Source organism: Microbacterium sp. A94 (assembly GCF_051842855.1).
Classification (GTDB): domain Bacteria; phylum Actinomycetota; class Actinomycetes; order Actinomycetales; family Microbacteriaceae; genus Microbacterium.
This window is the reverse complement of the sequence record NZ_JBPXMU010000001.1, coordinates 732728-790398: the sequence shown is the minus strand read 5'-3', so window position 1 is coordinate 790398 and position 57671 is coordinate 732728. Positions and strand designations below refer to the sequence as shown.

The 57671-nt window shown below is 64.6% G+C and carries 54 protein-coding genes (2 of these 54 running past the window's edge); 38 read left to right on the top strand and 16 right to left on the bottom strand.

Annotated elements, in window-relative coordinates; all coding sequences use genetic code 11:
• Positions 1-1107: the 3' end of an FtsK/SpoIIIE domain-containing protein gene (locus ACSU1L_RS04000; RefSeq protein WP_439254790.1), read on the top strand. It extends 1698 nt beyond the left edge of the window; the window shows 1107 of its 2805 coding nt (coding positions 1699-2805); its start codon lies beyond the left edge, outside the window; it ends in the stop codon at positions 1105-1107.
• A 3-nt stretch (positions 1108-1110) separates the two neighbouring features.
• Here ACSU1L_RS04000 and ald read toward each other — a convergent pair whose 3' ends face one another.
• Positions 1111-2223, bottom strand: a complete 1113-nt coding sequence (ald, locus tag ACSU1L_RS03995) for an alanine dehydrogenase (protein ID WP_438253636.1) — start codon at positions 2221-2223, stop codon at positions 1111-1113.
• Between the two features lie 54 nt (positions 2224-2277).
• Positions 2278-3273, bottom strand: a complete 996-nt coding sequence (locus ACSU1L_RS03990; protein WP_439254789.1) for an asparaginase — start codon at positions 3271-3273, stop codon at positions 2278-2280.
• Positions 3274-3334: 61 nt separating this feature from the next.
• On the opposite strand from ACSU1L_RS03990, the gene ACSU1L_RS03985 reads away from it, so the two are divergent.
• Entirely contained in the window at positions 3335-3841 is a 507-nt protein-coding gene (locus tag ACSU1L_RS03985; protein WP_439254788.1) for an OsmC family protein, read from the top strand.
• On the opposite strand, the gene ACSU1L_RS03980 is transcribed toward ACSU1L_RS03985, so the two are convergent.
• A complete protein-coding gene (locus ACSU1L_RS03980; protein ID WP_438253639.1) occupies positions 3810-4601 on the bottom strand; it encodes a lysophospholipid acyltransferase family protein in 792 nt (263 codons plus the stop codon). The genes ACSU1L_RS03985 and ACSU1L_RS03980 overlap by 32 nt on opposite strands.
• A gap of 147 nt (positions 4602-4748) precedes the next feature.
• Between ACSU1L_RS03980 and ACSU1L_RS03975 the strand changes: the two genes are divergently transcribed.
• Complete coding sequence (locus ACSU1L_RS03975) at positions 4749-5702, top strand: FKBP-type peptidyl-prolyl cis-trans isomerase (RefSeq protein ID WP_439254787.1); 954 nt, start codon at positions 4749-4751, stop codon at positions 5700-5702.
• Between the two features lie 48 nt (positions 5703-5750).
• Positions 5751-6833 (top strand): 1-deoxy-D-xylulose-5-phosphate reductoisomerase, encoded by a 1083-nt coding sequence (gene dxr / locus ACSU1L_RS03970; protein WP_438253641.1) that lies wholly within the window; start codon positions 5751-5753, stop codon positions 6831-6833.
• A gap of 2 nt (positions 6834-6835) precedes the next feature.
• Here dxr and ACSU1L_RS03965 read toward each other — a convergent pair whose 3' ends face one another.
• The 3 genes from ACSU1L_RS03965 to ACSU1L_RS03955 form a co-directional block, all read right to left on the bottom strand.
• On the bottom strand, positions 6836-8452 hold the full coding sequence (locus tag ACSU1L_RS03965; RefSeq protein WP_439254786.1) for a Mur ligase family protein: 1617 nt from the start codon (positions 8450-8452) through the stop codon (positions 6836-6838).
• 97 nt (positions 8453-8549) lie between these two features.
• Positions 8550-9191, bottom strand: a complete 642-nt coding sequence (locus ACSU1L_RS03960; RefSeq protein WP_439254785.1) for a YcnI family copper-binding membrane protein — start codon at positions 9189-9191, stop codon at positions 8550-8552.
• 74 nt (positions 9192-9265) lie between these two features.
• Positions 9266-9886 (bottom strand): hypothetical protein, encoded by a 621-nt coding sequence (locus ACSU1L_RS03955; RefSeq protein WP_439254784.1) that lies wholly within the window; start codon positions 9884-9886, stop codon positions 9266-9268.
• A 52-nt stretch (positions 9887-9938) separates the two neighbouring features.
• Between ACSU1L_RS03955 and ACSU1L_RS03950 the strand changes: the two genes are divergently transcribed.
• From ACSU1L_RS03950 to ACSU1L_RS03940, 3 genes are all read left to right on the top strand, one after another.
• Positions 9939-11249, top strand: a complete 1311-nt coding sequence (locus tag ACSU1L_RS03950) for a M50 family metallopeptidase (RefSeq protein WP_439254783.1) — start codon at positions 9939-9941, stop codon at positions 11247-11249.
• A gap of 142 nt (positions 11250-11391) precedes the next feature.
• A complete protein-coding gene (locus tag ACSU1L_RS03945; RefSeq protein WP_439254782.1) occupies positions 11392-12156 on the top strand; it encodes a hypothetical protein in 765 nt (254 codons plus the stop codon).
• Entirely contained in the window at positions 12153-12977 is an 825-nt protein-coding gene (locus ACSU1L_RS03940) for a DUF222 domain-containing protein (protein WP_439254781.1), read from the top strand. The genes ACSU1L_RS03945 and ACSU1L_RS03940 overlap by 4 nt, the downstream gene beginning before the upstream one ends.
• 25 nt (positions 12978-13002) lie before the next feature.
• On the opposite strand, the gene ACSU1L_RS03935 is transcribed toward ACSU1L_RS03940, so the two are convergent.
• Positions 13003-14892, bottom strand: a complete 1890-nt coding sequence (locus ACSU1L_RS03935) for an anthranilate synthase family protein (protein WP_439254780.1) — start codon at positions 14890-14892, stop codon at positions 13003-13005.
• Positions 14893-15106: 214 nt separating this feature from the next.
• Here ACSU1L_RS03935 and ispG point away from each other — a divergent pair, with 214 nt between their 5' ends.
• Together ispG and ACSU1L_RS03925 are read left to right on the top strand one after the other, a co-directional pair.
• On the top strand, positions 15107-16237 hold the full coding sequence (gene ispG, locus ACSU1L_RS03930) for a flavodoxin-dependent (E)-4-hydroxy-3-methylbut-2-enyl-diphosphate synthase (protein WP_438253713.1): 1131 nt from the start codon (positions 15107-15109) through the stop codon (positions 16235-16237).
• 19 nt (positions 16238-16256) lie between these two features.
• Positions 16257-17129, top strand: a complete 873-nt coding sequence (locus tag ACSU1L_RS03925; RefSeq protein ID WP_438253648.1) for a hypothetical protein — start codon at positions 16257-16259, stop codon at positions 17127-17129.
• Positions 17130-17153: 24 nt separating this feature from the next.
• On the opposite strand, the gene ACSU1L_RS03920 is transcribed toward ACSU1L_RS03925, so the two are convergent.
• Complete coding sequence (locus ACSU1L_RS03920; RefSeq protein WP_438253649.1) at positions 17154-17819, bottom strand: helix-turn-helix transcriptional regulator; 666 nt, start codon at positions 17817-17819, stop codon at positions 17154-17156.
• Positions 17820-17970: 151 nt separating this feature from the next.
• On the opposite strand from ACSU1L_RS03920, the gene folE reads away from it, so the two are divergent.
• From folE to ACSU1L_RS03900, 4 genes are read left to right on the top strand one after another with little or no spacing between them, the layout of a single operon-like run.
• A complete protein-coding gene (gene folE, locus ACSU1L_RS03915; RefSeq protein ID WP_438253650.1) occupies positions 17971-18534 on the top strand; it encodes a GTP cyclohydrolase I in 564 nt (187 codons plus the stop codon).
• A gap of 29 nt (positions 18535-18563) precedes the next feature.
• Entirely contained in the window at positions 18564-19793 is a 1230-nt protein-coding gene (locus ACSU1L_RS03910) for an NAD(P)/FAD-dependent oxidoreductase (RefSeq protein WP_439254779.1), read from the top strand.
• Positions 19780-20691: a dihydropteroate synthase gene (gene folP, locus ACSU1L_RS03905; protein WP_438253652.1), complete on the top strand. Its 912-nt coding sequence runs from the start codon at positions 19780-19782 to the stop codon at positions 20689-20691. The genes ACSU1L_RS03910 and folP overlap by 14 nt, the downstream gene beginning before the upstream one ends.
• Positions 20688-21440, top strand: a complete 753-nt coding sequence (locus tag ACSU1L_RS03900) for a dihydrofolate reductase family protein (protein ID WP_439254778.1) — start codon at positions 20688-20690, stop codon at positions 21438-21440. Before folP ends, ACSU1L_RS03900 begins: the two co-directional genes overlap by 4 nt.
• Before the next feature lie 5 nt (positions 21441-21445).
• On the opposite strand, the gene ACSU1L_RS03895 is transcribed toward ACSU1L_RS03900, so the two are convergent.
• The gene (locus ACSU1L_RS03895) at positions 21446-22873 is read right to left on the bottom strand and encodes an RNB domain-containing ribonuclease (RefSeq protein ID WP_439254777.1); all 1428 of its coding nucleotides are present in this window, start codon (positions 22871-22873) and stop codon (positions 21446-21448) included.
• A 74-nt stretch (positions 22874-22947) separates the two neighbouring features.
• Here ACSU1L_RS03895 and ACSU1L_RS03890 point away from each other — a divergent pair, with 74 nt between their 5' ends.
• Positions 22948-23325, top strand: coding sequence for a cupredoxin domain-containing protein (locus ACSU1L_RS03890; protein ID WP_439254776.1), 378 nt, complete (start codon positions 22948-22950; stop codon positions 23323-23325).
• 20 nt (positions 23326-23345) lie between these two features.
• On the opposite strand, the gene ACSU1L_RS03885 is transcribed toward ACSU1L_RS03890, so the two are convergent.
• Positions 23346-23660 (bottom strand): DUF2249 domain-containing protein, encoded by a 315-nt coding sequence (locus ACSU1L_RS03885; protein ID WP_438253656.1) that lies wholly within the window; start codon positions 23658-23660, stop codon positions 23346-23348.
• Between the two features lie 64 nt (positions 23661-23724).
• Here ACSU1L_RS03885 and ACSU1L_RS03880 point away from each other — a divergent pair, with 64 nt between their 5' ends.
• From ACSU1L_RS03880 to ACSU1L_RS03830, 11 genes are all read left to right on the top strand, one after another.
• Positions 23725-24387 (top strand): helix-turn-helix transcriptional regulator, encoded by a 663-nt coding sequence (locus ACSU1L_RS03880; protein ID WP_438253714.1) that lies wholly within the window; start codon positions 23725-23727, stop codon positions 24385-24387.
• Entirely contained in the window at positions 24384-25487 is a 1104-nt protein-coding gene (locus ACSU1L_RS03875; RefSeq protein ID WP_439254775.1) for a hypothetical protein, read from the top strand. Before ACSU1L_RS03880 ends, ACSU1L_RS03875 begins: the two co-directional genes overlap by 4 nt.
• A complete protein-coding gene (locus ACSU1L_RS03870; RefSeq protein ID WP_439254774.1) occupies positions 25484-28147 on the top strand; it encodes a multicopper oxidase domain-containing protein in 2664 nt (887 codons plus the stop codon). Before ACSU1L_RS03875 ends, ACSU1L_RS03870 begins: the two co-directional genes overlap by 4 nt.
• Positions 28148-28189: 42 nt before the next feature.
• Positions 28190-28960 carry an isocitrate lyase/PEP mutase family protein gene (locus tag ACSU1L_RS03865; RefSeq protein ID WP_438253659.1) on the top strand — a complete coding sequence of 257 codons (771 nt, stop codon included), beginning with the start codon at positions 28190-28192 and terminating at the stop codon, positions 28958-28960.
• 28 nt (positions 28961-28988) lie between these two features.
• A complete protein-coding gene (locus ACSU1L_RS03860; protein WP_438253660.1) occupies positions 28989-30743 on the top strand; it encodes a proline--tRNA ligase in 1755 nt (584 codons plus the stop codon).
• A 2-nt stretch (positions 30744-30745) separates the two neighbouring features.
• Positions 30746-31783 (top strand): TIGR00730 family Rossman fold protein, encoded by a 1038-nt coding sequence (locus ACSU1L_RS03855; protein ID WP_439254773.1) that lies wholly within the window; start codon positions 30746-30748, stop codon positions 31781-31783.
• 84 nt (positions 31784-31867) lie between these two features.
• On the top strand, positions 31868-32854 hold the full coding sequence (gene nusA / locus ACSU1L_RS03850) for a transcription termination factor NusA (RefSeq protein WP_439254772.1): 987 nt from the start codon (positions 31868-31870) through the stop codon (positions 32852-32854).
• A 38-nt stretch (positions 32855-32892) separates the two neighbouring features.
• On the top strand, positions 32893-33165 hold the full coding sequence (locus ACSU1L_RS03845) for a YlxR family protein (protein WP_438253663.1): 273 nt from the start codon (positions 32893-32895) through the stop codon (positions 33163-33165).
• A 59-nt stretch (positions 33166-33224) separates the two neighbouring features.
• A complete protein-coding gene (gene infB, locus ACSU1L_RS03840) occupies positions 33225-35978 on the top strand; it encodes a translation initiation factor IF-2 (protein WP_439254771.1) in 2754 nt (917 codons plus the stop codon).
• A 60-nt stretch (positions 35979-36038) separates the two neighbouring features.
• Entirely contained in the window at positions 36039-36467 is a 429-nt protein-coding gene (gene rbfA, locus ACSU1L_RS03835; protein WP_438253665.1) for a 30S ribosome-binding factor RbfA, read from the top strand.
• A gap of 84 nt (positions 36468-36551) precedes the next feature.
• Positions 36552-38762: a response regulator transcription factor gene (locus tag ACSU1L_RS03830; protein ID WP_439254770.1), complete on the top strand. Its 2211-nt coding sequence runs from the start codon at positions 36552-36554 to the stop codon at positions 38760-38762.
• A 7-nt stretch (positions 38763-38769) separates the two neighbouring features.
• Here the strand turns inward: ACSU1L_RS03830 and ACSU1L_RS03825 are convergent, their stop codons facing one another.
• Entirely contained in the window at positions 38770-39669 is a 900-nt protein-coding gene (locus tag ACSU1L_RS03825) for an A/G-specific adenine glycosylase (protein WP_439254769.1), read from the bottom strand.
• A 57-nt stretch (positions 39670-39726) separates the two neighbouring features.
• Positions 39727-39960, bottom strand: coding sequence for a hypothetical protein (locus ACSU1L_RS03820; RefSeq protein WP_439254768.1), 234 nt, complete (start codon positions 39958-39960; stop codon positions 39727-39729).
• Between ACSU1L_RS03820 and ACSU1L_RS03815 the strand changes: the two genes are divergently transcribed.
• The 7 genes from ACSU1L_RS03815 (at position 39941) to ACSU1L_RS03785 (ending at position 46677) form a co-directional block, all read left to right on the top strand.
• Positions 39941-40393: a hypothetical protein gene (locus ACSU1L_RS03815; RefSeq protein WP_439254767.1), complete on the top strand. Its 453-nt coding sequence runs from the start codon at positions 39941-39943 to the stop codon at positions 40391-40393. The genes ACSU1L_RS03820 and ACSU1L_RS03815 overlap by 20 nt on opposite strands.
• 44 nt (positions 40394-40437) lie before the next feature.
• Entirely contained in the window at positions 40438-41331 is an 894-nt protein-coding gene (gene truB / locus ACSU1L_RS03810) for a tRNA pseudouridine(55) synthase TruB (RefSeq protein WP_438253670.1), read from the top strand.
• The gene (locus ACSU1L_RS03805) at positions 41328-41696 is read left to right on the top strand and encodes a hypothetical protein (RefSeq protein ID WP_438253671.1); all 369 of its coding nucleotides are present in this window, start codon (positions 41328-41330) and stop codon (positions 41694-41696) included. The genes truB and ACSU1L_RS03805 overlap by 4 nt, the downstream gene beginning before the upstream one ends.
• Before the next feature lie 73 nt (positions 41697-41769).
• Positions 41770-42162, top strand: a complete 393-nt coding sequence (locus ACSU1L_RS03800) for a hypothetical protein (protein ID WP_438253715.1) — start codon at positions 41770-41772, stop codon at positions 42160-42162.
• Positions 42159-43115: a bifunctional riboflavin kinase/FAD synthetase gene (locus tag ACSU1L_RS03795; protein WP_439254766.1), complete on the top strand. Its 957-nt coding sequence runs from the start codon at positions 42159-42161 to the stop codon at positions 43113-43115. The genes ACSU1L_RS03800 and ACSU1L_RS03795 overlap by 4 nt, the downstream gene beginning before the upstream one ends.
• A 184-nt stretch (positions 43116-43299) precedes the next feature.
• A complete protein-coding gene (locus ACSU1L_RS03790; protein ID WP_438253673.1) occupies positions 43300-45441 on the top strand; it encodes a DEAD/DEAH box helicase in 2142 nt (713 codons plus the stop codon).
• A 207-nt stretch (positions 45442-45648) separates the two neighbouring features.
• Positions 45649-46677: a 6-phosphofructokinase gene (locus ACSU1L_RS03785; protein ID WP_438253674.1), complete on the top strand. Its 1029-nt coding sequence runs from the start codon at positions 45649-45651 to the stop codon at positions 46675-46677.
• 121 nt (positions 46678-46798) lie between these two features.
• Here ACSU1L_RS03785 and ACSU1L_RS03780 read toward each other — a convergent pair whose 3' ends face one another.
• Positions 46799-47767, bottom strand: a complete 969-nt coding sequence (locus ACSU1L_RS03780; protein ID WP_439254765.1) for a hypothetical protein — start codon at positions 47765-47767, stop codon at positions 46799-46801.
• Positions 47768-48009: 242 nt separating this feature from the next.
• A complete protein-coding gene (locus ACSU1L_RS03775) occupies positions 48010-50103 on the bottom strand; it encodes a S9 family peptidase (RefSeq protein WP_439254764.1) in 2094 nt (697 codons plus the stop codon).
• 155 nt (positions 50104-50258) lie between these two features.
• On the opposite strand from ACSU1L_RS03775, the gene ACSU1L_RS03770 reads away from it, so the two are divergent.
• The 3 genes from ACSU1L_RS03770 (at position 50259) to ACSU1L_RS03760 (ending at position 53476) form a co-directional block, all read left to right on the top strand.
• Positions 50259-51602: an inorganic phosphate transporter gene (locus tag ACSU1L_RS03770; protein ID WP_439254763.1), complete on the top strand. Its 1344-nt coding sequence runs from the start codon at positions 50259-50261 to the stop codon at positions 51600-51602.
• Complete coding sequence (locus ACSU1L_RS03765) at positions 51599-51934, top strand: peptidase (RefSeq protein ID WP_439254762.1); 336 nt, start codon at positions 51599-51601, stop codon at positions 51932-51934. The genes ACSU1L_RS03770 and ACSU1L_RS03765 overlap by 4 nt, the downstream gene beginning before the upstream one ends.
• Before the next feature lie 81 nt (positions 51935-52015).
• Positions 52016-53476 (top strand): aspartate ammonia-lyase, encoded by a 1461-nt coding sequence (locus tag ACSU1L_RS03760; RefSeq protein WP_439254761.1) that lies wholly within the window; start codon positions 52016-52018, stop codon positions 53474-53476.
• A 42-nt stretch (positions 53477-53518) separates the two neighbouring features.
• Here the strand turns inward: ACSU1L_RS03760 and ACSU1L_RS03755 are convergent, their stop codons facing one another.
• A complete protein-coding gene (locus ACSU1L_RS03755; protein WP_439254760.1) occupies positions 53519-54388 on the bottom strand; it encodes a fumarylacetoacetate hydrolase family protein in 870 nt (289 codons plus the stop codon).
• A gap of 61 nt (positions 54389-54449) precedes the next feature.
• On the opposite strand from ACSU1L_RS03755, the gene ACSU1L_RS03750 reads away from it, so the two are divergent.
• From ACSU1L_RS03750 to ACSU1L_RS03740, 3 genes are all read left to right on the top strand, one after another.
• On the top strand, positions 54450-55661 hold the full coding sequence (locus ACSU1L_RS03750) for a PrsW family intramembrane metalloprotease (RefSeq protein WP_438253681.1): 1212 nt from the start codon (positions 54450-54452) through the stop codon (positions 55659-55661).
• 230 nt (positions 55662-55891) lie between these two features.
• Positions 55892-56260 carry an FKBP-type peptidyl-prolyl cis-trans isomerase gene (locus tag ACSU1L_RS03745; RefSeq protein WP_438253682.1) on the top strand — a complete coding sequence of 123 codons (369 nt, stop codon included), beginning with the start codon at positions 55892-55894 and terminating at the stop codon, positions 56258-56260.
• A 140-nt stretch (positions 56261-56400) separates the two neighbouring features.
• A complete protein-coding gene (locus ACSU1L_RS03740; protein ID WP_439254759.1) occupies positions 56401-56955 on the top strand; it encodes a YceI family protein in 555 nt (184 codons plus the stop codon).
• A 26-nt stretch (positions 56956-56981) separates the two neighbouring features.
• Here the strand turns inward: ACSU1L_RS03740 and ACSU1L_RS03735 are convergent, their stop codons facing one another.
• Positions 56982-57671 carry the 3' portion of an MFS transporter gene (locus ACSU1L_RS03735; RefSeq protein WP_439255041.1) on the bottom strand. It continues 537 nt past the right edge of the window, so only the last 690 of its 1227 coding nucleotides appear in the window; its start codon lies off the right edge, out of view; it ends in the stop codon at positions 56982-56984.

The following is a 57671-nucleotide window of genomic DNA, read 5'->3' as shown; positions in this document are numbered from 1 at the left end:
GCCTCGCGGTGGGCGGGGGCTGCCGAGCCGGCGAGTCCTTGGCTGCCGCCGCTGCCGAAGATGCTCGCGTTGGATGAGCTGACTCCTCCCCACGATGCACCGGACGCGCTGCTGGTGGGGCTCATCGACGAACCAGAACGGCAACGGCAGTCGCCGATGCTGCTGCGGCCCGGAACCGATCGAGGGCTCGCCGTTATCGGAGGAAGCGGCTCCGGCCGGTCGAGCATCCTCCGGCTTCTGTCAGCCCAGAGCCCACACGCCATGCTGATCCCCGCAGACTCCGAACGGGCGTGGGATGCCCTGACGATGCTAAGCGAGGGGGATGCTGCGCCTCCGGGACTCGTCCTGTGCGATGACCTGGACCAGTTGACCGCATCATTTCCGGTTGAGTATGCGCAGGTGTTCATCGAACGCTTCGAGAAGCTGGTGCGCTCATCTGCCGCGCGCGGTTGCACCGTTGTGATCGCGACGGGGCGCGGATCCGGTCAGATCTCTCGCGTCGTCGATGCGCTGCCGCAGCGCCTGCTGCTGCGGATGAGTACCAAGATGGAGCACCTCGCAGCCGGCGGCGACAACGACGGCTACCACCGTGACCGTCCGGCCGGGCGCGGCCGCATCGAAGAACGGGAGGTGCAGATCGCTTGGGTGCAGCCGGAGCCCGCTCACGGTCACGCACCAGCCCGCGAGGCGAGCACTGATTCGCTGTGGTCGCCGGCGGCAGGAATCGTCGGGGTCGTCGCGCCCGCGGTGCGCCGTGTGACCGAGGCACTGCGCAGCGCCTTTCCGGACTGCGATGTGCGTCCGGTCGTTGACCGTCTCGCGGAGCAGGCAACGGATCACTCATCCACACTAATGATGTCGTCTCCGTCAACCCCGACGGTGCTGGTTGGAGACGCGGAAAGCTGGCAGCGTCAGTTCGCCCAGTGGCAGCGTGTCCGCAGCGAGGGGGAGATGCTGATCCTCGCCGAGTGCGCGAGTGAATTACGCTCTCTCGCCGGATGCCGTGAGCTGCCGCCGTACGCCGAAACCCATATGGCTCGTGCCTGGGCGCTGCACGACGGCTCCTCACCACGTCGGGTGGTCGTTCCCGGGCTCAGCGCCGTCTGAGCGTCACAGCGCCGACGCGAGCGGCTGGGAGTCCCAGCCGTGCGAAACAGCGACGCTCTCGTTGACCACAGCCCCGCCGGTGGTGTTGAGCCCGGCAGCCAGCGCGGCATCCGATCGAAGGGCCTCTCGCCAGCCCCGGCTCGCGATCTGGCGAATATAGGGGAGAGTCGCATTGGTAAGCGCTGAGGTCGACGTATTGGGAACGGCGCCGGGCATGTTGGCTACGCAATAAAAGACGGTGTCGTGCACGGCGAAGGTCGGATCGTCGTGCGTGGTGGGACGGGTGTCCTCGAAGCAACCACCCTGATCGACAGCGATGTCCACCAGGACGCTGCCGGGGCGCATCTGCGACACCATCTCATTCGTGACGAGCTTGGGTGCGCGGGCGCCGGGAATCAGCACCGAGCCGATCACCAGGTCGGAGGCGAGTACGGCACTGCGCAGATCCAGCGGGTTGGAGGCGGCCGTTTTCACACGTCCGGCGAAGTGGTCATCCAGCATCCGCAGTCGCGCGATGTTGGTGTCGAAGATCGTGACGTCGGCGCCCATCCCGCTGGCGATCACAGCGGCGTTCGCACCGGCGACACCGCCGCCGATGATGGTCACGGTCGCTGGGCGCGTTCCGGGAACTCCGGACATCAGCAACCCGAGGCCGCCGTTCGAGCGCATCAGTGTGTTGGCACCGACCAGCGGGGCCAGCCGCCCGGCAACCTCGCTCATCGGAGCGAGAAGCGGCAATCCGCCGCCGGGCAGCTGCACCGTCTCGTACGCGATGGCGGTGACCCGTTCGGCCACGAGACGCTGTGTCAGAGCACGATCGGCGGCAAGATGCAGGTACGCGAAAAGCGTCAGGTCTTCGCGAAGATGAACGTACTCGGATTCGATGGGCTCTTTGACCTTCAGGACGAGCTCGGCGTTCGCCCAGACGTCGGATGCGTCGCCCAGGAGTGTCGCGCCCGCCTCGGCGTACTCGGCATCGGGCATGGAAGATCCGACACCGGCGCCGACCTGTACGAAGACCTCGTGGCCCGAGCGCACCAGATCATGCACACCGGCAGGGGTCAGCGCGACACGGTACTCGTTGTTCTTGACCTCGGTGGGGACGCCGATTCTCATCATTGCTCCTGTTCGCCCTCGAGGGTGAGGGATTCAGAGCCCCGGGTCGGGGCCTCAGATATCGGCGCCAGGACGGATCGTCCCGACGTCGCTGCCCCCGCCGTGCACAGCGAGGGGGAGCGCAGCGGTCAACGTGGCGATATCGGCATCGCTGAGTGCGCCTGCCCGAGCCAGCAACGTTGCCGCGACGATCGTCGATGCGCGAGAAGAGCCGTCGAGCATTTTCAGAGCGACAGTCGCACCATTGGGGGCGACCATCACCATGATCCCCTCGGCGCCGCCCTTAGTGAAGACGCCGAGCGTCTCAATCGCGATGGTGTCTGCCGTCCCTGGGCCCTGGATCGTCCAGGGGTTCTCCTTGACGGCGCGAACCAGGGTGCCGGCGACGCGGTGCAGCGCAAAGGGCGAACGCTCGGACGCGGTGCCGATACGGTGGATGCCGCGAGCCAGACCCGCAAGAGTGATTGCGTGTACGGGGGCCCCGCATCCGTCGACCGACGTGTGGGCGATCTTCTCACCGGTGAGGCGCTCGACGACCTCACGGATATGCAGCTGCAGCGGGTGCGCGGCATCCAGATAACCCGCAGTCGGCCAGCCAGTGGCGACACACGCACGCAGCATGGCAGCGTGCTTTCCCGAGCAGTTCATGCGGATGCGGGCGGGCTGCCCGTGCTCGCGAACAAGCTCATCGCGGCTGCGCGTGTCGCCCGGCCAAGCCGGCGGGCACGCGAGGTCATCCTCTGTGAGGCCGCCGGCGGTGAGAATTTCCCGCACGACGTCGGCGTGACGGTCCGTACCGGTGTGACTGGCCGTCGACATGGCCAGTTCGACACCGGTGAGATCTGCACCCGCGGTGACGCAGGCAACTGCCTGGAGCGGCTTCAAACTCGAGCGGGGGAGGATCAGCGCGTCCGGATTGCCGAGCGTTCGCACCACATCGCCGTCAGGCGAGAGCACGATTGCCGCTCCCGCATGGCGTGATTCGACGAATCCGCTTCTTTCGACAACGGCAAGTTCAACAGCATCCGCCACAGTAAGAGTCTCCAGCACCCCACAAGCCTAGTGCGTCCGGTTTTCCCATCCCTGTGGCGCACCGTGTCAGACTGGCGCGATGAAGATCGGGGAACACCACTACTCCCTCACCACCACGTGGGATGGAAATCTCGGCACCGGCACGAGTGGCTATCGGGACTACTCGCGTGATGTCAGCATTCGTGTCGATGGGAAGCCTCTGCTGCTGGCCTCCGCCGACAAACCTTTTCGTGGCGACGCCGAGCGGTGGAATCCGGAGGACCTGCTGCTTGCGGCGCTGTCGGAATGCCATCTGCTGTCGTATCTGCACGCCTGCGTGTCAGCCGGCGTCGTGGTGGTTTCGTACCGCGACAGCGCTACGGGGGTGATGACCGAGGATGGCAGGAGCGGGGGCGCGTTCACCGAGGTGCTTTTGCGTCCGCAGGTCATCGTGGCCGATGCCTCGATGATCGGCGCCGCCGAGCGCGCGCACGCGGACGCTCATCGGATGTGCTTCATCGCGAACTCGGTGAATTTCCCGGTTCGCCATGAAGCGACAGTTACGGCTGGTTCGGCTAGCGCCGTTCGTGCGGGAGAGCCTGCTTGATCTTTTCGATCGTGCTCTGGGCCGGCGGTTCGTTGTAGACACCGGCGAGTTCCTGACCGCTGAGGGCGTGAATCGCGGACATGATCTGATCCGTGGCCAGTCGCCGGGCCCTGCCGCTGGAGGCTGGGCCATGCACCGAGACATCGATCGGATCGCCGAAGCGAACGGTGACGCGCTTTTTCAGCGAGGGCATCTTCGCGTCCTGCGGCATGACGGTGTCGGTGTCGACGAGCCCGACGGGGACAACCGGCGCGCCAGTCTGCAGTGCGAGAAACGCCACGCCGGTGCGGCCCTTGTACAGGCGCCCGTCCCGGGAGCGGGTCCCCTCCGGATACAGCGCGACGGCGAGACCCTCGTCAAGCAGCTGCCGCTGCTGGTCCAGGGCGTTCAATGCGGCTTGACCGGCGCCGCGACGGACCGGGATCGCGCCGATCGACTGGAAGAAACGGCGCATCATCGTCCCCTTCACGCCGGTCCCTTCGAAATACGTGGACTTGGCCAGGAAATGCACGGGACGAGGCGCTGCCACGGGGATCGCGATCGAGTCGATGAACGAGAGGTGGTTACTGGCGAAGATCACGGGGCCGGTGGCCGGAACCTTCTCGCGTCCGAAGACGTGCGGGCGGTAGATGATTCGCGCGAGCGCACGGCCGAAAGCATAGATTCCGCCTGCGTGGCGTGGCGTCTCCGACTCCTCTGCGGCTCGCGTCCCGGTCGGTTCGACGGCCGACTCGGGGGAGGGCGACTGCTCAGAGGTCATCAGATCAGGCTACTCCCGGGCGCATGCCACCGCGGGAATGCAGCCGTCCGCGCGTGTCAGAGGAGATCGACGGAGCAGCTTCTCAGCGAGGGCAAAGGCGAATACGACAGTATGAGATGTCCCTCCAGAAGATTTTGAGGTCTTACTGTGCGCAACCGCTCACTCATCGCCGTGTCCACCACCATTGCAGCCACCCTGCTTCTCGCCGGTTGTGCGGGTACCGAGGGTGCCACCGGACAGGACAAGGACTCCGAGACGACGGCGACCGACCTGTGCTCGGCCACGGTCGAGTCCGGCGCCGCATCGGATGATGTCACCGTTGAGGGTGACTTCGGCACGGCCTCGGAAGCGAAGTTCGAGCTCGGCCAGAAGGTTGAAGAAGCACAGCGCACTGTGCTTTCGGACGGCGATGGCGCAAAGATTTCCGAGGGTGACTACGTCAGCTACGCGCTCAGCGCCTTCGACGGTGACAGCGGTGATCGTATCGGCGATGCCGGCTACACCGACGGTGAACTGCTTCCCGCGGCATTGACAGCGGATGCGCCGCTCGGCCAGCTCATCGGCTGCGCGAGTGCGGGATCGCGCCTGTCGATCGTCTTCCCGACGACCGAAGAAGCCGCTGCCCAGTACTACATTCTCGATGTGCTCGACGTGGTGCCCACGGCGGCCTGGGGTGAGGAGCAGGAGCCTACCGAAGGCCTGCCCGCCGTCACGCTCGATGAGGACGGTGTCCCCTCCGTCGAGATCCCTGAGGGCGAGGCACCCACCGAGCTGCAGATCGCGGTGCTCAAGGAGGGCGACGGTGCTGCGGTTACGGCCGGGGACACATCGCTCCTGCAGTACCACGGCGTGAGCTGGAACACCGCAGAGACGTTCGATTCGTCGTGGGAGAACGGCGCACCGATCCAGATTCCGGGAAACACCTACGTCGAGGGCTTCGTCGAGGCACTCGAGGGTCAGAAGGTCGGCTCCCAGGTGCTCGTCGTCATTCCTCCGGCGCTGGCGTACGGCGAGGAAGGCGAGAGCGAGCACGAGCTCGCCGGACAGAGCCTCGTCTTCGTGATCGATATCCTCGCCACGATGCACCCGGCGGCCGCATAACGTACCCGTGAGTGCTCCGGATTCGACGCCGGGGCATAGGCTGACGATATGCGTCGCATCATCGTTCTGGGCTCTACTGGTTCCATCGGCACACAGGCCCTTGACGTCATCCGGGCCAATCCGCGGCGGTTCGAGCTGGTGGGACTTGCTGCCGGCAGCAACGCCGAGCTTCTCGCTCAGCAGGCCGAGCAGTTCCACGTCGATGACACCGCGCTCGGTGCGGAGCAGGCCGAACAGCTCGTCCGCGATGTCGACGCAGATGTGGTGCTGAACGCGATCACCGGATCGATCGGGCTCGGCTCGACGCTGGCGGCGCTCCAGGCTGGCCGCACGCTCGCGCTCGCGAACAAGGAGTCGCTGATCGTCGGCGGCGAGCTGGTCACCGCGGCGGCCAAAGAGGGGCAGATCGTTCCGGTCGATTCCGAACACTCGGCCCTCGCTCAGGCGCTGCGCTCCGGCACGCACGCCGAGATCCGCAGGCTCGTGGTCACAGCATCCGGGGGGCCATTCCGCGGACGCACCCGCCGGCAGATGAACGATGTCACTCCGGCGGAAGCACTCGCGCACCCCACCTGGAATATGGGCCGCGTCGTGACAACGAACTCGGCGACACTGGTCAATAAGGGCCTCGAGGTGATCGAGGCGCGCCTGCTCTTCGACGTCGACTACGACGACATTCAGGTTGTCGTGCACCCGCAGTCGATCGTGCACTCGATGGTCGAGTTCATCGACGGGTCAACAATCGCCCAGGCATCGCCGCCCGACATGCGTCTGCCGATCTCGCTCGCGCTGGACTGGCCACATCGAATCGGTGGGGTGGGGCGTCCACTGGATTGGACGCAGGCGAGCAGCTGGGACTTCGAGCCGCTCGATGATGAGGCGTTCCCCGCTGTTGCACTCGCGAAACAGGTCGGCCGTGCGGGTCGGACCTTCCCCGCGGTCTTTAATGCTGCCAACGAGCAGGCCGTGGACGCCTTCCACGAAGGACGGCTGTCGTTCCTCGGCATCGTCGACACGATCACCCGCGTCGTGGATGCGCACGATTCACCTGATCAGTTGACCGTGGAGTCTCTTGCTGAGGCGGAAGCGTGGGCTCGCGCAACGGCAGATCAGTTCATCGGCACGCGCTGAGGTCAGTCCGCGTACGGCACCGGCCAGTGCGGCTCCGGCACGGACCAGCCGGCATCACGCAGCGCGCGGCGGGCGAGTTCGCGTGCCGAATACGGCGTGCGCACACCGCGGACGTCACGGTAATCCTGATGCCCAGGCCCTGCCCACAGGATCGCGTCACCGTCACCGACCAGGGCGACCGCGGCAACGATCGCCGTTTCTGGCGGGGAATACTCGTGGATCTCGGCATCCGGCTGCGCGTTACGTGCGCCCTCGATGAGCGTCGCACGAATCGACTGCGGATCTTCGAACCGCGGATGGTGGTCGGTGATGACGAGGATGTCGCTGCCCTCGACAGCTGTTCGTCCCATATCGAGCCGTTTCGTCGCGTCGCGGTCGCCGTCTGCGCCGAAGAGCATCAGGGTACGACCGGGCGTGACGCGGCGAACGGCGGCGAGGGTCTTCACAAAGGCGTCAGGGGTGTGTCCGAAATCGACGAATACCGCGGGGCCGCTGTCGCCGGAGACCAGCTCGGTGCGGCCGGGAAGATAGGCGTTGATCTGGCCGTCGCGCTCAAGCGCCGACTTGATGCGTTCCCAGGCGTACCCGCCTTCCAGCAGCATCACGATCGCGAGGGCCGCGTTGGAGGCCATGTGCGGGCCGATGACGGGAACAACCGTGGTGAGGGATCGACCCTGGGGACCCGTCATCGTGAAACGGGTGCCGCGCTGGCGTTCCTCGTCGATCGTGACAACCCAGTCGGCGGCCGCCGCGGCCTCGGCATCGGCCGCGATTGCGGGGGTGCCGACAGTGACGACGGATATCTCTGAGGCCGCGACGACATCGGCGCCGGACGGCGAATCCAGGCAGATCACGGCACGCCGGGCGCGATCGGGGCGGAACAGGGCGAGCTTCGCCGCGAAATACTCCTGCATGTCGGCATAATCGTCGAGGTGATCATGGCTGAGGTTTGTGAAGCCGGCGACATCGAAAACGATGCCGTCGACGCGGTGACGTGACAGCGCCTGGGCGCTGACTTCTACCGCGACGGCCTCGACGTCGCGCTCACGCATCAGCGCGAGCAGAGCGTGCATCTCGGATGCCTCGGGCGTCGTGAGTCTGGAGACGATGACGTCGCCGGCGATGTGGCGCTCTGCGGTGGAGGAGAGCCCGGTGACAACCTCGATCTGGCGGAGAATGCCCTCCAGCAGATGGGAGACGCTGGTCTTGCCGTTGGTTCCGGTGGCGGCGAACAGCAGCGGAAGCGTGTCATCGGCGCCGGTGCCGTACACCCAGGCGCTGAGGGCGCCCAGGACGCCGCGCGGGTCATCGACGATGATGATGGGGAGCCCGGAAGCGGCCGCGATCTCAGCACCGGCCGCGTCAGTGATGACCGCGACGGCGCCCTTCTGGGCTGCTGCTACGGCGAACTCCGCACCGTGCTTGTTGACGCCACGGATCGCGACGAAAGCCTCGCCGGCGCGGAGATCGGCGGTTGCGAGGGTGATTCCGGAAAGGGTGACACCGGCAAGTTCACCGCGGGTGGCGGTGGCAAAGCGGGCGGCGAGATCCGTCAGCGCCCGCTTTGGCGGAGCGGCTGGTCGGAGCACGGGCGGAAGACTGGGCTGAGTGGTCGACATAGCCCTTCTATGATCTCACGCGCAACTGTCAGGGACGTGCCGACGCACAAGCGTCGGCACGTCCCTTCGGGGCGTTGTCAGACGCGCAGAAGAGGCGTCAGGATGAACGCCGGTACGCGAGCACAGCGACCGTCAGTGCTGCGAGAGCAGCCACCAGGCCCCCGACACCGAACGCGATAGGCAGCGGTGACTCGGCCGGTGACTCGGCCGGTGCTTCTGCCGCTGCTTCGCCGGATACGACAGCGACCACGGGGGCTGGCGAATCGAGGTCGTGCGGGTCGATGCCCGCGTCCGCGATCTCAACCCATTCGTTGACTCCGCTCTCACACTGCTGTTCTACGGGAAACGCGAGCGACTCCGGCGCTTCCTGCATCAGCTGCACAGCCATGCTGGCTGCTCCCCGCATCTCGCCGGGAATCGGCGAGAGCGCCGTGTATGTGACGGCAGAGACCAGGCCGTCGTCGGCGCGCTCCACGGAGATGTCCCAGCTCGGGTCGACTGTGGGAGCAACGGATGCGAGTCCCTCCGGCATCGTGATCCGCAGGGCGGTCGTAGGCGAATTCTCACAGCCGTGCGTGAAAGAGAACGTCAGTACCGCTGAGCCACCCTCGTCGATTGCATCGGGCATTACTCCGACGTGTGCGTGGGCTGCGGTGGGGGCGAGCAGAACGATCCCGGCGGCGAGGGCCGTCACGATGGCGGCGCGGCGGGTGGTGCGGGGTCGAGTGGTTTCAAGCATGGTTTCTCCAATGGATCTGCAGAGTCGTCTCTGCATGCGGGCGCGCCGATGAGCGCGACGCCGCGAGGGTGCCGTCAGACGGCGATGATCACATCTGCGGGCGAAGGGCCGCGGAGACAGACAGGTGGTCCTCGCAACGAGAGGTCGCTGGCCCAGAGTTGGTGGTTGGGACGCAGCGCCGCGGCAGCGTGCGCGCACGGGGCTGACCACTCGCCGTGCAGCCGAGGTAACCGCCGGACAAGCGCGGCGCGCACCCAGCGTGCGATGAAGCTGAGGATTCGCTCGCCCCGCCACAGCAGGACGACGGTAAGGGCGGCCGCGAGGACGTGAGCGCCGAGCATCGAATCATCGGGGGCGATGGATGAAGTGATCGATCCCAGCACCAGGTGATGGCCATGGTGAGCGTGCTGGCTGTTCTGGCCTGTGTTCGTTCCCGGTCGAAGCGCCGCGCCGAGTGCGACGAACAGCGCGTGGAATGCCGCCTGCGCGAGTGCCACTGTCGCGCTCAGCTTCGTCACGCTGAGGGTGCGCCCTACGAGGAACGCCGCGAGAGGTGTCAGCAGGATGCTGAGGCCGAGGACGAGCAACGGCTGAGGGGGTGATCCTCCGCCGATCGTGTGCGAGACCGCGGCGATGATGGTCGACATCGACGATGCGGCAGCTCCGCGGAGGAGACGCAGCTGCCGAGGGGTCACATCTCTTAGCCTATGCGGCGGATTCCTAGTTCGCGCACAGTACCGTTGGCATGTGGAAATCCTGCTCTATGTCGCCGGCATTCTATTCATGCTGGTCGGACTCGGCCTATCGATCGGGCTGCACGAGGTCGGTCACCTCGTCCCCGCGAAGCTGTTCGGCGTGCGCGTGGGACAGTACATGATCGGCTTCGGTCCCAGGCTCTGGTCGAAGCGGATCGGCGAGACCGAGTACGGGTTCAAAGCTCTGCCGGTGGGCGGATTCATCTCGATGTCGGGCATGTATCCGGCATCCGAGGGAAAGCCGGCGCGCGGCCTCTTCCGTGCACTCGTGCAGGACGCGCGCGCAGCGAACGACGAGACGATCGCCGAAGGCGCGGAGGAGCGCGTCTTCTACCGGCTGCCGATGTACAAGCGAATCATCATCATGCTCGGCGGACCGCTGATGAACCTGATCCTCGCCGTTGTGATCTTCACCGTGCTGGCATCCGGAATTGGCCTGCAACAGGGCACCACGACCATTGCCTCGGTTACGGAATGCGTGCTTCCGGCGGGGACATCTCAGACGGAATGCCAGCCCGGAGACCCGGCATCGCCGGCAGCGGATGCTGGCATCCTGCCCGGAGACGTACTGGTCTCGTTGGACGGAACCCCCGTCTCCACGTTCGACGAGGCGACCCAGATCGTGCAGGCGGCTCCGGGTGAGACGCTGGATCTCGTCGTCTCGCGGGATGGGGCGGATGTGTCCTTGGCGCTGACTCCGATCGCCGCTGAGCGCACGCTGACGAACGCTTCGGGTCAGCCGCGACTCGACGCAGACGGGCAGCCGATTGTGGCGCGGGTCGGTTACGTCGGCATGGGGGCCCAGATGGGGTTGGTGCCGCAGCCGATCGGCGCGGGCGCGGTAATGGCTGGCGAGAATGTGGCGCGCGTGGCGAACCTGGTGGTCGCACTGCCGGTGAAGCTGTGGGATGTCGGTGTGTCGCTGGTCACGGGCACCGAGCGTGATCCCAACGGACCACTCAGCGTGGTTGGCGTTGGTCGTCTTGCCGGTGAGGTCGCGGCGACAGATGCACCGGTGCTGGACCGCTTCGTGGTTCTGCTGAGTCTGCTCGGCTCATTGAACATCGCCCTGTTTGTCTTCAACCTCATCCCGCTGCTGCCGCTGGATGGCGGACATATCGCGGTCGCTCTGTGGGATGGCATCCGTCGTGCGTGGGCGAAGCTGTGGCGTCGTCCACCACCGGCGCCGGTCGATGCGACACAGCTCGTGCCGCTGACTGTGGTCGTCGCGGTGGTGCTGATCGGCATGGGGGCGCTGCTGATGATCGCCGACGTCGTGAATCCGATCAACCTGTTCCAATAATTCCCGTGGTTCGATGCAACCGCCGGCGCACTCTTTCTCCACAGGTTCCTGATTTGGGGGAGTTATCCACAGTTCGTGAATAGCTCCTGATCAGGTGGTTTTATGTCGCATCAATGTCGGTGGCCCCCTGTTGAATGGGGGTATGACATTCCTTGCAGAACAGCTCCAGCAGATCGATCGGCACCTTGCCGATTCTCTCGCTGCGGGCGAGGATGTGCGGCTGGTCACTGATGGCGAGCTGGTGACGGCGCTGCAGACGCTGGGGCGGATTCAACGCCGGATCGACGGTGCGATCGTCTCTGCCACCGATCGGGTGGTGCAGCGGGATCAGGGCGAGCGCGTGACGAGGCTGTCGACGCGAGCCGGATGCCGAGACGCGGTCGAGCTGCTGCGGAGGGCATTGCGCGTAGACGGATATGCCGCGCGCCGCTATGTGACGGCGGCAACCGCGATGCACCGGGATCTGAGCATCACTTCGGGGGAGTTGCTGCCTGGTGCGTTCCCCGAGCTATCGGCAGCACTCGCCGACGGTGAGCTGTCACTGATCGGGTACCTGGCATGTGTGGTTCCGCTGCAGAATGCAGCGCGGATCGAGACCGCAGACCGGCTGGCCGCAGACGCCTTGCTCGCACGATTCGCACGCGGAATCGACGTGGAAGCCGCAGGCGATGCGGCGGATGCTGCGGGGGAGCGTGCTCCGGCGCCAACGACGGAGGAGCTCGCCGGACTGACCGCGCACATCATTGCCCGTCTCAATCTAGATGGGCCTGAGCCAGACGACGATCGGGCGGGTAAGCGACGCCGGCACTTCACGATCGGCAAGCTGCGCGGTGGATCTGTCCCGGTGCGGGGGAGCTGCTGCCAGAGGTCGCCGCGCAGTTGCAGAAGCTTCTCGATGCCCAGATGAACCCCAAGATCGACGGCGAACCAAACGCCGGGGGTCGTGTGCACTTCCGCCCCTCGGATGATGGGCCGGATGCCGGCGCGGACACTGCGCCGGCCGCTAACGATGGTGCCGACGCTAACGATGGTGCCGATATGCGGGCTGACGGGCTACCTGCGCATCGGGCGACGTGTCCACCGGTGGAATCCGCCGATCTTCGTACCCATGCACAGCGACGCCATGACGCATTCGCGACGATCCTGATGGTCACTGCGGCCTCAGGTGGCATGCCGGCTTCCGGTGGCGCGGCGCCGACGCTGGTTGTGTCCGTCCGAGCGGAAGACTTCGTGAACCGCACCGGGCGCGCCACGATCGAAGGCGCCGGCTATACCGTTCCCCTCGGCGCCGCTGACCATGCCGCCTGCGCGGGCGGGGTGCAGCGGGTGCTGTTCGATGAGAACGGGGCAATCGTCGGGATTGGCACGTCCGCTCGGATCTTCAACGTTCGGCAGAGGCGCGCGATCGTGCTCCGCGACCGCAAATGTTTGATCCCAGGGTGCGCGATCCGCGCGGAATGGTGTGAAATTCATCATGTGATCGACCATGCCCAAGGCGGGCCGACGCACACCGACAACGGGGTACCCCTGTGTTGGCATCACCATCGCACCCTCGATGAGAACATCTGGGAGGTTCGCATGCGCGCCGGTCGTCCCGAGATTCGCGGACCGCACTGGTGGGATCCGTTCGGCAAATGGCGATCTCCACACCTGAACTACGAAGCCGTCGACGAAACTCTTGACAACGAACGCGAACGACAACGCGATGTCGCGTGGAGTAGCTGGTGACCGTCCTTGCCGTGCCGCGGAGAATTCAGGCGAATGCCGCGGTGATGAGTCGCTCCAGCGTGCGGATGCCGTCACGCGAGAGGATCGACTCCAGGTGTCCCTGCACGCTGGCGAAGCCTTCGCCCCGCAGCGCGTAGACGTCGCCGCTACTCGGATCCGCCGACACCTCGGCCGAACCTGCCGTGGTCGTACCGGGGGATACCCGAGCAGTGAAGGTGTTGTAAAACCCGATCGACGCATCTTCGCCGAACACCGGTACGACCTTCTGCAGGCCCTGGTGCGGTGCGTCCAGCGCGGTCAGGTCGATGCCGAGGCTGTCGGCGAGGATCTGATGGCTCAGGCAAACGGCAAGCAGCGGCTTGCGGTGCTCGAGCCGCTGTGCCACGGCCTCGCGCATGCGGGCGATCCGCGGCGTTGACGCGTCTCGTGGGTCACCGGGGCCGGGGCCTGCGACGAGGAGATCGGCACCATCGATGTCGGCATCAGTGACCTGGTCCCACGCGACGATCCTCGCATCCAGCCCGAGGTGGTGCAGCTGGTGGGCAAGCATCGTCGTGAAGCGGTCTTCCGCATCGACGACGAGGGCGCTGCGGCCGGCGAACGGCCCTGTTGATCCGTCTTCCTGCGGGTTCAGCCAGAACTCCGCAAGGCGTGAATTACGGGAAGCGAGCAGCTCGGCGACCTCAGGGTCGTCGGCGAGAGAAGCTTCGGGCGACGGCTCGTCCGGATCAGCCTTCGCTGCCGCGACCGTGTCACGGGGTATCGCTCCGATCGCCCCGAGCACGCCTGCCGCCTTGCCGTGGGTCTCGCTGACCTCGCCATAGGGATCAGAGTGGCGCACGAGCGTTGCACCGACCGGCACGCGCAGCTGCCCATTCTCCAGGTATACGGTGCGGATGAGGATCGGCGCGTCGACGTCATGGCCGCCGTCTTCGTTGGGAGTGAAGAGGGCAGCGACGCCGGAGTAGTAGCCGCGCGGTTTCGTCTCATGTCGGCGGATCACAGCGCACGCGTTCTGCATGGGGGAGCCGGTAACGGTCGGAGCAAACATCGTCTCGCGGAGGATGTCGCGCGGGTCGAGGCGGCTGCGCCCCCGCAGCATGTATTCGGTGTGCGTCAGACGCGACATCTGCTTGAGGTGCGGCCCCGTGATCCGCCCGCCGTCCGAGCAGACCGCGCTCATCATCTTCAACTCTTCATCGACCACCATGAACAGCTCCTCGGTCTCCTTCGTGGAGGAGAGGAAGTCAATGAGCGTCTCTTTCGTAGCACCGCCAGCGGGGTGACGGAACGTGCCGGAGATCGGATTCATCGTGACGATGCCGTCGCGCGCGACGACGTGAGCTTCTGGGCTCGCTCCGACCGCGATGTGGCCGGGAGTGATGACGGCGAATGTCCAGTAGGCGCCGCGCTCATGCTCGAGCAGAGCGCGGAACCACGTGAGGGCGGCGATGCGCTCATCGGCGTCGACCGTTGCGGTGTAGTCGCGGCGGATGACGAAGTTTGCGCCTTCTCCGCGTCCGATCTCATCGGCGATGACGCGCTCGACGACCTCGGCGTAGTCTTCGTCGGCGATGTCGAACCCGGAGTTGCGCAGGGGGACCGGTGCGTCGGGAAGTGCGGAGAGCACATCGCCGAGCGGAAGGTGCCGGTGCTCATCGACGAGCAGGCAGCGCAGTGGTGTGCCGTCATCCTCTGCTTCGAATCCGCGTTCACGCACTTGGCGGTAGGGGACCATCGCGAACACTTCACGCGGTGTGCCGTCGATGAGAAGGGGAATGTCGGCGAGGAGGTCGACATCGTCGATCTCGCCGGTGAGCAGTTCGACGCTCTGTACTCCGTCGCGGGCGATGAGCACGAAGGATGCCTCGGCGTCTCGCGCCAGGGCAGAGAGCAGGGCTGCGGGGTCAGTCATCGAGGTCTCCTGTGCAGGGCTCCGGCTCGGGCCACTAAAAAGACCGCCCCGGAGGCGGTCTGGATTCGAGGGAACGCGAACACACCGCCTAGAAGGCGGGCCACCAGGTGGTTGTACGCATGGGCTGAAACTACCACAGCGCAGCGCGCGTCGCTTCCAGCCAGTGTTGATCAGGTGCGCGTAATCTGGAGGTGTGCCTGCCGTGAATCTTGGGATGCCGCGTCTCCCCGAACTGTTGAGCCCTCGTCGTAAGACCCGTCAGATTCGGGTCGGCAAGGTTCTGGTCGGCGGTGATGCGCCGATCAGCGTCCAGTCGATGACGACGACGAAGACGACTGACATCAACGGAACCCTTCAGCAGATCGCGGAGCTGACCGCCTCTGGCTGCGAGATCGTACGCGTGGCTGTGCCGCACCAGGATGACGCGGACGCACTGAAGATCATCGCGATGAAGAGTCAGATTCCGGTGATTGCCGATATTCACTTCCAGCCGCGCTACATCTACTCGGCGATCGATGCCGGCTGCGGTGCGGTGCGAGTGAACCCCGGCAATATTCGGGAGTTCGACGGCAACGTCGGTCAGATCGCGGCTGCCGCCAAGGCCGCTGGTGTGTCTCTTCGCATCGGTGTGAATGCTGGCTCGCTTGACAAGCGGATTCTGCAGAAGCACGGACGCGCGACGGCTGAAGCGCTCGTGGAGAGCGCGGTTTGGGAAGCCTCGCTTTTCGAAGAGCATGACTTCCATGACTTCAAGATCTCGGTGAAGCACAACGATCCCATCGTGATGGTGAAGGCCTACCGCCAGCTCTCCGAGCAAGGCGACTGGCCGCTCCACCTGGGGGTGACCGAGGCCGGACCTGCTTTCCAAGGCACGATCAAGTCGGCGACGGCGTTTGGAATTCTGCTGTCAGAGGGTATCGGCGACACGATCCGTGTCTCGCTGTCTGCGCCGCCAGCGGAAGAAGTGAAGGTCGGACACCAGATTCTGCAGTCGCTCAATTTGCGTGAGCGCAAACTGGAGATCGTCTCCTGCCCGTCGTGCGGACGGGCGCAGGTCGATGTTTACACTCTCGCTGACAGCGTGACCGAGGGGCTCAAAGACATGACCGTGCCGCTGCGCGTCGCGGTGATGGGCTGTGTTGTGAACGGGCCGGGTGAAGCGCGTGACGCAGACCTGGGCGTGGCTTCGGGCAACGGCAAGGGCCAGATCTTCGTCAAGGGTGAGGTCATCAAGACCGTCCCGGAGGCGGACATCGTCAAGACGCTGATCGAAGAGGCCAAGCGCATCGCCGATGAAATGGGACCGGACGCCAAGCCCGGTACCGCTCAGGTGATCACCGCGTAGTCAACGATCGGCCACATTCATGTCTTCCACGATCGTCACCTTTCCGATAGGCGCCACCAGTGGGGTCGGAACGGTGGTGCGAATCGCGCCTTCGCCGCACGGAGCGGTGATTGTCGTGGACGAGACGCCCTTTCATCCCGTCGATCACACCTGGCCCGATCAGCCGGGCGATATCGGAGTGATTCGAGTCGGTGAGGAGTCGGTGCCCGTCATCGGATCGATGATGGCGGCTGCGAGCGACGACGGGACTCTTGCCGTCGGCGAGGATATTCCCGTCAAGCGCGGTGCCGAGGGTTGGACGTGGCTGGTCGGACATCGCATCGAATTACCGGATGCCCCGGCCTGGTTGTCGCCGGGAGCGGGAGTGGTGCTGGAGGTGGATCGTGCCCGCCGCGCTGCTCTGAGTCGCGGGCACACAGCATGCCACTTGGCCTCGATGGCGCTGGACCTCGCCGTTGCTGATCTGTGGCGCAAGGATCCGGGTTCTGATGCTCTGGGAAATCCGGATTTCGAGGGTCGCGCGAATCAATCGAGCCGCATTCATGAAGACGGCAGCATCGATGAATACCGGCTCGGTAAGAGTCTGCGCAAAGCAGGCTTCGACTCCGAGACCTTCTCGGCGACGCTGACGTCGCGCGAGGGGCACATCAACGCGCAACTGGCGGCATGGGTGGACTCTGGAGCGATGAGTGAGATCCAATCGGACGGCGCGGCGATCATCGATCGGCGTCGCTGGCGATGCGCTCTTCCCGAGGGAGATGCCGTGATCCTCTGCGGCGGTACGCACGTGCGATCACTGCAGGAGTGCTCCGCCATTGTTGTCACGCTGGATCTTGCTGATCCTCAGCTGCTCATCATGACGACCACGGTCGTGCCTGCGGTCGGCGGTTGACGGAGGGCATCCAGGACAGCGCGCTCACACCGGCGCATCCGCGTGGATGACGACGCAGCAACGGCCGCAGCCGGGGGAGAGTTCGGCGCGGTCAGGATCAGCGAGAACGCCCTCGAGAGCGCCTCGGATGAACGCGTGGTTGAGGTTGCAGGCAAGATCGCTGTGTTCCTGCGCCACGCTGTGGAAGGGGCAGTTGCGCAGGATGAGATCCTGATTTTCCGTGAGGATCGGCTCGAACCCAGCGGTGGTGAGGGCGGTCGAGATGTCTCCGGTCTGCGCGCCCAGCGCGGCGCCCTCCTGGGCGGAAGCTGAAGAAAGAGCCGCGCGGAACTCGCCCGAGGGCGCAGCATCGGCGGCCGTGGCCAAGAGCTTTGCCAGCAGGCTGTAGTTGCGAGGAGGAACGTTGATCGTGAGCTCCAGCTGGCTGCGCGAATAGCGTTTGGCGGGACGACCGGAGCCCGGGCCGGTTTTGCCGTTCGAGCGCGCGAAGGTGACTTCCAACAGGCCGGCATGGGCAAGCCGGTCGAGGTGGTAAGCGGCCAGACTGCGGCTGATACCGATGGCGGTCGCGACCTCTTCGCGTGTGACGCTGTCACCGCGTGCAGCGATGAACTCGTACAGCCGTCGTCGGATCTCGTCCGCGAGCAGGGCGAGTTCGTCCAGATTGCCCTGGTGATCGGTCGGGTTCATCGTAGAGATCCTTTCTAAAACCAGGCTACCTTGACGAAACCCGATCAGAGTGCCACTCTAAAACTAATTCAAATTATTTGTAGATCGGTGGGCAAAGATGTCCGAATCAGTTCTCAGCCGTCAAATCACGCCTCTGCATGTCAGTGGCGCGATGGATAAGCCAGATCTTGCCCGTGCGGAACTAGCCGCTGGTGACTTTTTGCGCGCACTGGGTGTGTCATTGGACTCGCCGCACCTCGCAGCGACACCACAGCGGATGGCGCGAGCGTGGGCCGAGATGCTCGCACCACGGGAGTTCGATCTGACGACCTTTCCGAATGATGAGGGCTACGACGAGATGGTGATCGTGCGTGACATCCCGCTGCGCTCGATCTGCGAGCACCACATGCTGCCGTTCATCGGACGCGCGAGCGTCGGCTACCTCCCCGGCGAGCGCATCGTCGGTCTGTCGAAGCTGGCACGCGTCGTGGAGCACTTTGCCTGCCGTCCGCAGACCCAGGAACGCCTGACCACACAGGTCGCACAGTGGCTGCAAGATCACCTGGCCCCGCAGGGCGTCGGCGTCATCATCGAGGCCGAGCATTCGTGCATGACGCTTCGCGGGGCGCATGCGACCGGGTCCAGCACTCTCACATCGACGATGCTCGGGCAGTTGCGAGAGAACCCGGTCTCGAGGCAGGAGTTCCTGTCACTCGCCGACCGCAGCCGCGCATAGCGCAGTGGGTATTTGCGAAGGGAGATCTGATGAACACCATTCACCGCGTCATCGTCATCGGGGGTGGCCTCGCCGCAGGCAAGACGGCCCAAGCGTTGCGTGATGACGGATACCAGGGGGCAATAACTCTGATCGCCGCAGAGCGACACCTGCCGTACGAGCGTCCTTCGTTGTCGAAGGACTATCTGGCAGGCAAGTCCTCGTTCGACGACGCCCTTGTGCACTCTGCTGACTGGTACCGCGACAATGACGTGGTTGTGCGGGAAGGGACCACAGCCACCTCGATCGATACCGTTGGACATGTCGTCAGGCTCGATGATGACTCCTCGCTCCCGTACGACAAGCTCGTCCTTGCAACCGGATCCACCGCGCGGCATCTCTCCATAGAAGGGGCGGATGCTGACGGCATCCACTATCTGCGAACGCTCGAGGAATCTGACGCGATTCGAAAGACATTCGGTGCCGGTAAGAAACTCGTCATCATCGGTGGCGGGTGGATCGGCCTCGAGGTCGCAGCAGCTGCACGTGCGGCTTCGACGACGGTGACGATCCTCGAAGGCGGGAAACTTCCTCTCCTCAAGGTTCTCGGTGCGCAGGTCGCACAGGTGTTCACTGATCTGCACACCGCTCACCAGGTAGATGTGCGCGTCGACGTCAAAGTCGAAGCGATCACGACAGCGGACGGACGTGCCACCGGGGTGCGCCTGGCAGGAGGCGAGATCGTGTCTGCAGATGCGATCGTGGTCGGTATCGGTGTTGTGCCCGAAGTTGGTCTCGCCCTCGCCGCTGGGTTAGATGTCGATAACGGCGTGCTGGTGGACGCCTCACTTCGAAGCAATGATCCGGATGTCTTCGCCGTCGGCGACATCGCGAATCAGCAGCATCCGATTCTCAGTCATCGAGTGCGGGTCGAGCATTGGGCCAGCGCCTTGAACCAGCCCGCGGCTGCCGTCTCAGCTCTTCTCGGCAACGACGCCACTTACTCGGAGCTGCCCTATTTCTACAGTGATCAGTATGACCTCGGTTGTGAATACATCGGCTTCGTCGCACCCGGGGCCGACCATCACGTGGTGGTTCGAGGGAGCGTCGCCGATCGTGAGTTCGTCGCCTTCTGGTTGGACAGTGACTGCTGCATCCTCGCGGCGATGGCCGTGAACGTCTGGGATGTGCTCGAAGAGATCAAACCGCTCATCGTCTCGCATTCTCCGGTCGACCCGGAAAGACTGATCGATCCGGAGATCCCCTATGCTCGGCTCTGAGTTTCGCGAAGAGACGACCGCAGCAGAGCGGATAATCGGTCGGCGGCGCTTCGATTTCAATCGTCAGATCGCAGTGATGGCGGTTGTCAACCGCACGCCCGATTCGTTCTACGACCACGGAGCCACATTCGCGCTCGACCGCGCCGTAGATGCGGCATTGACCGCAGCCCGCCTGGGAGCGGACTGGGTCGATATCGGAGGTGTGCCGTTCGGGCGAGGTGCGCCGGTGTCGATTTCCGAGGAGATCGACCGCATCGTTCCGGTGGTCGAGGCGATCACTCGGGTGAGCGATGTGGTCGTCTCGGTCGACACCAACCGTGCCGTCGTCGCGCGCGCCGCAATCACAGCGGGAGCCGCCGTCATCAATGACACCAGCGGACTCGGGGACCCCGAGATGGCTGAGGTGATCTCCTCCACTGATGCACAGATCGTCATCACCCACAGCGTCGGCCCGCCGCGAGTCGAGAAGCCTGCCGCACAGTTCGATGACGTCGTGGGCGCGGTGCGGGCTTTCCTCCAGCAGCGTGTCGCCCGCGCAGAAGCCGCCGGGGTACCGCGCAGCCGGATCATCATCGATCCGGGCCATGACCTCGATAAGAACACACTGCACTCCCTCGAGCTGACTCGGCGCTTCGATGAGCTCACCGCCCTGAACCTGCCCGTGCTCGCGGCGGTGTCGAACAAGGATTTCATCGGCGAATCGATCGACCGCGAACAGGGCCATCGCCTCGCCGGATCCCTTGCAGCCATGGTGGCGTGCATTGAGAGAGGCGCACGAATTGTCAGGATGCATGACGTCGAAGCCACGGTTGACGCAGTGCGTATGGTGGAGAGCATCCTCGGGATGCGGCAACCCGCGCGTCTCGCACACAACATGCACCCGACGGGAAACGTATGAACGCTGACATCACTCGTCTCTGGCCAGAACCCCTGGCACAGATCGATGACGACAGCCTTCTGGCGACGTACGAGTTCCCGGAAGGCCCCTGGTTGCGGATGAACTTCGTCTCGAGCATCGATGGGGCGGCCACACGCGACGGTCGATCGGGCGGTCTCGGTGGAGACGGTGATGGGCGGCTGTTCGAACTGCTGCGCAGACAGGCGGACGTCATTCTCGTCGGCGCCGGTACTGTGCGTACGGAGGGCTACGGCGCGATGCGGCTCGCCAACGACGCGGTCGCCTGGCGTCGTGATCACGGCATGGAAGAGCAACCTGTCTTCGCACTGGTCTCCGGCAGCCTCGATCTGGACCCGAAGTCCGACGTCTTCACCGAGGCACCGGTGCGTCCGATCATCTATACCGTGAGCACGGCGCCCGCCGAACGCCGCGAGGCGCTCAGCGCGGTGGCCGACATCGTGCCCGCTGGCACAGAACACCTCGACCCGTGGCTGGTCCGCGAAGATCTCGCAGCGCGAGGCCTGGTTCACATCCATTCCGAGGGAGGGCCGAGCTTGTTTGGGTCGTTCATCGTCGCCGGTGCCGTGGATGAGATCTGCCTGACTGTCGCCGCCACCCTGGAAGCCGGCGACGCGCGCAGGATCGCGAACTCTGCGCAGGCACTACCAACCGGGATGCGCATCGCTGCTGTCCTCAAATGCGAGGATGAGCTGTTCCTGCGGTGCATGCACACCGCCACAGACATCTGAGACCGTCACGCTTTCAGCGCGAACTCCATCTCGCCCGTAGAGATGTCGGTGCGCACGAGCGTCACCGAGATGACCTCTCCGGGTTTCGTGCCGGCGGGTACCGGTGCGGTTGCGGTCACTGCGGGCGCGGCGATCTGGATCGCGGCGCGCTCGCCGCCGTTGCGCAGTTCAATCACAGTCGCCTCGATCGTGGAGCCGACCAGGGGAGTCAGCAGAGCCGCCTCCACCCGATTGATGGTCTCGGCGTTCAGCCGCGATGCTCGCTGCGATGAGGTCTGCATGAGCTCGGGCAACTCGTGCAACGACTCACGCGCCCAGGCTGGGGGTTCTTCCCCCTGTGCGATGGCGAGGCAGATCGCGAGCGACCAGCGGTCGACGAGGCGGCGCAGGGGAGCTGTGGCGTGCGCGTACGGCGCAGCGATGGCTGCCTGCTCGATGTCGTCCGGAACAGATCCGTCGAAGCTCACGTAACCAGCACCGCGGAACAGCGAGGCCGCGGCCTCGAGAACCGGAAGCGTCAGCGGATCCTCCCGGTCGAGGCTTCGCAGATACTCGCCGTACTCACCCGTTGTCCACGGACGCCCAAGCGCCTCCGTCTGGTGGCGGAACGCGTCGAACGACTTCTCGTCCGGCGCGGGCATCGTTCGCAGCACTCCCACCTGGGCTGTGACCATCAGCTCGGCGGCCGCCATGCCGGTCATCAGCGAGAGCTGCGCATTCCACTCTTCGATCGGAAGCGCGTGCGCACGCTCGATCGAGTAGGTTCCATCGTCGTTCTGGATGACCTCTTCATCGGGCATGTTCAGGCTCGCACCGCCGCGCGCCTGCTCGATCGCGATGCGAAGCTCACCGATCTCCTGCAGCAGAGACGCCGGGGAGTCGTCGCCGCGATCGAGCGCCTGCTGGGTCGTGACGTAGTCGAGCTTTGCCCGTGAACGAATCAGCGCGCGCTCCAGGCGGAACGTCGAGACTGCTCCGTCGGATGCGAGGTCGAATGTCCACACCAGCGCCGGGCGGTCGACATCGGGCAGCAGCGACGCATGATCCTCGCTGAGCACCGCCGGATGCAACGGAATGCGCCCGTCTGCCGCGTAGAGTGTCTGTCCGCGTTCGCGCGCTGCGGCGTCAACCGCTCCGCCGGGCTTCACAAAAGCCGGCACATCTGCGATCGCGTACCGAACCACGAATCCGGAACCCGCGCGAGCCAGATGGAACGCTTGGTCGAGATCCATCGACCCGGCGGGGTCGAGCGTGGCGAACTCAACGTCTCGCAGGTCGAGACCCGGCTCCGCAGGCGCCGCTAGGGATGCCTCGGTCAGCGCTTCGGGTGAGAATTCGGTGGGCGCATCCAGCTCTTCCCTCAGAGCAGCAAGCGCGGCGGCGAGCTCACTCTGGACGGCGGAAGGGGCTATGTGCGATCGGCGCTGAGGCATGACTTCAGCTTATGCGCGTCAATCGCGGATACTGGAGAGTGCATCAAACTAGGTCAGAGGAAAGCAGGACGTTGATGAGGATCGTTGTTGTTGCCCTGCTCGCGATCATGCTGACCCTTACGGGTTGTGCGGGCGCGGGGTCAGCTGCTGACGCGGATACGCCGGTTCAGGTCGTCGAGATCGACGCAGCCAACATGCGCTTCACCTCGGATGTCATCGAGGTGCCGGTGGGTACTCGGCTGGTGATCGAGCTGACGAACACCGACGAACTGCAGATGCACGACCTCGTCCTCGCCAATGGCGTCGCCGGAACTCACCTCGCTCCCGGCGAATCTGAGACGATCGACGTCGGCGTCATCACAGAAGACATCGATGGATGGTGCTCGATATCCAACCACCGAGCCATGGGCATGACGCTCACAGTGATCGCTGTGGATCCGGCATCCGACTGATCGGCTATTGAAGCGGGGCCTCAGCCGGCGTTACGGATCAGAATGCGCCAGCGCTTCGGCCCGCGATCCAGGTATCGCGTGTTGTAGGCATCGCCGTGGCGAGCGGTCAGCTGGTCGAGCAGCGGCACGGGGTCATGCGTGGCGGACACGATCATGCCCGCACCGGGCCGTAGCGATTCGATGGCCCCGAAGATCGCCGCGTGGCGGACAGCATGCGGAATCGTCTGCACATCCAGTTCGGGGAGTTCTTCATCGACCTCGCCGCAGGTGCATCCCGCGGTCGGATTCTGATCGACGGCTTCTGCGCGCGAACGCTGAATCTCGATGTGTCCCATGATCTCTCCCCTTGGTATGCCGTGCGGATGCCCGTATTTAACTATACTTAATCCCGTGGAAAACATGGCCGCTGAAGATCGTCGGCGCACGGCAGCCGGTCGACGGCACTCGCCGACGCGCGAGCGACTCCTGCGAGCGATCGAGCGTCTGCCTGATGCGCTGACCGCAGAGCTCGTGGAAGCGACCGGCCTCCATGAGAACACCGTGCGCGGTCACCTCGAGCGGCTGCGGGCCGATGGATACATCCGGCGCGAACAGGACAGGGCCGCGGGGCGTGGGCGTCCGGCCTGGCGTTGGCGAGCGGTCGAACCCACCGGTCTGAGTGCTTATGCGGGGCTCGCCGCAACACTGGCCGGTGCGCTCGGGCAGGCCTCGTCGACGCCCTCCGCAGCTGCGAGGAAGGCCGGCATCACCTGGGGGTCACAGCTCGTCGCAGATCGCTCGACGTCCGCTGCGGGCCGCGACTCGCATGATGCCGCAGCCCGCGCACTCGTCGTCGATGTCATGCGCGAACAGGGCTTCGGGCCGGAAGATGACGGTGCAATCGTGCGTCTGCACACCTGTCCGCTGCTTGCAGCAGCTGCAGGCAACACCGCGGTCGTCTGCGCGGTGCATGAGGGAATGGTCGAAGGCATCGCTCGGGCGAACGGCGCTGACCTGGAAAGCAGTCTGACCCCGTTCGCGGACGACGGAGCCTGCGTTCTGCGACTGCGTGCTCGGGCATGAGTGCCGGCATCCGTCGCCGTGCACCATCGTGGCGCCTGATCTGGATGCTGCCCGCCGGTGTCGCGCTGCTTGCGGGCCTGAATGCCGGGCTGCAGCTGATCGGCCTGCCTGCGCCGATCAGCGGATCGCGACTGCCTCAGGTGCACGGGATGCTGCTGACGATCGGATTCGTCGGAACGCTGATCGCGCTGGAGCGTGCCACTGCCCTCCGCCGATGGTACGGGTTCATCGCCCCGGCGCTGCTCGGGCTCGGGGGTATTGCACTTCTCATGCCGATCGTGCCCCTGATGGCAGCCAAGGCAGTGCTTGTCGCGGGAGCCGCGGCATTCGTCCTGCTCTACATCCCGCTGTGGCGCCGCCAATATGATGCCGCGCTGCTGACGCAACTGCTGGGCGCAGCTCTCGCGCTGGTGGGAACGCTGCTGTGGCTCGTCCAGGAAGACATGTCACGTGTGCTGGTCTGGATGATCGGGTTCATCGTGCTCACCATTGCCGCGGAGCGCGTCGAGCTCGCGCGCATCACGATGGGGCCGCATGCCGGAGTGCGCCTGCTCGTGCACGGTTGGGTGGTCACGGCCGCGCTGACGGTGAGTGTGGTGCTGCCGGATGCCGGAGCGATTCTGCTCGGCCTTGCCCTGCTGTCGTTGACCGGATGGCTGGTGATTCATGATGTCGCGAGGCGAACGATCCGCTCGACCGGGGTGACACGGTACATGGCCGCCTGCATCCTGGGCGGGTACCTGTGGCTGGCACTCGCCGGCGCTGTGCTGCTGCTCGGACAGCCCGATTCTCAGCCGCGATACGACGCCGTCATACACGCGGTGTTCCTCGGCTATACCTTCTCGATGATCATGGCGCACGCCACGACGATCCTTCCCGCTGTCCTCGGAATCTCACTGCCGTATCGGTCGGCGTTCTGGGTGCCAGCGGTGCTGCTTCATGCCGCGCTGGTCGTGCGGATCTGGATCGGAGACGGACTGGGCATTCCGCTCGGCTGGCAGCTGTGCGGCGCGTTGGGCGTGCTCGCACTCGTGCTGTTCGTGCTCACCGCGTTGGTGAGCGCGATCATGGGAACCGCTCGGAAAGCAGAAGTCCGATGAAGATCGCGACGGCGTCGTCGGATGACATGGCAAAGGCCCCGGCCCGCGGCTTCTGGGCGGCCCGCGATCTGCCGACGGTGATCTGGCTGCTGCTCACGGTGGCAGCAGTGCTCATGCACCGTTCGCTTCCCATCCCGAACTGGCTCATGATTCACCTGCTGCTGTTGGGCGCCGTCACGCACGCGATCCTGGTGTGGAGCCAGTACTTCTCCTTTGCGCTGCTTCGCAGTGCCGCGACGATCGCCGAGCGCCGCACACAGACCGTGCGGTTGGCGCTTTCAAATGCCGGTGCGGCGCTGATCCTCCTCGGCGTTCCGCTGGGAGTGTGGCCGCTTTCGTTGCTCGGTGCGGCCCTGCTGATCACTGCAGTCTCCTGGCATGGCGTGAGTCTGTACCGTCGAGCCAAGCGGAGCATGCCGGGACGCTTCGGGCGCACCATCCGGTTCTACATCGTGGCTGCGGCCCTGCTCGTGGCCGGGGCAGCACTGGGCGGATGGCTCGCTCGGGGAGGGGCCACACCGAACCTCGTCCTGGCCCATGCACTGCTGAACGTGCTCGGCTGGATCGGGCTCGTCGTCGCAGGCACCGTTGTCACACTGTGGCCGACGATTCTTCGCACCCGCGCTGATGAACACGCCGCGATCGGCGCGGCCCGTGCGCTCCCGCTGCTTGCGCTGGGGGTGCTTGTCGCCGCGGCTGGAGCGGCGCTCGCCTGGTTGCCGATGCTCGCACTCGGACTGCTGGCATACTTCGCCGGTCTCGTCGTCATCGGGGTGTCGCTCTGGCGCGCAGCACGGCAGGCGCCGCCGCGAACCTTCGCCGCACTGTCGGTGGGAATGGCCCTGCTCTGGTGGGCAGGATGTATTGCGGTCCTCATCATCGGCACGGCTGCGGTCAGCAGCAGCGGCAGTGGCATCGCTGGACTGTCACCGATCGTTTCCCAGACCGTGCCCTTCCTCGTTGCCGGGTTTGCGGCACAGGTGCTCCCGGGCGCCCTCAGCTATCTGATCCCCGTGGTCCTCGGGGGCGGCCCGACCCCGGTGCGGGTGGGGACAGCGGCGTTCGACCGGTTCGGAGCGCTGCGGGTGGCGACGGCGAATGCTGCGCTGGTGGTGTGCGCGCTGCCGGTATCTTCTCTGATGCGGGTGGCAGCATCCATCCTGTACCTCGTGGCGATGGCATCGTTCCTCGTGATCATGCTGATCGCGATGCGTGCTCAGCGGCGCGCCAAAGCCGCGCATCAGCGATTGGGCAAGGCCCGCCGGGGTCCGATCGTTCCGGAAGGTGCCCAGCAGCCAGGACACCGGGCTGGGCAGGCCATCGCCGGGCTGATCGCTGTCGTGCTCACCGTCGCGGTGTGTGCGGTGATCGATCCGTTGGCGATCGGCTGGGGCGCTCAGGCTTCCGGTGATGCGGATGCGCCGGTTCAGGTGGTGCAGGTGGAGGCCGCGGATATGCGCTTCACGCCGGATGTCATCGAGGTGCCGGTGGGTACGCGACTGGTGATCGAGATGACCAACACCGATGAGGCGCAGGTGCATGATCTTCTCCTCGAGAACGGTACCGGCGGCACGCGTCTCGCACCCGGTGAATCGGAGCAGATCGATGTCGGTGTGATCACCGAGGACATCGATGGGTGGTGCTCGATCATCGGGCACCGGCAGATGGGCATGACGCTCTTGATCATCGCTGTCGGTGCGGGCGAATCGGACTCCGCAGGCGAATCGGACCCCGCAGGCGACAACGCGCATGATCACGCGGCGATGGATGACGCCGGCCGTATGGGCATGGATGCCACACCGGCAGAAGGCTTCCGGCCGTATGACGCGCTCCTGCCGGCATTACCCGCAGCCGACAGCCCGACCACGCACCAGGTCACGCTGACGGTGCAAGACGCCGTCACGGAAGTCGCGCCAGGAATCACGCAGACGCTGTGGACGTACAACGGCACCGCACCTGGCCCCACGCTGCACGGCAGAGTGGGCGACACGTTCGAGGTGACTCTCGTGAACGATGGGTCGATGGGGCATTCGATCGATTTCCATGCCGGCGCGCTCGCTCCCGATGAACCGATGCGCACGATCGCGCCAGGGGAGAGGCTCACCTACACCTTCACCGCGACCCGCTCAGGGATCTGGATGTATCACTGCTCCACAAAGCCGATGACGGCGCACATCGCCAACGGAATGTTCGGCGCCGTCGTGATCGAGCCCGCAGATCTGGCATCTGTCGGTCGCAGCTACGTGCTGATCCAGAACGAGTTCTACCTCGGCGACCACGCTGGCGGAGAGGTCGACGTCGAGGCTCTGGCGGAGGAGAAGCCCGATCTGGTCGTCTTCAATGGTTATGCGAACCAGTACGATCACGCGCCGCTGCCGGCGAAGGTCGGCGAGCGTGTGCGGATATGGGTTCTGGATGCCGGGCCCAACCGTGCGTCGAGCTTCCACGTCGTCGGCGGTCAGTTCGATACCGTCTGGTTAGAGGGGCGCTATCTCATCGATCATGCGGTTGACACCGGATCCCAGGCGCTGTCGCTGCTGCCCGCTCAGGGCGGATTCGTTGAGCTCGCCTTTCCCGAGGCCGGGCACTACCCCTTCGTCTCGCACATCATGATCGATGCCGAGCGTGGCGCTCATGGCGTCTTCGAAGTCACACGGTGAAAGATCGGCCCACCCGGAGCGCGGGGACGCTAGCGTGGAGATATGACCGCCGCAGCCAAAGCCCAGACCCTCCTCGCTCTGTATGACGCACCGGAGATCCTCCGTGTGGTGAATGTGTGGGATGTGATCTCTGCCAAAGCCATCACGGCTCTGCCCGAGACGACAGCGCTCGCCACCGCCGGTCACTCGATCGCCGCAACCTTCGGCTACCCGGATGGGCAGATTCCCCGCGAGCTGATGATCGACATGGTCGGGCGGATCGCAGCATCCACCGAGCTTCCGGTCAGCGCAGATCTCGACGACGGCTACGACGATGCGGGGGAGACCACCAGGTTGGCGATCGCCGCCGGAATCGTCGGCGCGAACGTCGAAGATCGCCTCAAGCCGCTGGCAGAATCCGTCGCGGTTGTCGAGGCGATCGTCAAGGCTGGTGAAGCCGAGGGAGTGCCGTTCGTTCTCAACGCACGTACCGATGCGTTCGTCCGCGCGGGTGGCCGTCCGGTCGAGGAGAGCATCGCTGACGCGATCGAACGCGGACGCGCGTTCCTGGATGCAGGAGCTGCAAGCGTCTTCGTCCCCGGCATTCTCAATGCCGATGTCACCCGCCAGCTCGTGGAGGGAATCGGCCAGCGAAAAGTCAGCGTCATCGGCCTGCCTGGCGCCCTCACTGCCGCAGAGTACGAGGCGCTCGGCGTCGCACGGATCTCCTACGGTCCGACGACTCAGCGCGTCGCGCTCACCGCACTTCAGGACGTGGCATCCAGCCTGTATCTCGACGGCGTGATCCCGGAGAACACGCGCGCACTCAACTGACACCGCCCCGGGTCACTAGACTTGACGCGTGGTCACTCGTCTCTCGAAATTCTTCCTCCGTACGCTCCGTGAAGACCCCGCCGAAGCGGAGGTCACCAGTCACAGGCTGCTGCTCCGTGCCGGCTACATCCGGCGGCAGGCTGCCGGTATCTTCGCCTGGCTTCCGCTCGGCCTTCGGGTAAAGGCGAAGATCGAGACGGTCGTCCGCGAGGAGATGGCGAACGCGGGCGCCCAGGAAGTCCACTTCCCGGCGCTGATGCCGCGTGAAGCATATGAGGCGACCGGTCGCTGGGATGAGTACGGTGATCTCCTGTTCCGTCTTCAGGACCGCAAGGGTGGCGACTACCTGCTCGCACCGACGCATGAAGAGGCTTTCACTCTCCTCGTCAAGGATCTGTACTCCTCGTACAAGGATCTGCCGCTGACACTCTTCCAGATTCAGGACAAGTACCGCGATGAGGCACGGCCGCGCGCCGGGCTGCTGCGCGGACGCGAGTTCACGATGAAGGACGCCTACTCCTTCGATGCTTCCGATGAGGGCCTGGAAGTTTCCTATATGGCGCAGCGCGACGCTTATGAGCGCATTTTTCAGCGTCTCGGCCTGGAGTACGTGATCGTGCAGGCGGATGCCGGCGCGATGGGTGGGTCTCGCAGCGAGGAGTTCCTGCACCCCACACCTGTCGGTGAAGACACCTTCGTCCGCAGCGCGGGCGGGTATGCAGCGAACGTTGAAGCGTTCACAACCGCGGTGCCGGATGCTGTGCCGTTCGACGACGCCGAAGCCGCTACGATCTTCGACTCGCCGAATACCCCGACGATCGAGACGTTGGTCGAGCACTCCAACGCCGTCCTTGATGGCGAGTACACCGCAGCAGACACACTCAAGAACGTCGTACTCGCTTTGACGCACCTCGACGGCACGCGTGAGCTCGTCATCGTCGGCATTCCCGGTGACCGCGAGGTCGACCAGAAGCGTGCCGAGGTAGCCTTCGCGCCAGCTGAGGTGTCGACAGCAACAGATGAAGACTTCGAGAACAACCCGCTGCTGGTCAAGGGGTACATCGGGCCCTGGTCGCCCACAGGAGCGGTGCTCGGCGAAGAGTCGGCCACCGGGATTCGCTACCTCGTCGACCCTCGGGTCTCTGAAGGAACCCGCTGGATCACCGGGGCGAACATCGATCAGAAGCATGCCTACTCGGTCATCGCCGGTCGTGACTTCGAAGCCGACGGCATCGTTGAGATCGCGAACGTCCGCGATGGCGACCCGGCACCCGACGGCTCAGGACCCGTTTCGCTCGCGCGCGGAATGGAAATCGGCCATGTCTTCCAGCTCGGCCGCAAGTACGCCGAAGCTCTCGGGCTCAAGGTGCTCAACGAAAACGGCAAGCTCGTCACCGTCACCATGGGCTCTTACGGCATCGGGGTGACCCGCATCCTCGCGATCATCGCTGAGCTGAACAACGACGATAAGGGCCTGATCTGGCCGACATCTGTTTCGCCCTTCGACGTGCACCTCGTCGCCGCCGGTCGCGACCAGATCGCCTACGACGTCGCCGAAGACATCGCCAAGCAGCTGGAACAGGCGCGTCTGGACGTGCTCTACGATGACCGACCCAAGGTCTCACCGGGTGTGAAGTTCGGCGACGCGGAACTGGTGGGAATTCCCCGCGTCCTCGTCGTGGGACGCGGCGCCGCAGAGGGTCAGGTCGAGCTGTGGAACCGCAGCACGGGGGAGCGCGAGGCGCTCTCGGTCGACGAGGCGATCGCGAAGCTGAAGGGCTGATCATGACCCCTGAGCAGTCCGACCTCACCGTGGCGGTCGATGCGCTCCTGACCGAATCCGGCATCACGCGCAACCGTGCGTTGATCCGCCGGATCGTCACGACCGGCATCCGGCTCGGGCAAGAAGGCACCGATCGTCTCGATCTGAAGATCGCCTCCGCGGCGATCGTCGAGATGCACGATGCGTTCCGCCTGTTCCAGCCCTACGCGGACGTGCCGAAGGTGACTGTGTTCGGTTCGGCGCGCACGCAGCAGGACGACCCGCTCTACAAACAGGCTCGTGACGTCACCGCCGTGCTCGCCGAACGAGGCTGGATGGTCGTCACCGGGGCAGGGCCTGGCATCATGCAGGCTGCCGCAGAGGGCGCCGGCGAGAAGATGGCGCTCGGAGTGTCTATCCAGCTGCCGTTCGAAGAGAAGCCGAACGCGGTTGTCGCCAAAGACACGCATTCGGTAGAGATGAAGTATTTCTTCACACGCAAGCTCATGCTCGTCAAGGAATCCACCGGCTTCATCTGTCTTCCTGGCGGTTTCGGCACGATGGACGAGATGTTCGAGTTGCTCACGCTGCAGCAGACCGGCAAAGCAGAGCCAATGCCGATCGTTCTTCTGGATCAGGCTGGCGGTTCCTTCTGGAAGGGACTCGAGCGATTCGTGAACGAGTCGCTCATCCCTGCTGGTGTCATCTCAGCAGACGACTTCGACCGCGTGCTCGTCACAGATTCTGCTGAAGCTGCTGTCGCTGAAATCACGGAGTTCTGGCGCAACTATGACTCGCTGCGCTGGGTCGATGACGTGCTGCTGCTGCGGTTGAAGAACACGCCGACCGATGCCGAAGTCGAAGCGCTCAACGCCGAGTTCGGGCATCTCATCGTCGATGGCGGCATCACCGTGACCGCCGCAGTACCGGCAGAAGTCGAAGACAACGATCGCATCGACCTGCCGCGATTGGCGCTGCGTCTGCGCCAGCGCGAGGTCGGCGGGCTCTACCGGCTCATCGCCGCGATCAACGCACTCGGCACCGCGCACACCGACGGCTGACTGACACCTCGCGCCAGAGCGGGTATCGTAGTACGGTGCCGCGCGTGCAGGATGCTGCGGCGAGAGCTGAATAGGGAGGCCGTTATGGAGATCGAACTGGGGCTGCTGCGCGGAATCGAGAAGGAGAAGGCTATCCCCTTCGAAGAACTCGTCGCGATCATCGAGCAGGCCGTCCTGACGGCATACGGAAAGCATGTCTCTGAAGACGGCGCCGTTCCCGCAGGCGTTCGCGTCGAACTCGACCGCAAGACCGGCCACGTCGCCGTGCTTCAGCCGGTCACCGACGAAGAAGGCGCCATCATCGGCGAGGAGGATGCGACTCCGAGCGACTTCGGGCGCATCGGAGCATTCGCCGCGAAGCAGGTCATCAGCCAGCGGCTGCGCGACATCGCCGACGACGTCGTGCTCGGCGATTTCAAGGACAAGGAAGGCGACATCGTCGCTGGTGTCGTCCAGCAGGGGCCCAACCCGCGCATGATCCACGTCGATCTGGGTTCGGTCGAGGCGATTCTTCCGCCCGAGGAGCAGGTGCCGGGCGAGGAGTACACGCATGGGTCTCGCCTGCGCGTCTACGTCACCGCTGTCGCTAAGGGGCTCAAGGGCCCGCAGATCACAGTGTCCCGCACTCACCCGGGCCTGGTGCGCAAGCTGTTCGCGCTGGAGGTTCCGGAGATCGCTGCCGGTCTCGTCGAGATCGTGTCGCTCGCACGTGAAGCAGGGCACCGCACCAAGATCGCGGTGAAGGCGAATGACCCGGCGATCAACGCCAAGGGCGCCTGCATCGGAGAGATGGGACGCCGTGTGCGTGCCGTCACCGAAGAACTCGCGGGGGAGAAGATCGACATCGTTGATCACGACGTCGACCTTGCCACGTTCGTCGCCCATGCGCTTTCGCCGGCCAAGGTGACAAGCTCCTTCGTGTTGGATGCCAACACGAAGGCCGTTCGCGCACTGGTTCCCGACTACCAGCTGTCGTTGGCGATCGGCAAGGAAGGTCAAAACGCTCGTCTGGCCGCCAAGCTCACCGGCGCGAAGATCGACATCCAACCTGACAGCATCCTCGACGAGTAGCGGGCGAGTCGAAATCGCTCGCCGCCCAGAGGTGTAAGATGGAACCCGTACGAACATGCGTTGGCTGTCGCGTGCGTGCTTCCCGAGCCGCTCTGTTGAGAGTGGTGGTTCACAACGAAATCCTCATTATTGATGACGACGCTGTGATGCCCGGGAGAGGCGCGTGGCTGCATCCGACGCAAGATTGTGCAGAAGCCGCATTGCGGCGTCGCGCATTTGCGCGAGCACTCCGTGTGTCCAGTTCTTTGGATACGCAGACCATCGAGAAACGGCTAAATGGCTATGGAAAAAAAGTGAACGGCTCAAAATGAGACCCGTCCGCAACTAGTGGTCTGCCCTGCCTGGGTAGACCAACCCAGACAGGAGAATTGTGGCTGCCAAACCACGCGTACACGAGATTGCCGCTGAACTCGGCGTCGACAGTAAGTTCGCACTCGCGAAATTGAAGGAAATCGGCGAATTCGTCAAGAGTCCTTCTTCCACCATCGAGCCGCCCGTGGCTCGTAAGCTCCGTGCTGCCATTGAGGCAGACGCGGCAGCGAAGCCCAAGGCTGAAGAAAAGCCCGCTGCGGCAAAGGCGACTGACGCCAAGTCCGGTGCGGCCAAGCCCGGCCCGAAGGCTCCGACCCCTGGGCCCAAGCCCGGCCCGAAGCCGAAGCCCGCACCTGAGCCTGCTCCTGCGGAGCCCGCACCCGCGGCACCCGCACCCGCGGCACCGGAAGCAGAAAAGCCTGCCGCGGCTCCCGCGCCTGCAGCAGATAACCCTGCTGACGGCGATGCAGCACCCAAGCCCGGCGCACCGCGACCGGGCAACAACCCGTTCTCCTCGTCGCAGGGTATGGGACAGCGTCCGGCCGGCCCACGCCCCGGAAACAACCCCTTCGCCTCAGCGCAGGGCATGGGACAGCGCCCGACTCCGGGCAACATTCCTCGCCCGCAGGCTCCGCGTCCTGGCGCTCCGCGCCCGGGAGCACCTCGTCCCGGCTCTCCCCGTCCCGGCGCCCCTCGTGGCGGTCAGGGCGGTCGTCCCGGTGGTGCACCGTTCCAGCAGCGTCCTGGCGGTCCCGGTCGTCCCGGTGGTGCAGGTCCCGCAGCTGGGCCCGGCGCACGTCCAGGCGGCGGCTTCGCAGGTCGCCCCGGTGGCGGCGGTGGCCGTGGCCGTGGACCTGGCGGCGGAACCGCAGGTGCCTTCGGTAAGGGTGGCGGCAAGTCCAAGCAGCGCAAGTCGCGTAGGGCGAAGCGGCAAGAGTTTGAAATGCGGTCTGCACCGATCGTCGGTGGCGTCAACGTCACCCGCGGCAACGGTGAGATCATCCGCATGCGCCGCGGCGCTTCGATCGCAGACTTCGCTGACAAGATCGAGACGCTGACCGGCTACACGGTTCAGCCAGGAACCCTGGTGACGATCCTCTTCAACCTCGGCGAGATGGCTACGGCCACCGAGTCGCTGGATGAGGCGACGTTCGAGGTTCTCGGTGTCGAGCTGGGCTACAAGATCCAGATGGTCTCGCCCGAGGACGAAGACAAGGAGCTCCTGGAGGGCTTCGGTCTCGACCTGGACAAGGAGCTGGAGGAGGAGAGCGAGGACGACCTCGAGATCCGCCCGCCAGTGGTCACGGTCATGGGTCACGTCGACCACGGTAAGACCCGCCTTCTTGACGCGATTCGCAAGACGAACGTCATCGAGGGTGAGGCCGGTGGCATCACCCAGCACATCGGTGCGTACCAGGTCTGGACCGAGCACGAGAACATCGAGCGCGCGATCACCTTCATTGACACCCCGGGTCACGAGGCGTTCACCGCCATGCGTGCTCGTGGTGCGCAGGTCACCGACCTCGCAATCCTGGTGGTTGCAGCAGACGACGGCATCATGCCGCAGACGGTTGAGGCGTTGAACCACGCCCAGGCCGCCGGCGTCCCGATCGTTGTCGCGGTGAACAAGGTTGACAAGCCGGCAGCGAACCCTGCCAAGGTGCGTCAGCAGCTCACCGAGTACGGTCTGGTCGCAGAGGAGTTCGGTGGAGACGTCATGTTCGTCGACGTCTCGGCACGCCAGGGCACCGGTATCCAGGAGCTCCTGGACGCTGTGCTGCTCGTCGCTGACGCAGGTCTTGACCTGACGGCGAACCCGAACAAGTCTGCTCGTGGTGTCGCCATTGAGGCGAAGCTCGACAAGGGCCGTGGATCGATCGCAACAGTGCTCATCCAGTCGGGAACCCTGCGCATCGGTGACTCGATCGTGGCGGGAACCGCTTATGGCCGCGTCCGCGCCATGCTCGACGAGAACGGCGATGCAGTCGAAGAGGCTGCACCGTCGCGCCCGGTGCAGGTGCAGGGTCTGAACTCCGTGCCTCGTGCCGGCGACGTCTTCATCGTCACTGAGGAAGACCGCATGGCACGTCAGATCGCTGAGAAGCGTGAAGCCGTTGAGCGCAACGCTCTGCTGGCGAAGGCGCGCAAGCGCATCTCGCTTGAGGACTTCACCCGTGCACTCGAAGAGGGCAAGGTCGAAACGCTCAACCTCATCATCAAGGGTGACGTTTCTGGTGCTGTTGAAGCGCTGGAGGAGTCGCTGCTCAAGATCGAGGTCGACGACACGGTCCAGCTGCGCATCATCCACCGTGGTGTTGGTGCAGTGACCGAGTCCGACGTGAACCTGGCGACGATCGATAACGCGATCATCGTTGGATTCAACGTTCGCCCTGACCCCAAGGCTCGTGAAGCTGCGGCGCGTGAAGGTGTGGATGTCCGGTTCTACTCGGTCATCTACTCCGCGATTGACGAGATCGAGAGCTCCCTCAAGGGCATGCTCAAGCCGGAGTTCGAAGAGGTCAAGTCGGGTGTCGCCGAGATCCGCGAGGTGTTCCGCTCCTCGAAGGTCGGCAACATCGCCGGTGTCATCGTCCGCTCCGGTACGATCACGCGTAACGCCAAGGCTCGTGTCATCCGTGACGGTGTCGTACTCGCCGATGGCTTGGCCATCGAGTCGCTGCGCCGCTTCAAGGACGACGTCACCGAGGTTCGTACCGACTACGAAGCCGGTATCGGTCTGGGTAAGTTCAACGACATCCAGATCGGCGACGAGATCGAGACCACAGAACTGGTCGAGAAGCCTCGCGGCTGATCTGATCGATTGATGAGGGGCGCCTGCGGGCGCCCCTCATTGCTCACCAAGGAGAAGGAAATGGCTGGAGAACGACAGGCGCGTCTCGCGGACCGCATCCGCGTCATCCTCGCGGAACGCCTTGACAAGGGGCTGCGTGATCCGCGGTTGGGTTTCGTCACGATCACGGATGTTCGCGTCTCGGGTGACCTGCAACACGCATCGGTCTTCTACACGGTGCTCGGAACAGAGGAAGAGCGCGTTTCCAGTGGTGCAGCCTTGGCTTCTGCCACAGGCATGCTGCGCAGCGAAGTTGGCAAGCATCTCAACACTCGTCTGGTGCCGACGCTGGAGTTCATCGCGGATGCTCTGCCGGAGAACGCCGACAACATCTCCGCTCTGCTGCGCGAGGCGCGGGAACGCGATGCCGAGGTGGCCAAGCTCGCCGCCGGCGCAAAGCACGCCGGTGAAGCTGACCCGTATATGAACGACGAAGACGACAACAGGTAGTCATTTTCGGCTCTCTGCTACCCTGATCCCGGTTACTGGCGCTCCAGCGTCAAACAGAAGATCGGTGTTCAGTGGGGAGAGCCGATGCCCGAACTCGCGGTGGTGGCGATCAGCGCGCCCGCGGCGAGCAACGACCTCCGTGCGCTGGTCAATGGCGTTTCTGCACAGTTGCTCTCGCATGGACTCGCGGTAGCACCGCACGTCACAGCGCACCTGCTCAACCAGCTGAACGGCGATCCGGCTACCGTGATCGCGGTCGCGCAGCAGCTGACGCCGGAACAGCGCACCGGTCAACGGATGCTTCCGCAGCCGCTCCCGCTCGTGCCCCTCGTGGAGGAGCTGTTCGCTTCGCTGGATCTGGCTGCCACGAACTTCCGTTCGCTGCTGCTCGCGGCACTGTGCACCGATGATCGACTCGACCTCGTACTCGCTGCTGATGACAGCAATGCCGACGAGGTGCTCACCGGTGTGCTGGCGCAGCATCTGACCATAACCTCCGGTCGATTCGCATTCGCCGACGATCGCTTTGCGCTCTGGATAGAGGCCACCGCCTCTCAAGCGGATCGTGCTCACGCGCACGAACTGCTCGGCCGGGTTCATCAACAGCTCGGCGAGGAGCTGCAGGCCAATTGGCACATCGCACGTGGTGCGATCGAGCGCACACCTGCCGTCGTCGAGATCCTGCTGAGTGCTGCCCGACGGGAAACCGATTCCGGGCAGGTCGAGCGTGGGTTTCGGCTGGCGGCGGAAGCTGCGGATCATGCCGTGGGAGCACAGGCTGACGCCGCACGGCTGGTCGCGGGAAGCGCGGCTTTGGGCGCCGGATGCATGCACGAGGCGGCTGATTGGCTCGGAAGCGTTTTCCCCACAGGAGCTGCTGACTACCCAACCGGAGCGCTGGCGCCACTGCTGATCGCTGAGTTGGGCGCCCACGGTGTGATGCCCGTGCTCGACCCGGCCGAGTACCGGCCGCGCACCGATGATGCGCAGCAGTGGCAGCAATGGGCGCGTGCGGCGGGAGTGGCAGCCATTTTCTGCGCGGAACGCCGTGAGATCTCAGCGATGCGCGGATGGCTCGCAGAGCTACGAGACGCCGATGCCCGAGCCGACGCGGGCGGGGAGATTCGTGACTGCGCTGTTTCGCTGTGCTGGATGCTCAGCGGCGAGGCTGAATCCAAGCATTCAGCTCCGGCGGGCGCATTCTCCCGTTGCATGGTCGAAGCGCTGCGTGCGGCATTGGACGGCGACATCGATCGCGGATTGCAGTTCATCGCGAGAGCGAGAACGCGTCTTGATGATGAGGTGGATCCGCTGCTGGCTGGGCTCGAGCACAGTCCGGTCGTGGATGCCTACCTGGCCGTCACAGAAGTGCTGCTGCTCTTCTGGCGCGGCGACATCACCACCGCGCTGGAGCGGTTCGCCGCGGCAGCGGTGCAGGCACCGGTGGGAATCGCCTTCGCCGGGCTCGGCCCCGCATTGGCGCAGCGGCTCGATATCGCGGTGCTCGGAACCCCGGAACCGCTGACGCTGTCGCTCGTGCACACCCTTCCGGTCGGAAATCGCATCGACGGGCTGATCAGTGCCGGTCTGGAGGCGTATCTGGCTGGCGAAACTGCCGTCGCAGCGATGCAGGCCACCCTCTGGCACGATCGTGGCGCGCCGGAGCATCCATTGGCACTTCCTGGTCTTGATGAGGTCGGCCCCGTGACGGAGCGATCGCATGTAGAGCCCCCAGACTTGGCCGCCGCTCGTGGGCTGCGCCGACGCATCCGCTTGCTGCCGGAATCGGGATGGCGACGTGAATGCGCAGAGATTGCCGCAGCGGCGCGGGAGCTGCAGTCGCCGTTCGCGCGTGCGCGCGTCGAAGCGATGCTGGGTTCGGTAAACATCACGCGCGGCGATACGCGCGCGGGCACTCGGTTTCTCCGCACAGCCTGTCAGCTGTTCGATGATGCCGGCGCCGATGCCTGGCTTGCGGCTACCCGGGAGCGGCTGCGCCGCGCGCATACCTCCGGTGAGGTCGCAGGGCACATCGAGACAGCGCCACTGGCGATCATCGACCACATCGATCCGTTCGATGCGAGCCGGACGGCATGGGAGCCGCTGCTGACAGAACGAGAGCTCGAGGTGGCGATGCGTGTGGTTCAGGGAGCGACCAACAGAGAGATCGCCGATGAACTCGACGTTTCGGTGCGTACGGTCGAGGTGCACGCCGGACGCGTATTCAGCAAGCTCGGCGTGCGCAAGCGCGTCGAGCTGACCCTGCTCGCGCACCGGACGGCGCGGCACTTCTGATCGGGGTTCAGCGCGGGAGCCGCAGCATCCCGTCCACGGCCTCGACCAGGCCGTCCGCGATCAGGGAGTCGATCGCCCGGTCGCGCTGTGCGGGCTCACCCCAGTCGTGGATCACCGAATCCAGGAGCAGGGTATTGTCGTGTGCTGCTCGCAGCGACTTGAGCACAGCGCCGCGGGCCTGACGGTCCGAGCCCTCGTATCGGGCCTGGCGCGGCCGATCGTCACCGGTGTCGGGATACCCGGACGCCGCCCAAGCGCACTGGGCCAAAATCGGGCACTGTGCGCATTTCGGTGTCCGAGAAGTGCACACGGTGGCGCCGAGTTCCATCATTGCGGCGTTGAAGATCGCCGAATGTTCTCGATCTGTCGGCAACAACTCTGACATCGCGGTGAGGTCGCGGCGCGCGGCAGCGCCGGGCTGCGACTTGCCCTCGAGCGCGCGCGCCATGACGCGCCGGGTATTCGTGTCGACAACCGGATGATGATCGCCATAGGCGAAGACCGCGACTGCGCGAGCGGTGTAGTCGCCGATTCCGGACAGAGCGAGAAGAGCATCCACATCGCGCGGAACCACACCGTCATGGCGTTCGGTGATCTCGATCGCCGCACGGTACAGCCAAAGCGCGCGTCGAGGATAACCGAGATTCGACCACTGCTGGACGACCTCTGCCGGTGTGGCCTGGGCCATCCGAGCAGGCGTCGGCCAGCGTTCCAACCACGCCTCGAGGTGGGGAATCACCCGAGAAACCGGTGTCTGCTGCAGCATGAACTCGCTGACCAGCGTGCCCCAGGCACCGAACTGCTCATGAAAATGAGGGCGGCGCCAGGGCAGATCTCGAGCATTGTCGCGGTACCAGTGTGCAAGTACCGGCGCCACGGTCAAGGGGGGTGTCGAGATTGCAGCCACCTCGTTAGCCTAGGCGGAGCGTTCCGACGCGGACGCAACCGTCAGCTTCCGGGAGGTTCACATGCCGCGCAGATCGACTGCACTGATGGCGATCGGCATGCTATCGGCGCTCATTCTCAGCGGATGCGCCTCGGCGCCTCCGGAAGCACCAGCCCCGTCGTCTCCGCCGCCGTTACCTCCGCCCTCGTCAGCACCTCCGACCTCGTCCTCACCCAATCCTTCGCCGGCGCCGGAGACACCGGCGATCGATCCAGAGGACCCGTCCACCTGGTTGATCAGCGAGCTGGGCATCGGCCCCATCGACACCGGCGCGGACTTCGCCGCCACACTGAGCGAGCTGCCGGCGACCTGGACCAATGATGACCACTGCTCCTGGGCTGCGTGGTGGAACGCCTCCGACAGCTCGTACAGCGTGGACTTCGTTCGGGGGACAGAGTCGGAGCAGGAACCCATCGTGCTCGTGTCGACATCCGCGGCCGACCCGATCACCCCGGGTGTGGGGCCGCGCACCGGAGAGGGGCTGGGGATCGGCTCGAGCAAGGATGAGGTGCTGTCCCAGCATCCGGATGCCGTCGCCGGGCAAGCGCAGATCGGTGAAGGGACCTGGCTGGGCGTGCCGACCGCAGGTGCGATGATCTTCTTCGAGTACTACACCGCGACCGACCAGGCGAATGCGGTTACGGTGACCACGCTGGAAACACCGCCGTACGAGGTGTGCGGCTGAGGGAGCGTCCGCGCGCGTGCACCAACCATCGATAGGCTTGAGGGATGGTCTCGTCGGGCATTCTTCTCGTTGATAAGCCCGGTGGGCTCACCAGTCATGACGTCGTCGCTCGCACGCGTCGTGCTTTCGGAACCCGCAAGGTCGGGCACGCCGGAACCCTGGACCCGATGGCCACGGGGTTGCTCGTGATCGGTATCGAGGGCGCAACCCGTCTGCTCACCTACATCGTGGGGGCGGACAAGACCTATTTCGCGACGATCCGGCTCGGGCAGAGCACGACAACCGATGATGCAGAGGGCGAGGTCACCGCCACTGCTGATCCGGCGTCCGTTGCTGCCATCACCGAGGTGCAGCTCACCGCCGGCATCGCAGCGCTCTCCGGCGATATCTCGCAGGTACCCAGCACCGTCTCGGCCATCAAAGTCGATGGCCGACGCGCCTACGACCGAGTTCGGGCCGGTGAAGACGTCCAGCTCAAAGCGCGGGCGGTGACCGTATCGCGCTTCGAGATCCTCGCGCAGCGTGCCGGCGACGGTGTCATCGACCTCGATGTGGTGGTGGACTGCACATCGGGCACCTACATTCGCGCGCTCGCGCGGGATCTGGGGGAGACGCTCGGAGTGGGCGGACACCTCACCGCACTGCGCCGCACCCGAATCGGACCGTTCGACGTGACGGATGCTGCGCTGCTGGATGACCTTGCAGATGCTGAGCCGCTGACGCCGGCGGCTGCGGCCGCACAGATTCTGCAGCCGCTGGATGTCTCGGCTGAGCAGGCGCGAGATCTCAAGCACGGCAAGCGTCTGGCGGATGAGGCATCCCGACTGGCGGGAACCTTTGCTGCGGCGATCGATCCTGACGGTCACCTGGTCGGCATCGTCGAAAAGCGGGGGAAAGACCTGAAAAGCGCAATGAACATGCCGGAGGAGATCCGATGATCCTGTGGTTCACGATCGTTCAGATCATCGTCGCCGTCGCCGCCGGACTGTTCTGTGTCGTGGCGGGGATGGCAGGGCGCCGACCGAGCGATTACACGGTCGGGGCGCTCGCTCTGATCGAGGTGCTGCTGATCGCCCAGATTGTGGTCGGGATAGTCGCGCCGTTGGCAGGCAACCCGCCCACCGGCGATCTGCTCGAGTTCTGGGTGTATCTCGTGTCCGCGGCACTGGTGCCGATCGGGGGAGTGCTGTGGGCGCTGCTGGACCGGAGTCGGTGGAGCACGGTCATCCTGGGGGTCGCAGCATTCGCTGTTGCCATCATGCTCTGGCGGATGGAAGTGATCTGGACGATTCAGATCGGGTAGGCGGCGGCGCTGGGCACGGATTCGCGCGGATAAGATGGACGATGCTATGAGCATCACCGAAACTCGCACACAGATGACCGGCATCGGTCGAGTCCTCGTCATCGTCTACGCCGTGATGGCGCTTGCCGCCACCGGTCGCAGTTTTGTCCAGATCGTGCGCAGCTTCGCAGAGGCACCGTTGGCGTACTCGCTCTCGGCGCTTGCGGCTGTCGTGTACATCCTGGCGACACTTGCGCTCATTCTTGCGGGCCGGCGCGGATGGTATGCAGTCGCGTGGATTGCTATCGTCTTCGAGCTCGTCGGCGTCCTCGTCGTGGGCAGCCTCAGCATCGCACTGCCCGAGCTGTTCCAGCACGATTCGGTGTGGTCGGTGTTCGGGCGCGGATACCTGTTCATCCCGCTTGTTCTTCCGCTCTTCGGCATCTGGTGGCTGCGCACCCACAAGCCGGCGACGGTGTCCGCATGATCATCTTCCGCGACCCGCATGAGGTTCCCAGCGATTTCGGACGTTCAGCCGTAGCTATCGGCAAATTCGACGGGGTCCACGCCGGTCACCGTGCGGTCATTGAGCGGCTCAAGGCGGATGCAGCGGAATCGGATGCCCGTTCGGTCGCTGTTACCTTCGACCGCAACCCGCTCGAGCTGCTGCGCCCCGAACTGTGCCCCGAGAACGTCGTCACAACGGAACGCAAGCTCGAGCTGCTGGGCGAACTCGGTCTGGATGCCACACTCATGCTGACCTTCGATCAGGCGCTCGCCTCGCGTTCGGCCGAAGACTTCGTCGAGGAGATCCTGGTCGGCGCTCTGCGCGTGTCCACCGTGCTGGTGGGCAGCGACTTCCGCTTCGGACACCGCGGCGCCGGCACGCCAGACCTGCTGCGCGAGCTCGGGCCGAAGTTCGACTTCACCGTCGATGTCGTCGAAGACGTCTTCCTCGACGAATCCGAGCGTCGAGTGTCCTCCAGCTGGATCAGAGAGCTGCTCGTTCACGGAGAGGTCAGAGCCGCATCCGATGTGCTCGAGCGTCCGGTCGATGTTCGCGGCGTCGTGGTGCACGGGCTCAAGCGCGGACGAGAGCTCGGTTTTCCGACCGCGAACCTCTCTGAGATCGTGGGAGCCCTCGTCCCTGCGGACGGCATCTACGCTGGCTGGCTCGTCGATCACGACACCGGACTTCGCCACCCCGCGGCGGTGTCGGTCGGTACGAACCCCACATTCGACGATGTGCTGGTCCGCCAGGTCGAGGCGCACGTGCTCGACGAGGACTCGCTCGATCTGTACGGCCACGATGTGACAGTCGAGTTCATCGAGCGTCTGCGGGGGATGGTCGCATTCGACGGTGTTGAGGCACTTATGGGGCAGATGGCTGCCGACGTTGTCGCTGCGCGCGCGCTGCTGACGGGGGAAGTACGCGCCTGAGGATGCGCGGCTCTGCGCTTTTTTGCAGTTATGGCGTAAACTAAAGCCAGGTCCTCTTCGGTCGAGCGCTCACAGCGCCCCGATACGGACCAGACAGCATCCGCACGGTCCTGGCTCACGCCACACGCGGACTAGGCACGGATCGTCTCGAACGATGATTCGGTTTTTCACGCTCAGGAGGAGCATGCCGACTACGGCAACCGCCGCAACACGGCGCAAGAAGACGTCTCGCAAACTCGACGAGGCTCCGCTGATCCCGATTCTCGCGCGCAAGGTGCGCGAGATCGAAGCCAAGGCTCAGCGAGGCAAGCTCGGACCCACCAATCGGGTGAAGTTCCAGGTCATCGCATTCCTGGTGCGCGAGGAACGTGCGCGCGTGAAGACCGATGCCGCATTCAGCGACTCGGCACGTGCAGAGCTGCTCAAGCGACTTGATGGCGTGGCGACGATTCTGGCGAAGACCGCCGCTCGGGACACCTCGTTGATCCAACTGCTGGAAGCAGACCAGGCCACCAGCCCCGTCGCCAAGCGGATGCGCCGTGACTGGTTGCTGGAATCCGGTGCCGAACTTGCTCCGGAAGAGTTGATCATCACCGATGCCGCCCCCGTGCAGGCTCCGGTTGTTCCGGCAGCTCTGGCCGAGCGGCAGGTGATCCCGGAGGCTGTCGAGTCCCGGCAACTCGCCAACCCGTTCCTCGCGCCGGATCTGACCCCCCGCAGCACCACGACCGTCCGCCGCCGGCTGGATGGATGGGAGCTCATGGGGCCGCTCTACAAGGCATTCGAAACGGGTGCCGGTGGATCGGCAGCGACGATGGAGCTCCCGCCGGTACCGGAGTATGACCACATCTCGCCCAAGGGGCTCGAGGTGATGGTGCACCAGTCGCGATTCCTGGAATCCGTCCGCGCCGGCCACCGCAGCTTCCTGCTCGCCGATGAGCCGGGGCTTGGAAAGACCGCGCAGTCTGTGCTCGCGGCATCCATCGCAAACGCCTACCCGCTGCTGGTGGTCGTCCCGAACGTTGTGAAGATGAACTGGGCGCGCGAGGTGGAGCGGTGGACACCGCAACGCCGGGCGACAGTGATCCAGGGCGACGGCACTGACATCGATGCCTTCGCCGATGTGTTCATCGTGAACTACGAGATCCTCGATCGACATTTGGCGTGGCTGGGCTCGATCGGGCTTCAGGGCATGGTTGTCGATGAGGCGCACTTCATCAAGAACCTCTCGTCGCAGCGTTCTCAAAACGTATTGTCGCTGGCGACGCGTGTGCGCGAGCGCACGCGCGACCCGCTGATGATGGCACTCACGGGTACGCCGCTGATCAACGATGTCGAAGACTTCGACGCTATCTGGCGCTTCCTCGGTTGGACCACGGGAGACAAGCCCGGACCCGAGCTGATGAGCAAGCTGGATGACACGGGGCACACCCCGGCGGACAAAGCGTTCTATCCGGAAGCCCGGGATGCCGTCATTTCGATGGGCATCGTGCGGCGGAAGAAGAAGGATGTCGCAGCCGACCTGCCGGACAAGCTCATCGCCGATCTGCCTGTGCAGCTCGACGACGAGTTCGGTCGCAGCATTCGCCAGGCCGAGCGTGAGCTGGGGGAGCGACTGGCTGCCAAGTACCGGCGCATCATCGAGGCGCGTGGAGATCGTTCCCAGAGCCTGTCGCCGGGAGAGATCGACGAGGACATCGTCCGTCTGGTCGCACAGGGCGAGCTCGAGGATTCCCAGGCTGCCGGTACCGGTGGAGACAACGTCTTCACGATGGTTCGCAAGATCGGCCAGGCCAAGGCGATGCTCGCTGCCGACTACGCTGCGCAGCTGCAGCGTTCGGTGGGCAAAGTCGTGTTCTTCGCCAAGCACATCGATGTTATGGACCGGGCTGAGGCGCACTTTGCCGCATCCGGCATCCGCTATGTCTCGATCCGTGGAGATCAGACGACGTCGACGCGTCAGCAGGCGATCGACGACTTCAACGGCGATGAGAGCGTTGGCATTGCGGTGTGTTCGCTCACCGCGGCTGGCGTCGGGCTGAATCTGCAGGCCGCATCGAACGTGGTGCTCGCGGAGCTGAGTTGGACCTCGGCCGAGCAGACACAGGCAATCGACCGGGTGCACCGCATCGGCCAGGACGAGCCGGTCACCGCATGGCGCATCATCGCCGCGCACACGATCGACACGAAGATCGCCGAGCTGATCGATCAGAAGCAGGGGCTCGCAGCACGAGCGCTGGACGGCGAAGCAATCGATGTGGCGGCAAGCGAGCCGGTACAGCTGGCAGCGCTCATGCACCTGCTCAGGGAGGCCCTCGCGGCATAGCCTCGACGGTGCGCAAGAATCATGTTTCTTGCAACGGTTTCTGCGATTTTTCTGCGCATGTGTGGAAGAACTGAAAATCAGCGGATATCGTCGCTCAAGATCTGCGATTCTCATCACGCTCGGAATGGTGCCGGACCGTGATGCCCACTAGGGTCGAGAGTAGGCAATGGTGCCCGTCCCACTCCCGAAACCTCTGAAGGCATCAGCATGAAGATCGGTATTCTCACCAGCGGCGGCGACTGCCCCGGACTCAACGCGGTCATCCGCGGCGTCGTGCTGAAGGGCACCACCAGTTACGACCTCGAGTTCGTCGGTATCCGGGATGGATGGCGCGGCGTCGTCGAAGGCGATTTCATGCCGCTCACCCGGCATGAGGTAAAAGGCTTGTCCAAAGTTGGTGGGACGATTCTGGGCACCAGCCGCACCAACCCTTACGAGGGTGACCGCGGCGGGGCAGAGAACATCGCCAAGACGCTGTACGGCCACAAGATCGACGGCATCATCGCGATCGGCGGCGAGGGAACCCTGGCCGCAGCCGATCGCCTGTCGAAGGACGGTATCAACGTCCTGGGCGTTCCCAAGACCATCGACAACGACCTGCGCGCCACGGACTACTCGTTCGGCTTCGACACCGCGGTGAACATCGCCACCGATGCGATGGATCGCCTGCGCACGACCGGGGATTCGCACCAGCGCTGTATGGTCGCAGAGGTCATGGGTCGCCACGTCGGTTGGATCGCGCTGCACGCCGGAATGGCGGCCGGTGCGCACGTCATCTGCATTCCTGAGGTGCCGATGTCGATCGACGAGATCGCGGCACTCGTCAGCAGCGCTCATGATCGTGGACGGGCTCCGCTCGTTGTCGTTTCGGAGGGCTTCACGCTCAAAGGAATGGACGAGGCTTTCAGCGACAAGGGAATGGACGCCTTCAACCGTCCGCGCCTGGGCGGCATCGGAGACCAGCTTGCCCCCGAGATCGAGCGCATCACCGGCATCGAAACCCGCGCGACGATCCTCGGTCACATCCAGCGCGGCGGGTCGCCATCCGGTTTCGACCGTGTCCTGGCGACACGTCTGGGCTTGCATGCGGCGGATGCGATCGTCGACGGTGCCTGGGGACAGATGGTCGCCATGAAGGGCACCGACATCGTGCGGGTGCCGTTCGAAGAGGCGCTGGGCGAGCTGAACACCGTGCCTCAGTACCGCTACGACGAAGCAGCCGCCCTGTTCGGTTGATCGTGTCACAGTAGGTGCGGGAGCAGCTCTCATCCACGCACATCTTCTGTGACGCGGCAGCTGCGTGCGTGACACAAGCTGCGGGTGTTGAGGCGTTGCACACGCAACTTCTGTGACGGGGCTATGCCCGGCCGGGTCGCCAGCCGGCGTTGAACAGGGCGCGTGCGGCCTTGTCTATCGCGATCTGAGGATCCGGGCGCATATGGTGACTCAGCACGCGTACATGATCCCATCCTGATGCACGGATCGCGTCCCAGCGGTCTGCATCCTTCGCGAATTGCGCGTTGTTCTCTGCATGAACGCGGCCATCATGCTCCACTGCCACGCGGTAGCGAGGAAATGCGAGATCCAGGCGAGCGACGAACCTCCCGGCGTCGAAAATGTCCAGATTCAACTCCGGTTCGGGCAATCCAGCCCGCATGAGAAGAAGCCGTAGGCGGGTCTCCTCCGCGGTTTCTGCGCCCGCACGGGCGGCATCGAGCGCCCGCGTAAGCCTGCCGCCAGGCAGATCGCCGGCTTCAGCGATCTCCTGGCGCAGATCGTGGATGCTCAGAAGACGTCGGCGCGGCAGGATCAAGTTGTCTGCGGCGACGATGACGTCGTCGACGGACCAGCTCATTGCCGCTTGGCGCCACATCCGGGCCGGATGCTCGATGGGCACGTCATCGACCATCCACCGATTCGGCGCGCGCTGTTGCAGTCGGTGCCCGATCACGCCACGTCGCCGCGGTTGCCCGGCCGGTCGCCGCGCTGACACATGGAGCGGGCGTTCCTCGGCTCTTGTAAAGGGGAGCGGCACGCTGATAAGACCGAGCCCGGTCTCATGGCTGAAGAACTGATCGGGAGTCAGCGCGAGAGCGAACTTTCCTGCACGTTCGAGCATCTCCGTGTCGAGCCGTTGCAATCGCTGCGCGGTGGTCGCGGCATCCGCAACCGACGGCTTTATGATCAGGGCCGTGCGGACACCGCGAGTAGGCGTGCTGAGATCCTGCGCACGCAGTCGTGAGGCGGACACTCCCTCGGATCGAGCATCCGCGGTGGAGAACGCCCGGTTCTGAAGTCGGTCTGGGAGCGGAGCACGCCTGGTCATCGCATCAGTACACCGCAATCACTGCACCCTCCATCACAAGAATTCCACGTTCTGTGGATTGTTCGAGCGATTGAGTGACGGTGCAGAAGATGTCGTTCCCGCGGGTGGATGTCACAGAAGAGGTGAGTGTTGCGGCACGTGCCCGCACCTTCTGTGACGCGACCAAGACGCACGTCTCAGAAGGTGCGGGCTTCCGTAGCGCGCACCGACGACTTGTGTAACGTGCGCCGCGCCGCGGCGACTCAGCTGACGCCGAGGGTGTCGAGCAGCCAAGCAAGTTCGAAGGCGCGTTCCTTCCACGAGTTGTAGCGACCGCTGACTCCGCCGTGGCCCGCGACCATCTCGCACTTCATCAGCACGTCGGATGCCCCGGCCTCCCGCAGCCGCTGCACCCATTTGGCCGGCTCCACGTACAGCACGCGCGTGTCGTTCAACGAGGTCATCGCGAGGATGCGCGGGTAGGGGGCGCCGTCGCGGACGTTCTCGTACGGTGAGTACGACTTCATGTACTCGTAGACGTCGGCGTTGTGGAGCGGATTGCCCCATTCGTCCCACTCGATCACGGTGAGTGGCAGCTCCGGATCGAGGATCGATGTCAGCGGGTCGACGAAGGGAACGGATGCCAGAATCCCGGCGAAGCTCGACGGTGCAAGATTCGCCACTGCGCCCATCAGAAGGCCACCGGCGCTCCCGCCCTCAGCCACCATCTTGTTTGCGGTAGTCACTCCGGCCTCGATCAGATGCTCGGCGCATGCCACGAAGTCGGTGAAGGTGTTGCGCTTGTTCAGCATCTTGCCGTCTTCGTACCAGCCGCGCCCCATCTCGCCGCCACCGCGCACATGCGCAACAGCGAAGATGATCCCGCGGTCGAGTTCAGAAAGACGTGCCACCGAGAAACCGGGGTCGATGGAGTGCTCGTATGAGCCGTATCCGTACAGGTGCACGGCCCGAGGCTCGTCGCCCGGCTTCCCGAATGAGCGCTTCCACACCATCGAGATCGGCACTCGGGTGCCGTCCGAAGCAGTAGCCCACGCGCGAGCCTGGTCGTAGTGCGCAGGGTCATAGCCCCCCAGAACGGGCTGACGCTTGCGCAGCAGCAGGTCGCGCGTTGTTAGATCCAGGTCGTACACCGTGCCCGGCGTAACGAACGAGGTGTATCCCAGGCGCAGGAATGGCGCGTGCCACTCTGGGTTGCCGCCGACGCCGGCCGAGTACAGCGGCTCTTCGAAGGCCAGCTCCTCGACAGCATCAGTGGCATAGTCGAGCAGACCGACCTGCTCGAGGCCGTCACGGCGGTATTCAACGGTCGCGAAGTCACGGAAAGCATCCATCCCCAGCAAGCGCTGGCCCGGCTGATGCGCGATGACGACGCGTCGCTCTCCTTGCGGATCGGATGCCGGCACAGAGACGAGCTCGAAATCGAGGGCATCCTGATTGTGGAGGATGAACAGCCTGTCTTCACCGTCGATGATCGCGTGATCGATCGAATACTCGACGCCCTCGTTGCGTGCCCAGACGAGCCGCGGCTGGGCGGTGATCTCGCCCTCGAGATCGACCAGGTACTCCTCGCTGGTGATGCTGGAGCCGACGCCGATCACCAGGTACCGGCGGCTGCGAGTGATTCCCGCGCCCAACCAGAACCGCTCGTCGGGCTCATGGAACAGCTGCACATCCGAATCTGTCGCCGTTCCGAGCCGGTGCAGCCACAGCGTGTCCGGACGCCAGGAATCATCCAGCGTGGTGTACAGAATTCCGGTGCCATCCGGGGTGAAGAACGCGCCACCGGTGTTCGGGATCTCATCGGAAAGCACCGTGCCGGTGCTGAGATCGCGCACGTGCACTGTGTAGCGCTCATCACCGGTGAAGTCGGTCGACCAGAGCAATTTTGTGGCGTCATCCGAAACCGCGAACGATCCCAGCGAGAAGAAGTCGTGACCGGATGCCTCGACATTGCTGTCCAGCAGAATCTGCTCGCCCGGGACCGCCACGCCAGGGGCGAGGTTCGGGGGAGTCCAATCGTCGGCGGTCGCCGCAGCGCGGCACTGGATGCCGTACTGCGAACCCTCTTCCGTGCGACCGTAATACCACCAGTCGCCGCGGCGGGTTGGAACAGACAGGTCTGTCTCCAAGACCCGGGCCTTGATCTCTTGGAACAGCGCCTCGCGCAGGGGAGCGAGATGCGCGGTCTGTTCATCCGTGTGGGCGTTCTCGGCCTCGATATGCGCGATGACTTCGGGCGAGTCCTTCTCCCGCAGCCACTCGTACGGATCCTCGAACTGATCCCCGTGATGGGTGCGGATGTGGGCGAGGCGGGCGGCGATTGGAGCGTTGGTCACCATCCCACGCTAGTCGGTGTCGAGTTGACCGATACCAACGAGGGTGCGAGGATTTAGCGGGGCCGGTTAACGGAACACAAACCCACGGTGAACTCTTCGTTCACCACGTCGATCTCGTCGGCAGTTCCCTTCCTCGTCAAACCCGAAAGTAAACGGTGGAAACCGCAGTCCTCATTGTCGTGCTGGTCATCGTACTGGCGCTCTTCTTCGACTTCACTAACGGCTTTCATGACACCGCGAATGCGATGGCGACCCCCATCGCGACCGGTGCTCTCAAGCCCAAGACCGCAGTGCTCCTGGCAGCGGTCCTCAACCTGATCGGCGCTTTCCTCTCCACAGAGGTCTCAAAGACCGTCTCGCACGGCATCATTAACGAGAGCGCCATCCTGGATTCTGGTGCCGAGCTGTTCCTCTCGGTGATCTTCGCCGGCCTGATCGGTGCGATCACGTGGAACATGCTCACCTGGTTGCTGGGCCTGCCCTCCAGCTCCTCGCACGCCCTGTTCGGCGGTCTGATCGGTGCCACCCTTGTGGGCGTCGGCTTCGGCGGGATCGATTTCGGGATGGTGCTGTCGAAGATCGTGCTTCCGGCACTGATCGCACCGCTGACTGCGGGAATCATCGCGCTTCTCGCGACGAAGCTCGCCTATTCGATCACACGCCGCTACGACGGCAAGCCTGACGGTCGCGACGGATTCCGCTGGGGACAGATCTTCACATCATCCCTGGTCGCGCTTGCGCACGGCACCAACGATGCGCAGAAGACGATGGGTGTTATCACCCTCGCACTCATCACCGTCGGCTGGCAGAGTTCCGACCACGCCGATCCGTACCTCTGGGTGATCATCGCCTGTGCTGTCACGATCGCCCTCGGTACCTACCTGGGCGGTTGGCGCATCATTCGCACGCTTGGCAAGGGACTCACCGATGTGAAGCCTGCTCAGGGCTTTGCGGCAGAGAGCTCGACCGCAGCGACGATTCTCGCCTCCAGCGCTCTGGGCTTCGCCCTTTCCACCACTCAGGTCGCTTCGGGCTCTGTCATCGGCTCTGGCCTGGGCCGGCGTGGCTCGACGGTTCGCTGGCGGACCGCGGGACGCATTGCGATCGGTTGGCTACTGACGCTTCCCGCCGCAGCGGCGGTCGGCGGACTTGCCGCGCTGCTGGTCGTTTGGCTCGGCAACTGGGGCGTGGCCATTGACGCCGTGCTCGCGCTGGTGATCATCATCGGGCTCTACCTGCGCTCGCGTCGCAACGCCGTGACGTCTGAGAACGCCATGAGCGATGTGGCCGAGTCGGGTCACGCGATCGAGCTTCCGGATTCGCCGCCCCCCACGCGTCGACAGCAGCGGGTGGCGCAGGCCAAGGCTGAGGCGAAGGCTCGAGCTGAGGCTAAGGACAAGGCCCGGGCTGAGGCCAAGGCCAAGCGCAAGAAGAAGTCCAAAGCTGCGAAGTCGGCGACAACGCCTGAAACGAGCACGAAGGCCGAGGCAGCCGAATGACCGTCATGATCAACTGGCTCGCATTCCTGCAGGTCTTCGCGGCTGCTCTGGTCGGCGCGGCGGCCGTCGTCACCTTTTACGCCTTCGGGCTCCGGCTGCTGGTTCGATCAGGACGTGCCCCGGTGGTGACACCTGCCGAGTTCACCGATGCCATCACCGTGATCTCTGAGAAAGAAGCCAGGCGGGCTGCCAAGCAGGCTGCGAAGGCGGCGAAAAAGAATCCGTTGACCGAAGCGCAGAAACGGCTTTCCCTGTACGGGGCTTACGCGTGCTTCGCCATCTGCGCAGCCGCTGTGATCGCTGGCATCCTCATCATCGTCATCGGACACTGAGTCGCTCCTGGGTCGGATGGCTCCGGGATGCATAGACTGGGAACATCCCGATCTATCCGCCACGACCCACAAGGATGTGACATGGCTTCTGCCGCGCCGACCGCAACCCGCACCGAGACTGACTCTCTCGGAAGCATGGAGATTCCCGCCGAGGTTTACTGGGGCATCCATACCGCCCGGGCTGACGCGAACTTCCCGATCGCCAAGCGACCGATCTCGGTGTATCCGGATCTGGTGCGAGGCCTCGCGATGGTCAAGCAGGCCAGTGCCAGAGCGAATAAGGAGATCGGTGTTCTCGACGCCGAGCGGGCCGGTCTCATCGACGCCGCAGCGCAACGGGTGATCGACGGAGAGTTCCACGATCAGTTCACGGTCGGTGTGATTCAGGGCGGGGCCGGCACCTCGACGAACATGAACGCCAATGAGGTCATCACCAACATCGCGCTCGAGATGGCGGGGCGTGAGAAGGGCGACTACGCGTTCCTCGGACCGATCGATCACACCAACCGTAGCCAGTCCACGAACGATGTCTATCCGACGGCGATCAAGATCGGTCTATCGCTGAACCTTCGCTCGCTCCTGGAAGAGCTCGACCTTCTTCGGCGTTCTTTCCTCGGCAAAGCGGGCGAGTTCCACAATGTGCTCAAGGTCGGTCGCACACAGCTGCAAGATGCTGTGCCGATGACGCTGGGGCAGGAGTTCCACGGCTTCGCCACCACACTGGGGGAGGACCAGGAACGCCTCGCCGAGAACGCAAAGCTCATGTTCGAGATCAACATGGGTGCGACGGCGATCGGTACCGGGATCACCACGCATGCGGGCTACGCGCCCGCCGTGCTCAAGCACCTCCGCGCGATCTCCGGATTGGACCTGTCCACTGCCACGGATCTCGTGGAGTCCACGAGCGACACGGGCGCATTCATGTCGTTCTCATCGTCGCTCAAGCGCAATGCGATCAAGCTCTCCAAGATCTGCAATGACCTGCGACTTCTGTCTTCTGGCCCGCAGGCCGGCCTGGGAGAGATCAATCTCCCCGCCAAGCAGGCCGGATCCAGCATCATGCCAGCGAAGGTGAATCCGGTGATCCCGGAAGCGGTCAACCAGGTCGCTTTCGCCGTGGTCGGTGCCGATATGACCGTCACGATGGCGGTGGAGGCCGGTCAGCTGCAGCTCAATGCCTTCGAGCCCGTCATCGCGCACTCGATCTTCCAATCGATCACCTGGATGCGCCAAGCCATGTGGACGCTCCGCGTCAATTGCGTCGATGGAATCACGGCGAACGAAGACCGTCTGGGAGCCATGGTCGGAGCATCGGTCGGAGTCATCACCGCGCTGACCCCGTTCATCGGCTACGCGGCAGCGGCCGCTTTGGCCAAGACCGCCCTGCTGACGAACCGCAACGTTGCCGACCTCGTGGTCGAGGCTGAGCTGATGTCGCGCGAAGAGGTTACCAAGCAGCTGTCGCCGGCACGTCTTTCTGGTCTTGAGGCTGTGACCTCGGCGATCCCGATCGTCCTGCCCGAGGACATGATCCAGATCTGAAGCCGGATCGGTTCCGGGCGATTCCGTCCGGAACCGGACCGCTCAGTCGGTGATGCGGCAGTGCGTCGTCAGCTCGCCGATGCCGTCGATGCCGACGGTGACAGTGGAACGATCACGCAGGAAGATCTGCGGATTGCGCGAGTATCCAGCGCCCCCGGGGCTGCCGGTTGAGATGAGTGCCCCGGGTAGCAGTGTGATCGACTGTGACAGGTGGGCGATGAGCGCAGCGACGGAGCGCACCATCTGACCGGTCGACGCGTCCTGCACGGTGTGTCCGTCCATAACTGTCCAGATGTGCAGATTCTGCGGGTCAGGGACCTCATCCGCGGTCACGGCGTACGGGCCGGTCGGGGTGAAGCCGTCGAATGACTTGCATCGCGACCACTGGGCCTCGGCAAATTGGATGTCACGGGCGGTGATGTCGTTTACGACTGTGTATCCCCAGACATGGTCGAGCGCGGCTGCCTGGTCGACGTTCTTGGCAGGCCGACCGATCAGCACGCCGAGTTCGGCCTCGTAGTCGATGGATTCGCTGAGGCTGCGTGGCCACTGGGTGATGGCGTCGTGCCCGGTGAGCGAGTTCGGCCACAGCGTGAACACCGTCGGCGCGGTGTCTGTCTTCAAGCCGAGTTCGCTGGAGTGCGCGGCATAGTTCAGTCCGATTGCAATCACCACGGGCGGATTCAGCACCGCGGATGCGAAAGAATGCTCGGCGAGTGGATGACGGGGGGCGCTACCGCGGCCGAGCGCTACGCGAAGTTCGCTCAGCAGGTCATCTCCGCCCTCGATGAGCTCCTGCAGTGTGCGAGGGGCGGAGGAGAGAAGATCGGCGACCAGAATGGCCTCGGAGTCCTCAACGACTGCGAGTTGGACGTCGGTGCTGTCGGAACGACGCAGATGGGCGAAGCGCATGGTCACTACGCTACCGGTCAGCGATGCGGGCAGGGCTGAACAGTTCCCTTAGGCTTTTGCTATGACATTCGGAGGACCGGCACAGCCGCAGTACACACCACCGGCTCAGCAATCGCCGTATGCCTCCGCACTTGCGCAGCCCACAGCATACGCGCCGCCGGCCCCGGTGGCACCGGCAGCACCGGCGCTGCCAGAGCTGCCGGTGCCGACCAAGCACGGGCGCAGCGTTTCGATCTGGTTGTTCGGCGTGCTCGGCTTCGTGCTGGTGGTGCTGGTCGGCTACTTCGTGTGGGCGCTGGGGGCGGCGGCATCCGGAGTCGGCCTCATCCTCGCTGTCATTCCGCTCACCATCGTATTTCTCGGCGTTCGCATCATCGATCGGTGGGAACCGGAGCCGAAGTCGCTCATCGCCTTTTCCATCGCCTGGGGTGCGATCGCGGCCGTCGGCATCACACTGCTCGTCGATATCGGTATCACCCTGTTGCTCGGGCTGAACTCCGCAGGATTCTCTGCGGTGGTGCAGGCGCCGATTGTTGAGGAGCTCGCCAAGGGCCTCGGCGTCTTCCTCGTGTTCGTGATCGGCAGGCGGGCTTTCGACGGTCCGGTGGACGGTGTCGTGTACGGGGCGCTGGTCGGCGGTGGATTCGCCTTCACCGAGAACATTCAGTACTTCGCGATCAGTCTGATCGAGGGCGGTGGAGCGGATCTCACGGTGTCGTTCGTGATGCGGGGGCTGATGTCGCCGTTCGCGCATGCGATGTTCACCGCTCTGACCGGTTTCGCGATGGGGCTTGCTGCGCGCCGGCACGCGTCGACGGGGGCGGTGCTGAGCGCGGGGCTTCTGGGGATCGTCGGGGCCATGGTTCTGCACGCGTTCTGGAACGGTTCGGCGATGTACGCAGACTTCTTCCTGCTGTACATCCTGCTGCAGGTGCCGCTTTTCATCGGCTTCATCCTGGTTGTCGTCGCGCTGCGCAAGGAAGAGGCTCGTCTGACACGGGAACGACTCGGCGAATACGCCGCAGCGGGCTGGTTCACCCCCGAAGAGGTGACGATGCTGGCAACACCTGCCGGACGCAAGGTCGGACTCCACTGGGCGGCTTCGCTGAATGGTGATCGACGTCCGTTGATGAAGCGGTTCATCAAAGACTCCACGGCGCTGGCGGCTGTTCGTCAGCGTGCGCTGACCGGGCGAGATGCCTTGGCCGCGGACGATGAGCGTGCGCTACTGATGCGCATGCGTGCGACGCGTGCCGCGTTACTGGAGTACTGAGAGATCGACGGGGTGAGAATCTGACCCCGAGCAACACTCAACGCCCGGTGCTGCGGCGATGCCTGCGAGTCTCCCGGGCGCTGAGGTGATCTGAAACCAGCATGCGCCGAGCCCTGAAGAAAGTCAAGAGACTCTGGGGTGCCGATTCGACACTGTGGCGTCGCCAGATGTTCGCTCTCAGCTGGTGTCTTCGCGTTGACCGAGCAAGGGCGCTCCGGTTGGATGGAACCATGACTGATCGCACAAAGCCCGAGTTTGACGCACCGAGCGGCCCCGCCCCGGCAGAGCTCGCAATCCGTGACCTGATCGAGGGGGATGGTGCCGAGGCGAAGCCCGGCGATACCGTGACCGTCCATTACGCCGGAGTCGAGTTCGACTCCGGTGAAGAATTCGACTCGTCCTGGGGTCGTGGCGAAACGATCCAGTTCCCTCTGCGCGGTCTTATCCAGGGCTGGCAGGACGGCATCCCGGGTATGAAGGTCGGCGGACGGCGCGAGCTGGTCATTCCGTCGCACCTGGCCTACGGCCCGGCCGGATCCGGTCACTTCCTCGCCGGCAAGACACTGATCTTCATCATCGACCTGGTTGCCGTCGGCTGACGCACCCGCTGAGATATGCCCCCGTCTGGTTCGCCGGACGGGGGCATTACTTTTTTGAGAGATTCGGAATATATGCGACTGCATAGGAGTTGTCGCTTTGTGAACGTCACGAGACGGACCCGATTCTTGAGGAGAACCACATGAGCAGCATCGACATCCCCGGCTACCGCGCAGGCACCTGGATCCTTGACCCCTCGCACAGTGAGGTCACCTTCAGCGTTCGGCACATGATGATCTCGAAGGTGCGCGGCAGCTTCGGCATGAAGAGTGCAACGCTGGTTGCGCCGGAGAACCCGCTTGAGGCTCAGGTCACCGCGAGCGTGGATGTCACCTCGATTGACACCAACGACGAGGGGCGTGATGGTCACCTCCGCTCAGCCGACTTCTTCGACACCGATGCCTACCCGACGATGGAGTTCGTTTCCACCGGTGCCCGGGCCGATAACGGCGACTTCTTCATCGACGGTGACCTGACGATCCGCAACGTCACCAAGCCGGTCAGCTTCGCGTTTGACTTCGGCGGCTTCGGTCAGGACCCGTACGGCAACTACAAGGCCGGCGCATCCGCCACGACCACGATCAACCGCGAAGAGTTCGGCCTGACCTGGAACGCCGCTCTTGAAACGGGTGGCGTGCTCGTCGGCAAGGACGTCACCATCACTCTCGACCTTCAGGGCGCACTGCAGCAGGACTGATCACGATTCAGAACCCCGGGCCTGATTTACGGCTCGGGGTTCTCTGCGTCGTAGTCGCGGAATCGTGGCGCCAGGCGAACGAGCATCGCCACCAGTACGATCACGATGAATCCGCCCAGCAGCGGCGGAAACCACAGGCTCGTGAGCGTTGCGAGCGTGCCGGCGTACAGGGCACCGACGCGCGGACCACCAGCCACGACGATGATGAAGATGCCCTGAAGACGGCCCCGGATGCTGTCCGGAACCGACGATTGCATCATCGTGCTGCGATAGATCGAACTGACGTTATCGCAGGCGCCGGATGCTGCCAGCGCGATGCAAGCGGCGATGAGCAGCCCGACGTTGACCGTGGTCTCACTGGCCGCCGGCATCCACACTCCGATGAGCAGGACCGCGCCGAACGCGAGGATGGAAGCTCCGTAGGCCTGAATCGCGCGCTGGATGCCGCGGCCGTGCCAGCGGTACCGCACGATGCGGCCGGAGAACAGGCTTGACAGGAATGTTCCGGCTGCAACAGCAGCGGTTAACGTGCCGGTTGTCACGGGGCCGCCTCCCAGGAGAAGGGTTCCGAGGGCGGGGAACAGTGCGAGGGGCTGGCCGAACGTCATCGCAACGATGTCGAGGATGTACTGCATCCGGATGTTCTTGGCGCGCTGGAGGAATCGCCATCCGTCGACGAGAGAGGCAAGGCCCGGTCGAACGATCGTGCCCTCCGG

Coding starts and splice junctions, on each gene's coding strand:
- ACSU1L_RS03790 (WP_438253673.1), top strand. CDS start 43,300: ATGCCGACTACGGCAACCGCCGCAACACGGCGCAAGAAGACGTCTCGC.
- ACSU1L_RS03845 (WP_438253663.1), top strand. CDS start 32,893: ATGGAACCCGTACGAACATGCGTTGGCTGTCGCGTGCGTGCTTCCCGA.
- ACSU1L_RS03765 (WP_439254762.1), top strand. CDS start 51,599: ATGACCGTCATGATCAACTGGCTCGCATTCCTGCAGGTCTTCGCGGCT.
- ispG (WP_438253713.1), top strand. CDS start 15,107: ATGCCGCGTCTCCCCGAACTGTTGAGCCCTCGTCGTAAGACCCGTCAG.
- folP (WP_438253652.1), top strand. CDS start 19,780: ATGCTCGGCTCTGAGTTTCGCGAAGAGACGACCGCAGCAGAGCGGATA.
- ACSU1L_RS03865 (WP_438253659.1), top strand. CDS start 28,190: ATGACCGCCGCAGCCAAAGCCCAGACCCTCCTCGCTCTGTATGACGCA.
- ACSU1L_RS03890 (WP_439254776.1), top strand. CDS start 22,948: ATGAGGATCGTTGTTGTTGCCCTGCTCGCGATCATGCTGACCCTTACG.
- ACSU1L_RS03805 (WP_438253671.1), top strand. CDS start 41,328: ATGATCCTGTGGTTCACGATCGTTCAGATCATCGTCGCCGTCGCCGCC.
- ACSU1L_RS03870 (WP_439254774.1), top strand. CDS start 25,484: ATGAAGATCGCGACGGCGTCGTCGGATGACATGGCAAAGGCCCCGGCC.
- ACSU1L_RS03985 (WP_439254788.1), top strand. CDS start 3,335: ATGAAGATCGGGGAACACCACTACTCCCTCACCACCACGTGGGATGGA.
- ACSU1L_RS03875 (WP_439254775.1), top strand. CDS start 24,384: ATGAGTGCCGGCATCCGTCGCCGTGCACCATCGTGGCGCCTGATCTGG.
- ACSU1L_RS03980 (WP_438253639.1), bottom strand. CDS start 4,601: ATGACCTCTGAGCAGTCGCCCTCCCCCGAGTCGGCCGTCGAACCGACC.
- ACSU1L_RS03920 (WP_438253649.1), bottom strand. CDS start 17,819: ATGAACCCGACCGATCACCAGGGCAATCTGGACGAACTCGCCCTGCTC.
- ACSU1L_RS03885 (WP_438253656.1), bottom strand. CDS start 23,660: ATGGGACACATCGAGATTCAGCGTTCGCGCGCAGAAGCCGTCGATCAG.
- ACSU1L_RS03745 (WP_438253682.1), top strand. CDS start 55,892: ATGACTGATCGCACAAAGCCCGAGTTTGACGCACCGAGCGGCCCCGCC.
- ACSU1L_RS03910 (WP_439254779.1), top strand. CDS start 18,564: ATGAACACCATTCACCGCGTCATCGTCATCGGGGGTGGCCTCGCCGCA.
- ACSU1L_RS03780 (WP_439254765.1), bottom strand. CDS start 47,767: ATGACCAGGCGTGCTCCGCTCCCAGACCGACTTCAGAACCGGGCGTTC.
- ACSU1L_RS03965 (WP_439254786.1), bottom strand. CDS start 8,452: ATGTCGACCACTCAGCCCAGTCTTCCGCCCGTGCTCCGACCAGCCGCT.
- truB (WP_438253670.1), top strand. CDS start 40,438: ATGGTCTCGTCGGGCATTCTTCTCGTTGATAAGCCCGGTGGGCTCACC.
- ACSU1L_RS03945 (WP_439254782.1), top strand. CDS start 11,392: ATGACATTCCTTGCAGAACAGCTCCAGCAGATCGATCGGCACCTTGCC.
- dxr (WP_438253641.1), top strand. CDS start 5,751: ATGCGTCGCATCATCGTTCTGGGCTCTACTGGTTCCATCGGCACACAG.
- folE (WP_438253650.1), top strand. CDS start 17,971: ATGGATAAGCCAGATCTTGCCCGTGCGGAACTAGCCGCTGGTGACTTT.
- ACSU1L_RS03900 (WP_439254778.1), top strand. CDS start 20,688: ATGAACGCTGACATCACTCGTCTCTGGCCAGAACCCCTGGCACAGATC.
- ACSU1L_RS03880 (WP_438253714.1), top strand. CDS start 23,725: ATGGCCGCTGAAGATCGTCGGCGCACGGCAGCCGGTCGACGGCACTCG.
- ACSU1L_RS03750 (WP_438253681.1), top strand. CDS start 54,450: ATGACATTCGGAGGACCGGCACAGCCGCAGTACACACCACCGGCTCAG.
- ACSU1L_RS03925 (WP_438253648.1), top strand. CDS start 16,257: ATGTCTTCCACGATCGTCACCTTTCCGATAGGCGCCACCAGTGGGGTC.
- ACSU1L_RS03830 (WP_439254770.1), top strand. CDS start 36,552: ATGCCCGAACTCGCGGTGGTGGCGATCAGCGCGCCCGCGGCGAGCAAC.
- ACSU1L_RS03795 (WP_439254766.1), top strand. CDS start 42,159: ATGATCATCTTCCGCGACCCGCATGAGGTTCCCAGCGATTTCGGACGT.
- ACSU1L_RS03800 (WP_438253715.1), top strand. CDS start 41,770: ATGACCGGCATCGGTCGAGTCCTCGTCATCGTCTACGCCGTGATGGCG.
- ACSU1L_RS03940 (WP_439254781.1), top strand. CDS start 12,153: ATGAACCCCAAGATCGACGGCGAACCAAACGCCGGGGGTCGTGTGCAC.
- ACSU1L_RS03935 (WP_439254780.1), bottom strand. CDS start 14,892: ATGACTGACCCCGCAGCCCTGCTCTCTGCCCTGGCGCGAGACGCCGAG.
- ACSU1L_RS03785 (WP_438253674.1), top strand. CDS start 45,649: ATGAAGATCGGTATTCTCACCAGCGGCGGCGACTGCCCCGGACTCAAC.
- ACSU1L_RS03820 (WP_439254768.1), bottom strand. CDS start 39,960: ATGCCCAGCTCGCTGATCAACCAGGTGGACGGGTCCTCTGGATCGATC.
- rbfA (WP_438253665.1), top strand. CDS start 36,039: ATGGCTGGAGAACGACAGGCGCGTCTCGCGGACCGCATCCGCGTCATC.
- ACSU1L_RS03855 (WP_439254773.1), top strand. CDS start 30,746: ATGACCCCTGAGCAGTCCGACCTCACCGTGGCGGTCGATGCGCTCCTG.
- ACSU1L_RS03895 (WP_439254777.1), bottom strand. CDS start 22,873: ATGCCTCAGCGCCGATCGCACATAGCCCCTTCCGCCGTCCAGAGTGAG.
- ACSU1L_RS03755 (WP_439254760.1), bottom strand. CDS start 54,388: ATGCGCTTCGCCCATCTGCGTCGTTCCGACAGCACCGACGTCCAACTC.
- ACSU1L_RS03960 (WP_439254785.1), bottom strand. CDS start 9,191: ATGCTTGAAACCACTCGACCCCGCACCACCCGCCGCGCCGCCATCGTG.
- ald (WP_438253636.1), bottom strand. CDS start 2,223: ATGAGAATCGGCGTCCCCACCGAGGTCAAGAACAACGAGTACCGTGTC.
- ACSU1L_RS03760 (WP_439254761.1), top strand. CDS start 52,016: ATGGCTTCTGCCGCGCCGACCGCAACCCGCACCGAGACTGACTCTCTC.
- ACSU1L_RS03740 (WP_439254759.1), top strand. CDS start 56,401: ATGAGCAGCATCGACATCCCCGGCTACCGCGCAGGCACCTGGATCCTT.
- nusA (WP_439254772.1), top strand. CDS start 31,868: ATGGAGATCGAACTGGGGCTGCTGCGCGGAATCGAGAAGGAGAAGGCT.